Origin of the sequence: Granulibacter bethesdensis (genome assembly GCF_001889525.1) — a bacterium.
Taxonomy (GTDB): Bacteria; Pseudomonadota; Alphaproteobacteria; order Acetobacterales; family Acetobacteraceae; genus Granulibacter; species Granulibacter bethesdensis_C.
Genome location: NZ_CP018192.1, coordinates 796,661 through 840,000 on the forward strand (window position 1 = coordinate 796,661; position 43,340 = coordinate 840,000).

42 protein-coding genes and 1 tRNA gene (2 of these 43 running past the window's edge) are annotated in these 43,340 nt (G+C 58.8%); 25 read left to right on the plus strand and 18 right to left on the minus strand.

What is annotated here, in order from left to right:
- The 7 genes from GbCGDNIH6_RS03605 to GbCGDNIH6_RS03635 all read right to left on the minus strand — a co-directional run.
- Nucleotides 1–1,046: the 5' portion of an RNA polymerase factor sigma-54 gene (locus tag GbCGDNIH6_RS03605; RefSeq protein ID WP_072562869.1), read on the minus strand. The gene continues 532 nt to the left of window position 1, outside the view; the window shows 1,046 of its 1,578 coding nt (coding positions 1–1,046); the start codon lies at nt 1,044–1,046; the stop codon falls past the left edge of the window.
- Nucleotides 1,047–1,195: 149 nt separating this feature from the next.
- Nucleotides 1,196–2,038: an LPS export ABC transporter ATP-binding protein gene (gene lptB / locus GbCGDNIH6_RS03610; protein WP_232449950.1), complete on the minus strand. Its 843-nt coding sequence runs from the start codon at nt 2,036–2,038 to the stop codon at nt 1,196–1,198.
- Entirely contained in the window at nt 2,035–3,006 is a 972-nt protein-coding gene (locus GbCGDNIH6_RS03615) for an LptA/OstA family protein (RefSeq protein ID WP_072562870.1), read from the minus strand. The genes lptB and GbCGDNIH6_RS03615 overlap by 4 nt, the downstream gene beginning before the upstream one ends.
- Nucleotides 3,003–3,710: an LPS export ABC transporter periplasmic protein LptC gene (gene lptC / locus GbCGDNIH6_RS03620; RefSeq protein ID WP_072562871.1), complete on the minus strand. Its 708-nt coding sequence runs from the start codon at nt 3,708–3,710 to the stop codon at nt 3,003–3,005. Before lptC ends, GbCGDNIH6_RS03615 begins: the two co-directional genes overlap by 4 nt.
- A complete protein-coding gene (locus GbCGDNIH6_RS03625) occupies nt 3,710–4,768 on the minus strand; it encodes a KpsF/GutQ family sugar-phosphate isomerase (RefSeq protein ID WP_095413432.1) in 1,059 nt (352 codons plus the stop codon). The genes lptC and GbCGDNIH6_RS03625 overlap by 1 nt, the downstream gene beginning before the upstream one ends.
- Nucleotides 4,769–5,115: 347 nt before the next feature.
- The gene (locus GbCGDNIH6_RS03630) at nt 5,116–5,751 is read right to left on the minus strand and encodes a ribonuclease D (RefSeq protein WP_072564319.1); all 636 of its coding nucleotides are present in this window, start codon (nt 5,749–5,751) and stop codon (nt 5,116–5,118) included.
- Between the two features lie 215 nt (nt 5,752–5,966).
- A tRNA-Leu gene (locus tag GbCGDNIH6_RS03635) sits at nt 5,967–6,053 on the minus strand.
- A 264-nt stretch (nt 6,054–6,317) separates the two neighbouring features.
- On the opposite strand from GbCGDNIH6_RS03635, the gene GbCGDNIH6_RS03640 reads away from it, so the two are divergent.
- From GbCGDNIH6_RS03640 to GbCGDNIH6_RS03655, 4 genes are all read left to right on the plus strand, one after another.
- A complete protein-coding gene (locus GbCGDNIH6_RS03640; RefSeq protein WP_072562872.1) occupies nt 6,318–7,322 on the plus strand; it encodes a complex I NDUFA9 subunit family protein in 1,005 nt (334 codons plus the stop codon).
- Between the two features lie 267 nt (nt 7,323–7,589).
- Entirely contained in the window at nt 7,590–9,071 is a 1,482-nt protein-coding gene (locus tag GbCGDNIH6_RS03645; protein ID WP_072562873.1) for an NAD(P)-dependent oxidoreductase, read from the plus strand.
- A 41-nt stretch (nt 9,072–9,112) separates the two neighbouring features.
- Entirely contained in the window at nt 9,113–13,642 is a 4,530-nt protein-coding gene (gene gltB, locus GbCGDNIH6_RS03650; protein ID WP_072564320.1) for a glutamate synthase large subunit, read from the plus strand.
- Between the two features lie 163 nt (nt 13,643–13,805).
- Nucleotides 13,806–14,474 (plus strand): glutathione S-transferase family protein, encoded by a 669-nt coding sequence (locus tag GbCGDNIH6_RS03655; RefSeq protein WP_072562874.1) that lies wholly within the window; start codon nt 13,806–13,808, stop codon nt 14,472–14,474.
- 29 nt (nt 14,475–14,503) lie between these two features.
- Here the strand turns inward: GbCGDNIH6_RS03655 and GbCGDNIH6_RS03660 are convergent, their stop codons facing one another.
- Nucleotides 14,504–15,355 carry a tetratricopeptide repeat protein gene (locus GbCGDNIH6_RS03660; protein ID WP_072562875.1) on the minus strand — a complete coding sequence of 284 codons (852 nt, stop codon included), beginning with the start codon at nt 15,353–15,355 and terminating at the stop codon, nt 14,504–14,506.
- A 99-nt stretch (nt 15,356–15,454) separates the two neighbouring features.
- On the opposite strand from GbCGDNIH6_RS03660, the gene GbCGDNIH6_RS03665 reads away from it, so the two are divergent.
- Together GbCGDNIH6_RS03665 and GbCGDNIH6_RS03670 are read left to right on the plus strand one after the other, a co-directional pair.
- Nucleotides 15,455–16,336, plus strand: a complete 882-nt coding sequence (locus GbCGDNIH6_RS03665; RefSeq protein ID WP_072562876.1) for an SDR family oxidoreductase — start codon at nt 15,455–15,457, stop codon at nt 16,334–16,336.
- Nucleotides 16,337–16,461: 125 nt separating this feature from the next.
- The gene (locus tag GbCGDNIH6_RS03670; protein WP_232449952.1) at nt 16,462–17,991 is read left to right on the plus strand and encodes a complex I subunit 4 family protein; all 1,530 of its coding nucleotides are present in this window, start codon (nt 16,462–16,464) and stop codon (nt 17,989–17,991) included.
- On the opposite strand, the gene gluQRS is transcribed toward GbCGDNIH6_RS03670, so the two are convergent.
- Complete coding sequence (gene gluQRS / locus GbCGDNIH6_RS03675; protein WP_072562877.1) at nt 17,988–18,857, minus strand: tRNA glutamyl-Q(34) synthetase GluQRS; 870 nt, start codon at nt 18,855–18,857, stop codon at nt 17,988–17,990. The genes GbCGDNIH6_RS03670 and gluQRS overlap by 4 nt on opposite strands.
- A 38-nt stretch (nt 18,858–18,895) precedes the next feature.
- Here gluQRS and GbCGDNIH6_RS03680 point away from each other — a divergent pair, with 38 nt between their 5' ends.
- From GbCGDNIH6_RS03680 to GbCGDNIH6_RS03690, 3 genes are all read left to right on the plus strand, one after another.
- The gene (locus GbCGDNIH6_RS03680; RefSeq protein ID WP_157692313.1) at nt 18,896–19,627 is read left to right on the plus strand and encodes an alpha/beta hydrolase; all 732 of its coding nucleotides are present in this window, start codon (nt 18,896–18,898) and stop codon (nt 19,625–19,627) included.
- Nucleotides 19,628–19,801: 174 nt separating this feature from the next.
- Complete coding sequence (locus GbCGDNIH6_RS03685; RefSeq protein ID WP_011631418.1) at nt 19,802–20,395, plus strand: HNH endonuclease; 594 nt, start codon at nt 19,802–19,804, stop codon at nt 20,393–20,395.
- 48 nt (nt 20,396–20,443) lie between these two features.
- Nucleotides 20,444–21,382: a cytochrome c oxidase assembly protein gene (locus GbCGDNIH6_RS03690; RefSeq protein WP_072562879.1), complete on the plus strand. Its 939-nt coding sequence runs from the start codon at nt 20,444–20,446 to the stop codon at nt 21,380–21,382.
- 9 nt (nt 21,383–21,391) lie between these two features.
- Here the strand turns inward: GbCGDNIH6_RS03690 and GbCGDNIH6_RS03695 are convergent, their stop codons facing one another.
- The 3 genes from GbCGDNIH6_RS03695 to GbCGDNIH6_RS03705 all read right to left on the minus strand — a co-directional run bounded on the left by GbCGDNIH6_RS03695 (nt 21,392) and on the right by GbCGDNIH6_RS03705 (nt 24,062).
- Entirely contained in the window at nt 21,392–22,705 is a 1,314-nt protein-coding gene (locus GbCGDNIH6_RS03695; RefSeq protein ID WP_157692314.1) for a carbohydrate porin, read from the minus strand.
- A 216-nt stretch (nt 22,706–22,921) separates the two neighbouring features.
- On the minus strand, nt 22,922–23,491 hold the full coding sequence (locus GbCGDNIH6_RS03700) for a demethoxyubiquinone hydroxylase family protein (RefSeq protein WP_198355802.1): 570 nt from the start codon (nt 23,489–23,491) through the stop codon (nt 22,922–22,924).
- 16 nt (nt 23,492–23,507) lie between these two features.
- Entirely contained in the window at nt 23,508–24,062 is a 555-nt protein-coding gene (locus GbCGDNIH6_RS03705) for a disulfide bond formation protein B (protein ID WP_095413279.1), read from the minus strand.
- Between the two features lie 120 nt (nt 24,063–24,182).
- Between GbCGDNIH6_RS03705 and GbCGDNIH6_RS03710 the strand changes: the two genes are divergently transcribed.
- The 4 genes from GbCGDNIH6_RS03710 (at nt 24,183) to GbCGDNIH6_RS03725 (ending at nt 29,237) form a co-directional block, all read left to right on the plus strand.
- Complete coding sequence (locus GbCGDNIH6_RS03710; RefSeq protein WP_072562882.1) at nt 24,183–25,385, plus strand: pyridoxal phosphate-dependent aminotransferase; 1,203 nt, start codon at nt 24,183–24,185, stop codon at nt 25,383–25,385.
- Nucleotides 25,386–25,493: 108 nt separating this feature from the next.
- Nucleotides 25,494–26,696: a pyridoxal phosphate-dependent aminotransferase gene (locus tag GbCGDNIH6_RS03715; RefSeq protein WP_072562883.1), complete on the plus strand. Its 1,203-nt coding sequence runs from the start codon at nt 25,494–25,496 to the stop codon at nt 26,694–26,696.
- Between the two features lie 65 nt (nt 26,697–26,761).
- On the plus strand, nt 26,762–27,787 hold the full coding sequence (locus tag GbCGDNIH6_RS03720; RefSeq protein ID WP_081369949.1) for a glycosyltransferase family 2 protein: 1,026 nt from the start codon (nt 26,762–26,764) through the stop codon (nt 27,785–27,787).
- A gap of 49 nt (nt 27,788–27,836) precedes the next feature.
- Nucleotides 27,837–29,237, plus strand: a complete 1,401-nt coding sequence (locus GbCGDNIH6_RS03725) for a pyridoxal phosphate-dependent decarboxylase family protein (RefSeq protein WP_081370157.1) — start codon at nt 27,837–27,839, stop codon at nt 29,235–29,237.
- Between the two features lie 13 nt (nt 29,238–29,250).
- Here the strand turns inward: GbCGDNIH6_RS03725 and GbCGDNIH6_RS03730 are convergent, their stop codons facing one another.
- Both GbCGDNIH6_RS03730 and trxB read right to left on the minus strand, forming a co-directional pair.
- Complete coding sequence (locus GbCGDNIH6_RS03730; protein ID WP_025286224.1) at nt 29,251–30,135, minus strand: LysR family transcriptional regulator; 885 nt, start codon at nt 30,133–30,135, stop codon at nt 29,251–29,253.
- 124 nt (nt 30,136–30,259) lie between these two features.
- The gene (trxB, locus tag GbCGDNIH6_RS03735; RefSeq protein WP_072562884.1) at nt 30,260–31,222 is read right to left on the minus strand and encodes a thioredoxin-disulfide reductase; all 963 of its coding nucleotides are present in this window, start codon (nt 31,220–31,222) and stop codon (nt 30,260–30,262) included.
- A 204-nt stretch (nt 31,223–31,426) separates the two neighbouring features.
- On the opposite strand from trxB, the gene GbCGDNIH6_RS03740 reads away from it, so the two are divergent.
- Complete coding sequence (locus GbCGDNIH6_RS03740; RefSeq protein ID WP_072562885.1) at nt 31,427–31,906, plus strand: Lrp/AsnC family transcriptional regulator; 480 nt, start codon at nt 31,427–31,429, stop codon at nt 31,904–31,906.
- A gap of 20 nt (nt 31,907–31,926) precedes the next feature.
- Here the strand turns inward: GbCGDNIH6_RS03740 and GbCGDNIH6_RS03745 are convergent, their stop codons facing one another.
- A complete protein-coding gene (locus tag GbCGDNIH6_RS03745) occupies nt 31,927–32,562 on the minus strand; it encodes a TVP38/TMEM64 family protein (RefSeq protein WP_072562886.1) in 636 nt (211 codons plus the stop codon).
- A 219-nt stretch (nt 32,563–32,781) separates the two neighbouring features.
- Here GbCGDNIH6_RS03745 and rpmH point away from each other — a divergent pair, with 219 nt between their 5' ends.
- The 9 genes from rpmH (at nt 32,782) to GbCGDNIH6_RS03785 (ending at nt 38,432) form a co-directional block, all read left to right on the plus strand.
- A complete protein-coding gene (rpmH, locus tag GbCGDNIH6_RS03750; protein WP_011631430.1) occupies nt 32,782–32,916 on the plus strand; it encodes a 50S ribosomal protein L34 in 135 nt (44 codons plus the stop codon).
- Nucleotides 32,917–32,999: 83 nt separating this feature from the next.
- Nucleotides 33,000–33,353 (plus strand): ribonuclease P protein component, encoded by a 354-nt coding sequence (gene rnpA, locus GbCGDNIH6_RS03755; RefSeq protein ID WP_025318343.1) that lies wholly within the window; start codon nt 33,000–33,002, stop codon nt 33,351–33,353.
- Nucleotides 33,350–33,622 carry a membrane protein insertion efficiency factor YidD gene (gene yidD, locus GbCGDNIH6_RS03760; protein ID WP_011631432.1) on the plus strand — a complete coding sequence of 91 codons (273 nt, stop codon included), beginning with the start codon at nt 33,350–33,352 and terminating at the stop codon, nt 33,620–33,622. The genes rnpA and yidD overlap by 4 nt, the downstream gene beginning before the upstream one ends.
- Entirely contained in the window at nt 33,622–35,358 is a 1,737-nt protein-coding gene (yidC, locus tag GbCGDNIH6_RS03765; RefSeq protein WP_072562887.1) for a membrane protein insertase YidC, read from the plus strand. Before yidD ends, yidC begins: the two co-directional genes overlap by 1 nt.
- A 9-nt stretch (nt 35,359–35,367) precedes the next feature.
- Nucleotides 35,368–36,039, plus strand: a complete 672-nt coding sequence (yihA, locus tag GbCGDNIH6_RS03770; RefSeq protein WP_072562888.1) for a ribosome biogenesis GTP-binding protein YihA/YsxC — start codon at nt 35,368–35,370, stop codon at nt 36,037–36,039.
- A gap of 6 nt (nt 36,040–36,045) precedes the next feature.
- Nucleotides 36,046–36,186 carry a hypothetical protein gene (locus GbCGDNIH6_RS12330; protein ID WP_157692315.1) on the plus strand — a complete coding sequence of 47 codons (141 nt, stop codon included), beginning with the start codon at nt 36,046–36,048 and terminating at the stop codon, nt 36,184–36,186.
- Between the two features lie 111 nt (nt 36,187–36,297).
- Nucleotides 36,298–37,305 (plus strand): phospholipase D-like domain-containing protein, encoded by a 1,008-nt coding sequence (locus GbCGDNIH6_RS03775; protein WP_072562889.1) that lies wholly within the window; start codon nt 36,298–36,300, stop codon nt 37,303–37,305.
- Nucleotides 37,306–37,329: 24 nt separating this feature from the next.
- Nucleotides 37,330–37,908, plus strand: coding sequence for a chromate transporter (locus tag GbCGDNIH6_RS03780; protein WP_072564323.1), 579 nt, complete (start codon nt 37,330–37,332; stop codon nt 37,906–37,908).
- An 11-nt stretch (nt 37,909–37,919) separates the two neighbouring features.
- Nucleotides 37,920–38,432 carry a chromate transporter gene (locus GbCGDNIH6_RS03785; RefSeq protein ID WP_157692316.1) on the plus strand — a complete coding sequence of 171 codons (513 nt, stop codon included), beginning with the start codon at nt 37,920–37,922 and terminating at the stop codon, nt 38,430–38,432.
- A gap of 18 nt (nt 38,433–38,450) precedes the next feature.
- Here GbCGDNIH6_RS03785 and GbCGDNIH6_RS03790 read toward each other — a convergent pair whose 3' ends face one another.
- Both GbCGDNIH6_RS03790 and GbCGDNIH6_RS03795 read right to left on the minus strand, forming a co-directional pair.
- Nucleotides 38,451–39,212 (minus strand): bestrophin-like domain, encoded by a 762-nt coding sequence (locus GbCGDNIH6_RS03790; protein ID WP_157692317.1) that lies wholly within the window; start codon nt 39,210–39,212, stop codon nt 38,451–38,453.
- Nucleotides 39,213–39,442: 230 nt separating this feature from the next.
- The gene (locus tag GbCGDNIH6_RS03795) at nt 39,443–39,736 is read right to left on the minus strand and encodes a YMGG-like glycine zipper-containing protein (RefSeq protein ID WP_072562892.1); all 294 of its coding nucleotides are present in this window, start codon (nt 39,734–39,736) and stop codon (nt 39,443–39,445) included.
- Nucleotides 39,737–39,961: 225 nt separating this feature from the next.
- On the opposite strand from GbCGDNIH6_RS03795, the gene argB reads away from it, so the two are divergent.
- Entirely contained in the window at nt 39,962–40,888 is a 927-nt protein-coding gene (argB, locus tag GbCGDNIH6_RS03800; RefSeq protein ID WP_072564324.1) for an acetylglutamate kinase, read from the plus strand.
- Nucleotides 40,889–40,935: 47 nt separating this feature from the next.
- Here argB and cysG read toward each other — a convergent pair whose 3' ends face one another.
- A complete protein-coding gene (gene cysG, locus GbCGDNIH6_RS03805; protein WP_232449955.1) occupies nt 40,936–42,318 on the minus strand; it encodes a siroheme synthase CysG in 1,383 nt (460 codons plus the stop codon).
- A gap of 230 nt (nt 42,319–42,548) precedes the next feature.
- Between cysG and GbCGDNIH6_RS03810 the strand changes: the two genes are divergently transcribed.
- Nucleotides 42,549–43,340 carry the 5' portion of an NAD-dependent epimerase/dehydratase family protein gene (locus tag GbCGDNIH6_RS03810; protein ID WP_072562893.1) on the plus strand. The gene runs 180 nt beyond the window's last position, so 792 of the gene's 972 nt are visible here — the first part of the coding sequence; its start codon is at nt 42,549–42,551; its stop codon lies beyond the right edge, outside the window.

Consider the following 43,340-nt stretch of genomic DNA (forward strand, 5'->3'; position numbering starts at 1 on the left):
CTGGTAAGGCCGCCCATATTCACCAGCACGCGGGGCATGGTTTCTGGATTCAGCTCAATCAGCCAGTCGCCGGCAATCGCGACATCAAGCAACAGCGGGGAGGAGAGCGGATCGTCATCCTCATCGCGGGCAGTGGCGGGGCGGCGGGACATCAGCACGTCCGGGATGATGGTCTGTGGCAGGTCGGAGTCGAAACCGGCACCCGGTTTGGGGTTACAGCGTTTAATATCGTCGATCATGCCTGCCAGATCTTCCGCATCTACCCTGCACAGGCTCATCAATCGCCTGTGATTCCGCTGGGCCAGTAGATCGAGATGCTCCAGCAGAATGGCCATGGCAGGGTCATAGCGGTTGAAGGCCTGTAACTGTGTTGTCAGACACTCTTTCAGATCCAGACAGAACAGTCCCGGCGGATCGAAATAGCGCATCGCCGTGCGAATGCTTTCCAGATGAGGCAGTGGGCAGTTCAGGGCCCTGGCAATCGCGGCGGGAGGCATGCTCAGTCGGCCCGCCGCATCAAGCTGGGCTATCAGATGTGCACCGATCAGACGGTCCTGTGGGCTTGCAAAACACAGACGCAGTTGTTCGGCCAGTTGCTCCCTCAGGCTGGGCCGGTATTCAAGCCGCTGGCTGATGACGTCGAACGGGCTGTTATCGAAAGAATTCGTGCGGTTGCTGGTTGATTGGCCGGAGAGAAAAGACGTGGTTTCTCCTGGATCGTCGTAGAGGGAGCCGGGATCGATATCCAGGACCCCGCCATCGGGTATCAACTGGTCTGAACTGGCGGCTTCGGCGCTATCGAGAAAATCCGGTTCCGGTCCAGTCTGATCGAGGGCTGGTCGTTCCTGTATCAGTTCCGTGCTTTCATCGCGCTCCAGCAAGGGATTGCGCTCCAGTTCTTCCTCGATAAAAGCGGCTACTTCCATATTATTGAACTGGAGCAGCTTGATAGCTTGACGCAGCTGTGGCGTCATCACCAGAGACTGGGACTGGCGAAGATCAAGCCGAGGGCCGATGCCCGTACCGTAAGCTGAGCCAAGCGCCATGCGGCGAATGCCTTTTCCCGAACAGAACGATATCAAAATATCGCAAGATTGTCCGGGCTGCCAAGAAGATGGCCTGAGATTTGCATTCGACGCGGCGAAAATGTCACCCTGCCGAAGAGGCTCTCTTCCGAAGCGGATACGCGATCAGATCAGAGAGAGAAACTTTCACCCAGATAGACGCGGCGGACGCCTTCATGCTGCACCACCTCATAGGGTGCGCCTTCCATCAGCAACTGTCCCCCATGCAGGATATAGGCGCGATCAATGACTTCCAAAGTTTCACGCACATTGTGGTCCGTGATCAACACGCCAATGCCGCGTTGCTTCAGATGACCGACCAGGTCACGGATTTCGCCCACCGCGATGGGATCAATGCCTGCAAGCGGCTCATCCAGCAGGATATAGCCAGGTTGGGTCGCCAGGGCACGGGCAATTTCCAGTCGGCGTCGTTCTCCGCCTGACAGGGCCAGGGCGGGGGTACGCCGCAGATGGCCGATGCCAAACTCGGACAACAGCTCCGCGAGCATATGCTCGCGGGTCGTGCGGTTGCTTTCGACAACCTCCAGAGCGGCCATGATGTTCTGCTCGACATTCAGCCCACGAAAGATGCTGGCTTCCTGCGGGAGATAGCCGATGCCCAGACAGGCACGCCGATACATGGGCAGGCCGGTAATATCGCTGCCATCAAGCTGGATCGAGCCGGTATCAGGTCGCACGAGGCCGACGATCATATAGAAGGTGGTGGTTTTGCCAGCCCCATTCGGCCCCAGCAGCCCCACAGCCTCGCCGCGCTGGACGAAGACCGAGACGTTCCGCACGACAGGGCGTTTCTTGTAGGTCTTGCCAACACCGATGGCCGCAAGCCCATGCGTGATTTTAGCTGGATCGACCCTTGCTTTGTATCCGCTCCCCTGCGCCCCGTGATCGTGTCCGGAGGCGGAAGTGGGTTCTGCGGCAAGGCTGGAGGTGGAAGGTTGCTCGTTCATGCTCATCGCGTCTTGTCTTTTTTGGGCGCTGCTGAGGATGCGGGCTTTTCACTGCCCGTTTCACTGGGGACGATCATGCCTTGCACGCGACTGTCCCGGGCAGAGAGCAGGGTTGAAATGCCCGTCTTCAAATTCACATCCGCAGCAGCTCCATTGACCTGATTCTGGCCGCGAGTGATGCGCACATGGCCGATCAGACGGGCAATGCCGGTATCCGGCACATAGACGCCGCGATCGCCATAAGCTGTCTCCGTAGGGGTGCGGATCTCGACATTGCCGTAGGCCTCAGCGCGCTGGAGCTTGCCAGCCGCAGAAGCGGGATCAGTGCTTTTTTTCGCATCCTGGGCAGTAGGTTTAGGCTGTGGGGCGGTTTTCGCATCCGAGGATTGCTCTGTGCTGTAGCCTACCAAGGTATCAGCCTTGATGCGTTTACCATCGTTGGTTGTCAGCACGGCGTCGCCGCGCGCAACGGACATGCGCTTTTGCGCCCAATATTCCAGACTATCGCGGGCAGTCAGCACATCCTGTGGCGTCGTGAGTTTAAGCTTCTTCCCGGTCAACAGCAGAATGGCCTGGTCCATGTCGTAGATCGCACGATCGCCCCAGGCCTGATCAGTGTCGGTGTAGATGTGAACGTTGCCGACCGCTTCAAGCCGATAAATCTCGTTGGCACCGCTCTCATCGGCCGGATTGGCAGAGGTTTTGGCGGGCGTGGGGCTAGCAGGCTTCTGATCGGGGGTTTCTTTTTTTCTGTAATGGGCGATCAGCGTATCGGCGCGGACCGTCACATTGTCACGGATTGCCACGGCATTGCCGCGGGCCACCACTTCCTTTTCCTGCTGCCTCCAGTCGATTCCATCTTGCGCCGTGACCTGCACCGGCCCGCCATGAGACAGGTCAAGACTCTGGGCCAAGGCGATGCCGGGCAGGCCGATTGCCAGCGCGGTGGTCAGAAGAACCGCACGAATGGTCATGGGGCTGTTTTCGCCTGCGTGGTGCCGGTTGGTCTGGCCGCATTAAGGACCATTCGGGAAGGGCCATGAAACTGCATGGTATTGCCCCGATCCAGTAAGGTGAAGCCATGGCTGGCATCAAGTGTGCCAAACGGACCTTCGACGCTGACCTTGTCGCTGGAGGAAACGGCGCCATGATGCATGTTGAGGGAGGCCGTCTGGGATGTCATGACTGTCCCGTCATCCCGGTACAACGTTACGTCACCGGTCATGTCCAGCATACCCAGATGTTGCAGATAAGTGCCTTTTTTTGACTGCACCATCAACCAGTTGCCGTTCTGCAATGTGGCGTCTGCTTTTGGCTGGGCCAGATTGATCCGTTCCTGATCAACCTGTTCGGCCGCATGCGCGGTCACGGTATAGGGACGGTTCTGCTCATCCACGCCGCGATAGGTGGCGCCGGTGAGCCGCGTTCCGCTGGAAGCGGTGGCCGTAAGGCGTCGATAGGTGACACGGGCGGCATCAACTTCCCGGTCGATTTCCGGCCAGATTGCCAGCATCGTCAACAGCAGAGCGGCCGTTGCTGGGAGAAGATATTTGACAGCCATGACCATGCGGTGGCGTTGCGCAATCCTTCGGGGGGAAGGCACCTTGGCCCTTTTGAGCGGAGCGGTCTGGGTGAGGCGAGGTTTGTCCTGCATAGTAAGGGGTTGGCTGGTATTCATTAAGCCACTCCTGCGCGTAACAGGTCATGAATATGAACGACCCCGATCGGGGTATGTGTTTCGTCGACGACGAATAAAGTATTGATTGGCCGTGCCGTCTGGCCGCTGTTTGGGAGGTCTTTTCTGGCCGGGCCGGTCATGGTGTGCAGGGCTTCGGCGGCCAGAACGGAGGGGGCAATGGTGCGCGGATCGCGGGTCATGATGTCTGCCACCGGCCGTTGCCAAAGATCAGGGGCCATATGCCGTCGCAGATCGCCGTCGGTGACAATGCCGATCAGCCTGCCTTCTTTATCCACCACTCCAACGCACCCCAGGCTTTTACTGCTGATCAGCAGAACCGCTTCATCCATCCGCATGTCGGGGAGGACGAGTGGCATGTCATCCCCGCTGCGCATGATATCGCCTACGGTTCGTAATTGCGCCCCCAGACGGCCACCGGGATGAAAGGCGCCGAAATCCCGGGCGGTGAAGCCACGTCGCTTGAGCAACGCCACGGCCAGCGCATCCCCGAGCGCCATTTGCAAGGTGGTGGAAGTGGTGGGGGCAAGGCCCATCGGGCATGCCTCTGCCACCGGGGGAAGCAGCAACACAATATCGGCGGCTCGCGCCAGGGCACTGCCGGAGCGACCGGTCACGCCGATCAGGGGAAGGCCGAAACGGCGTGTATGGGCCACCAGATCGGCCAGTTCCGATGTCTCGCCGGAATTCGACAGGGCCAGTACGATATCACCATTCACAATCATGCCGAGATCCCCATGGGAGGCCTCGGCCGGATGCACGAACAGGGCAGGGGTGCCGGTGGAGGACAGGGTGGCGGCAATTTTTCGCCCTACATGCCCGGACTTGCCGATTCCGCTGACCACGACCCGTCCCGTGCTGGCAGCGATCATCTCCACTGCGTGCATAAATTGCTCGTCCAGTGCGTCTGCCAGAACCTTCAGCGCGTCTGCCTCTGTCAGCAGTACGTCGCGGGCCACGGCAAGCCTGGCTTTATCTGTGTCGGAAAAAGCAGGTTTTGAAGCAGACTCGACGGTCATGGTGACCGTTTGCGCAGTCATGACAAGGCGATCCTCATATCCAGAATCATGTTCACGCCACGGTGGCATGGCACCAGCACGGCAGCAGTGGAATGACCGATTGGTCATCTTATGCTCGGAAACCCGAATGGTGGCAAACATAAGTAAAAGTCCAGAGACTGGCGAAACAGATTATGTGACATATCGTCACGAGGCTGGGGATCCACAGAGACTGACCAACGGCCATGCCGCAGTTGCTTTGATCCAGAGGGCGCCGGGCTACGATCCGCAATAAGGCATTCAGACATTTCATGAAAATCGGATAACAGTTTGTCAGAAATACGGTGGCCTCGCCTCTGCTATTATCCTGTTATCTTTTCCTGTTTCATTCAGTGCGAAAAAATATCCGGCTCATCATAACCCAGATAGTCCAGTCGTGCTCTGGCAGGCAGAAAGGCAAAACATGCTTCAGCCAGAGCAAGCCTATCCTCCCGGATCAGCAATCCTTCCAGCCGGTTCCATAGTGCATGCAGATACAGCACATCGGAGGCGGCATAGGCCATCTGCTCTGGCGTCAGTTCTGGTGCGCCCCAATCGGAACTCTGCTGCTGTTTGCTGATCTCTACCCCCAGAAGATCGCGGCACAGCTCTTTCAGTCCATGGCGATCCGTAAAGGTACGAACCAGCTTGGCGGCGATCTTGGTACATTTGACGTTGGACATCGTGATGCCCAATGCGTTCTGCAAAATGCCGACATCGAACCGTGCGTAATGCATCAGCTTTACGCAGGCGGGGTTGCTGAGCAACCGTTTGAGATTGGGGCAGTCGGCACCTTTGCCGCCCAGTCGCTCCGGCACAATCTGCACAAGGTGTGCATGACCATCCCCGGCGGAAATCTGGATCAGGCATAGCCGGTCCCGGTGATGATTCAGTCCCATCGTTTCAGTATCAATGGCGATAATGGGGCCGATATCCAATGAAGGGGGAAGGTCGTGCCGATGGAGATGAATGGTTTTATCGGCCATGAACTGTGTGATCACCGGGCTGAGACTTACGAAGAATGAAAGACGGGGGATGAAATGCAGCATGCTGCATTTGGGTTATCCTGCCAGACGGATAAGAATAAGCGAAATGAAGAGATGACAACGGAAAACGTTGCATCGGGCAAACTGTCATGTCAGTGTATGGAGACAACGCCAGTCATTGGATCACGACTGTCTCCCTCATAACCGAGGGAAGATGGTGCCCAGGAGAAGACTCGAACTTCCACGACCTTGCGGCCACAGGTACCTGAAACCTGCGCGTCTACCAATTCCGCCACCTGGGCATCGGGGCGTTGTGTGGAGCGGCATTTAGCGTCCGCAGCATAGGGCGTCAATGACTGCCGAACAGGTTTTTTAAAAAAACGTGACAGACCTCATCTCGTGATATCTGTCAGTCATGGAAAAACCCTCGTCCTGAAGCGTTAGGCGCGTTGCGGAACGCTGAAAAATCACGAACCCTGCTCCGCCAGACGGCCAGGTCGTCTCTGTCGTGGTTCCGGTGCGTGTTACGGGATGGGAGGCGTAAGCTCATCAGGGAGAATTCAGTCATGACCACCACGGAATCGGCGCCGCTCACGCAAGACACTATCGCCGGCCGGATCGCCACGGTTTTCGGAGGTTCCGGCTTTCTGGGGCGGTCGTTAATCAGGCTGCTGGCGCGGGAGGGGTATCAGATACGGGTTCCGGTGCGTGATCCTGAACAGGTTATGAAGCTGAAGAGCGCAGGGAGTGTCGGGCAGATCGTGCCGTTGGGTGTGTCGCTGGGGAGCCCGGATGCAGAGGCCGGCATTGCCCGGGCAGTGCAGGGGGCATCACTGGTAGTCAATCTGGTAGGACTGCTGGCGGAAGCGCGGAAAGGAGATTTTCAGCGCGTCCATGTACAGGCGGCCGGGCTGATTGCATCATTGTCCGCCCGTGCGGGCGTTTTGTCCTTTGTGCATATATCGGCTCTGGGGGCTGATCCCGCCAGCCCCTCCGCCTACGGACGCAGCAAGGCAGAGGGTGAACAGGCTGTGCGCTCTGCGGTGCCACAGGCCGCCATTCTGCGCCCGTCCGTTGTTTTCGGGGCCGAGGATCATTTTTTCAACCGCTTTGCCGCTATGGCGGTGAGCTTGCCGGCTGTGCCGGTAATCTATGGCGACAGTCTGATGCAGCCCGTCTATGTGGAGGATGTAGCCCGTGCAATTCTGGCGGCTTCCATGCAGGCGGCTGGAAATGTCATCGAACTGGGCGGGCCAGAGGTCCTGACGATGCGTGATATTCAACACCGTATCCTGACCATGATTGGTCGGAAAAAGCCGTTGATCGATATTCCCGACAAGATGGCGATGGCATTGGCGATGATCGCGGAGAAAATGCCGGGCCGTCCGCTGACCACTGATCAACTTGCCATGCTCGGGTCCGGCAGTGTCGTATCGCCGCAGGCCCTGACGCTGGAAACGTTGGGGATTGTGCCAACCCCGATTGATCTTGTGGTGCCCCACTATCTCTCCCGCTATCGGGTAGGCGGGCTGGTAGCGCGACGAGTAAGAAAGACCACCCATTCTAAATAGGTCCGAAATGGACCTTTTTTAGTAACATAACCGGGGTTTTTTGGATTAAGATCAGGCATCACAAATTATTTGGTCATACCTATTGACCTATGACTGAAAAATAGGCTCGTCAAATGGTGCAGCCTTGTTTATAAGCAGCTTTCCCGGGTCGAATACCCCCTTCGGCCGGGATAGCCGCGCTTGCGCGTCAGACTCCACACCGCCCATGCAAAGGCTGTGCCGTTTCCATGCCCATGGTTGGCCTGCCGCCCCTTGAGGAGATTGCTTATGGCTGAACGCATGCTCCAGTTCGTCCGTCGTGCGCAGGCCTATCCCGACAAACGCGCGGCAGAGCAGCGCGTGGAGGATTTCGACGAGATCTATGCCGATTTCCAGCCTGAACAGGCGGCAGAGCAGGCATCGCGGTGCAGCCAGTGCGGGGTTCCGTTCTGCTCAATCCATTGCCCGCTTTCCAACAACATCCCCGACTGGTTGAAACTCACCGCTGAAGGCCGGCTGGAGGAAGCATACGAAGTCAGCAGCGCCACCAACAACTTCCCTGAGATTTGCGGTCGTATCTGCCCGCAGGATCGCCTGTGTGAAGGCAATTGCGTGATTGAGAAGAACTTCAACTCGGTCACCATCGGCTCGGTTGAACGCTACATCACGGACACGGCGTGGGAAAAAGGGTGGGTGAAGCCCCCACGTCCGCCTCATGAACTTGAACAGTCTGTGGCGATCATCGGTGCTGGCCCGGCTGGTCTGGCCGCGGCGGAGCAACTGCGCCGGCTCGGTTATCAGGTGCATGTCTATGATCGCTATGATCGTGTTGGCGGTCTGCTGATCTACGGGATCCCCGGCTTCAAGCTGGAAAAAGACATCGTGCTGCGTCGCTGGAAGCTGCTGGAAGACGCTGGTGTCGTGTTCCATTGCGGCGTGGAGATCGGCAACGGTCCCGATGCGGTTTCCATGGCCTTGTTGCGGGAAAAGCATGATGCGGTTCTGGTGGCGACAGGTGTGTATAAGTCCCGCGAACTGGGTGGCCCCGGCTCCGGCCTGCCGGGGATCGTGCCCGCTCTGACCTTCCTCACCGCTTCCAACCGCGTTGGCCTTGGGGACAAGGTGGAGGATTTCGACAACGGTGTTCTGAATGCGGCTGGCAAGGATGTCGTTGTCATCGGCGGCGGTGATACGGCGATGGATTGCGTCCGCACCTCCATCCGGCAGGGTGCGAAATCGGTAAAGTGTCTGTACCGCCGCGATAAAGCCAACATGCCGGGCTCGATGCGGGAAGTGAAAAATGCAGAGGAGGAGGGCGTCGAATTCGTATGGCTCTCCGCGCCGGAAGCATTCCTTGGTGAGGATCAGGTCAATGGTGTCCGGGCCGTGCGGATGCATCTCGGTCTGCCGGATGCGTCCGGTCGCCAGTCAGTGGAACCACTGGAGGGCAGCCATTACACCATCCCGGCCGATCTGGTGATCAAGGCACTCGGCTTCGATCCGGAAGATATGCCGGGGATGTTCGGCACGCCGGAGCTGGGGGTAACTCGCTGGGGCACGCTGAAGGTGGATCCCAAAACCTTCATGACTACTTTGCCAGGTGTATTTGCGGCCGGTGATATTGTGCGTGGCGCGAGTCTTGTCGTCTGGGCGGTGCGCGATGGCCGTGATGCAGCGGCGGAGATGCACCGTTTCCTGCAGGGCAAGGCGCCTGCCACCCTGAAAGAGCATGAGAGCGAGCCGCAGGGCGTCCCGGCGGCGGCGGAATGAGACGGCGTATGAACAGCGAGAACGCAAAGGAAACCCGGCCCATGAACGTCGTTTCCACAAACTTTGTCTCAGAGTGGGATGCGAATGTCGCCGCTCTGCGCGACACTTATTCTTCAGCTCAGGAGCATGATGCCTGCGGCGTCGGCATGGTGGCCGCGCTGGACGGCAAGCGCCGCCGTGATGTCGTGGAAGCAGGGATCGAGGCGTTGCGGGCCGTGTGGCATCGCGGCGCGGTGGATGCCGATGGCAAGACCGGTGACGGTGCCGGTATCCATATTGAAATTCCGCAGGACTTCTTTGCCGAGGCGGTGCGCCGCGGCGGGCATGATCCGCATCCGGGCAAGATTGCGGTTGGTCAGGTGTTCCTGCCGAAATCCGATCTGAATGCGCAAGAACGCTGCCGTCAGATCGTGGAGACCGAAATTCTTGCTTTCGGCTATGGCCTGTATGGCTGGCGTCAGGTGCCGATCAACTATGCCTGCATCGGTGAAAAGGCCAACCAGACCCGGCCGGAAATCGAGCAGATCATGATCTGGAACGCCCGTGGCGTGTCGGAGCAGGAGTTCGAGCGCGATCTGTATGTAATCCGTCGCCGTATCGAAAAACAGGCGGCTGCCGATGGCATTTCCGAGCTGTATCTGTGCTCGCTCTCCACGCGCTCGATCATCTACAAGGGTATGTTCCTGGCGGAGAACCTGACGGATTTCTATCCCGATCTGTTGGATGGACGTTTCGTCAGCCGCTTTGCGATCTATCACCAGCGTTACAGCACCAATACCTTCCCGACATGGAAGCTGGCGCAGCCCTTCCGCATGATCGCGCATAATGGCGAGATCAACACGGTGATCGGCAACGTCAACTGGATGCGCAGCCATGAAACGCGCCTCGCCCATCCGGCGCTGGACGGATATTTCGAGGATCTGAAGCCGATCGTGCAGCATGGTGGCTCTGATACCGCTTCGCTGGATGCGGTGTTTGAACTGTTGGTGCGTGGCGGCCGCGATGCCCCGATGACGAAGGCGCTGCTGATTCCGGCTGTTCAGAACGAGAACATGCCGAAGGAGCATCGTGACCTTTATCAGTATGCCAATGCCGTCATGGAGCCATGGGACGGCCCCGCCGCGGTGTGCGGCACTGATGGGCGCTGGATGATCGCCGGTCTGGACCGTAACGGCCTGCGCCCGCTGCGTTACACCATCACCACCGATCAGCGCCTGATCATCGGTAGCGAAGCCGGTATGGTGAAGCTCGACGAGAGTCAGATCCTCGAAAAAGGCCATGTCGGTCCCGGTGAGACCATCGGTGTCGATCTGGATAACGGGGAATTCTATTCCTCCACCCGTCTGCGCGATGCACTGGCGGCGCGGCGTCCTTTCGGCGAATGGATCAAGGGCATTACCCAGCTCGATCACATCGTCCGCGCCGATGCGGGTGAGCCAAGCCTGTTCCAGGGCGAGGAACTGCGCCGCCGTCAGCTCGGCGTCGGTGTGACGATGGAGGAGCTGGAAGTCATCCTGCACCCGATGGTGGAGGATGCGATCGAGGCGACGGGCAGCATGGGCGATGACACGCCTATCGCTGTGTTGAGTGAGAAATATCGTGGTCTGCACCATTATTTCCGCCAGACTTTCGCGCAGGTCACCAATCCGCCGATCGACAGCCTGCGTGAAACTCAGGTGATGTCGCTGAAAACGCGGTTGGGTAATCTGGGCAATATCCTCGATGAGGATCAGTCCCAGTGCGATTTGCTGCAACTGGCCAGCCCGGTCCTGTCCAATGCTGAATACAACGCGATGCGCGATTACATGGGTGCATCAGCCTGTGTGGTGGACTGCACCTTCGCGGTCGAGGAAGGCGAGGCCGGTCTGCGCGCCGCTATTTCCCGGGTGAAGCGGGAGGCCGAGGAAGGTGTGCGGGCCGGATGCACGCATGTCATCCTGACCGACGAGAATACGTCTGCCACGCGCGTGCCGATCCCGATGATTCTGGCCACGGGCGGGGTACATACGCATCTGGTAGGGCAGTCTCTGCGCACTTTCACCAGCCTGAACGTGCGCAGCGCTGAATGCCTTGATGTGCATTATTTCGCGGTGCTGATCGGCGTGGGTGCTACCACGGTGAATGCCTATCTGGCGCAGGAGAGCATTGCCGACCGGCATCGTCGTGGCCTGTTCGGTGATCTGTCGCTGAAGGATTGCGTGACCCGCTATCGCAAGGCGATCGACAAGGGCCTGCTGAAGGTGATGTCCAAGATGGGTATCTCCGTGCTCAGCTCCTATCGTGGCGGCTATAATTTCGAGGCGATCGGTCTTTCCCGTTCTCTGGTGGGTGAGTTCTTCCCCGGCATGCAGTCCCGCATTTCCGGCATCGGTCTGGGCGGTATCGCACACAAGGCGCTGGAACTGCACCGGATGGCTTGGTCCAGCGATGCGGTGACGCTGCCCGTGGGCGGCTTTTACAAGCTGCGTCGTCGTGGCGAGGTCCATGCTTTCGACGGACCGCTGATCCATACCCTGCAGGAAGCCGTGGCAACCGGCAGCTACACCACCTATCGGCGTTATACCGACATGGTGCGTCGCCTGCCGCCGGTCGCGCTGCGTGATCTGCTGGATTTCCGGATGGAAGGGCGCACGCCTATCTCCACCGATGATGTCGAAAGCATCACCGAGATCCGCAAGCGTCTGGTGGCACCGGGCATTTCACTCGGCGCACTCAGCCCGGAAGCGCATGAGACCCTGTCGATTGCCATGAACCGGATCGGTGCGCGCAGCGATAGCGGGGAGGGCGGTGAAGACCCAGCCCGTGCAAAGCCACGTCCGAATGGCGACAATGCTTCCTCTGCCATCAAGCAGATTGCCTCCGGCCGTTTCGGTGTGACGGCGGAATATCTGAACAACTGCCGCGAAATCGAGATCAAGGTCGCGCAGGGTGCAAAGCCCGGTGAAGGTGGTCAGTTGCCCGGCTTCAAGGTCACAGGCCTGATTGCGAAGCTGCGTCACTCCACCCCTGGCGTGATGCTGATCAGTCCGCCGCCGCATCATGATATCTACTCGATCGAGGATCTGGCGCAGCTGATCTACGATCTGAAGCAGATTAATCCTGATGCGACGGTCTGCGTGAAGCTGGTTGCGCGCTCCGGCATCGGTACCATCGCCGCCGGTGTTGCCAAGGCCAAGGCGGATGCGATTCTGGTCAGCGGCCATGTGGGCGGCACCGGCGCCAGCCCGCAGACCTCGGTGAAATATGCGGGCCTGCCGTGGGAAATGGGGCTGTCAGAGACGCATCAGGTGCTGATGCTCAACCGTCTGCGTCACCGCGTGAAGCTGCGCACCGATGGCGGCATCAAGACCGGTCGCGACGTGGTCATTGCCGCGATGCTGGGTGCCGAGGAGTTCGGCATCGGCACGGCATCGCTGGTGGCGATGGGCTGCATCATGGTGCGTCAGTGCCATTCCAATACCTGCCCGGTGGGCGTGTGCACACAGGATGAGGCACTGCGCGAGAAATATGATGGCTCGCCGGAGAAGGTGATCAATCTGTTCTCCTTCATCGCGGAGGAGGTGCGGGAAATTCTGGCCTCTCTGGGCGTACGGACGCTGGCGGAGGTGGTGGGCCGGACCGATCTACTGCACCAGGTCAGCCGTGGCTCTGAATTCCTCGATGACCTCGATCTCAATCCGCTGCTGGTGCAGGCCGATCCGGGATCGCATGCCCGCTACTGCACCATCGAGGGCAGGAACGAAGTTCCCGAAACCCTTGATGCCCGCATGATTGCCGACGCCGCACCGCTGTTTGAGCGTGGCGAGAAAATGCAGCTGCAATACGGGGTGCGGAATACGCATCGTGCGGTCGGCACGAAGATGTCCTCGAAAATCGTGCGCAAATTCGGCATGACCGGCCTCCAGCCGAATCATGTCACCGTGCGTCTGCGTGGCAATGCCGGTCAGTCACTAGGGGCTTTTGCGGTGCAGGGGCTGAAGCTGGAAGTATTCGGCGATGCCAATGACTATGTCGGTAAGGGCCTGTCCGGCGCGACCATCGTGATCCGGACCTCCCCGTCCTCTCCATTGCGGACCGAGGAAAACACTATTATCGGCAATACCTGCCTGTATGGTGCCACCAGCGGCAGGCTTTTTGCCGCGGGTCGGGCCGGTGAGCGCTTCGCGGTGCGTAACTCCGGCGCCAGCACGGTCGTCGAGGGTTGTGGCTCCAATGGCTGTGAATATATGACGGGCGGGACTGTCGTTATTCTGGGATCGGTCGGGGATAATTTCGGTGCCGGTTTCACCGGTGGCGTGGCCTTCATCTATGATCCGCACGAAAACTTTGCGGCGCGGGCCAATCCCGATACCATCGCCTGGCATCGTGACTTCTCGCCTGACTGGGCCAATCTCCTCAAGGAACTGGTGCGTGAGCATGTAGAGGAAACCGGCAGCCGCTATGCCGCCACCTTGCTGCATGACTGGGACGAGAATGTCGGTGATTTCTGGATGGTTGTGCCCAAGGACTACGTGAAATATCTGCCTATGCCCATCAAGGATGATGCCAGGGTAGATGCAATCAGGGCCTGATCAAGCCGATCGCTGTTGTGCTGTAACAGACTGAAGACTTATGCTGAAAGCAGGCGTTCCATAATGGGGCGCCTGCTTTTTTTCGGGTGGTGATAGTAATTCGTGCCCCTGTCCTTCGCATGGGGCTTATCGAGCCGGTGGAGGATGAGATAGAAGTTTCCGCATGCGCACTTTGTATCACCTTCCTCTTTGTCCGTTTTCCAGAAAAGTCCGCGTCGTTCTGGCGGAGAGAAAGCTTCCTTTCGAACTGAAAGTCGAAAAAGTCTGGGAACGCCGCCCGGAGTATCTTGAGATGAACCCGGCGGCCACGGTGCCGGTGCTGGTGGAGCAGAATGGTCTGCCCATCCCGGATTCATCGGTCATCTGTGAATATCTGGAGGAAGCCTATCCTGATATCTCCCTGCTTGGGCGCAGTCTGGCCGAGCGTGTGGAGACGCGGCGTCTGGCGGCCTGGTTCGATGGCCGATTTTATCAGGAGGTGACGAAAAATCTGGTGGGTGAAAAATATCTGAAACGCCTGTTAGGGCGCGGCAATCCTGATGCGACGGCGATCAGGACCGGATTCACCAGCCTGCGCTATCACATGGAGTATCTCGGTTATCTTGCGGATACACGGAAATGGTTGGCGGGTGCTGCCATCGGTCTGGCCGATTTCGCGGCGGCGGCGCATGTATCCTGTCTGGATTTTGGCGGCGATATCGACTGGGAGAAATTTCCCGCCGCCCGTGACTGGTATGCGAGGATCAAAAGTCGCCCTAGCTTCCGCAGTATTCTCGCTGACCGCGTGCCCGGCATCATTCCGCCAACCCATTACGCCGATCTCGATTTCTAGAGCTTTCAGGGCCGATTCAGGAGAGAATGTTATTTCTGCTCCGGTCCAGCTTCCTGCAAAGCGAGGTTCTGTGCGGCGAGATCACTGGTAGCGGAATCGGGGGCCAATGAGATGATTCGTTCCCAGTCCTGCCTGGCGCCGTCTTCATTTCCCTGTCGCTGCCGCAAAATGCCGCGTTCCAGCAGGGCATCGACATTATCCGGATCCTGATCCAGTGCCCTGGCGATATCGTCTGCCGCCTGATCCGGCTTATCCAGCCGCCGGAGGGAAGCGGCGCGGTAAACCAGTGCATCGGTTCGGCGCGAATCGATGTCCAGCGCGTGATTAAGATCGGCGATGGCTTCCTTGAAGTGCTCCAGTGTAGCGAAGGCAACAGCTCGATCGATCAGCAGGTCGGGATCATCGGGGGCCAGAGCCAGCGCATGGCTGGCGGCTTCCAGAGCTTTCTGTGTATTGCCCGCGATAATCCATGCCTGATCGGCCTGACCGAAAATACTGGCCCGCGCAATGGCGGGTGCCTTGCTGGTAGTGCCCAGCGTTTCCAGCATGCGGGCGCCCGTTTCAGCATTGCCCAATGCGATTTCCGCCAGCGCAGCGCAATGGGCCGCACCATCTCCCCCTGTTTTCCAGTTTTCCGCCATCTGATAAGCGCCGGAGGGATCGGTGGTGAGCATGGAGAGGCAACGGTCGTAATCCGCGCCCTGTGCGATCCGGGGCGGCACTGGCGGGACGGGGAGATCTTCAGCTGAGTCGGTGGCGTTTTCATTATTGCTCGGCGCAGGAAAGGGCGACTGATCCTGGCTGAGCCACCAGACACCGCCGCCTGCGCCCGCAATCAGCAGGATCATCAGCAGAACATGTAGAGGCGCTGGGGATTTCATGACGGGTAACAGTCTAGCCTGCTAATGTGGCTTGCGGAAATGGCGGGTTTGCGTTTCGCATGACGGTCCATGTCTGAAACCCTGACAAGAGCGTGAGCGATGGATCAAGGCAAACTCCTGATTTTCGGCCTCGGTTACACGGGCACGGCAACGGCGCGTATGGCGCTTTCCGATGGCTGGTCCGTGATCGGGACGAAACGGCAGGCAGATTCCTCGGCTTTGCCAGGCGGAGAAGTTCTGGCTTTTGATGATCCGGCTATCGCCGAGAGGCTGTTTTCCGCGACCCATCTGCTGGTGACGGCCGCACCGGATGGAGGAGGGGATCCGGTGTTGGTTCGATGGGGGGATGCTATTCGCGGTGCCCCCCGACTGCGATGGATTGGATATTATTCCAGCACAGGCGTCTATGGCGACTGGGACGGAGCATGGGTGGACGAAGCAACCCCGCCTCGGCCGGCGCATGCTCGCAGTCAGAGGCGACTGGAGGCGGAGCAGGCATGGAAGGCGCTGGCCGATCATCATGCCATCGATATCATCCGGCTGGCTGGCATTTACGGGCCGGGCCGTTCTGCACTGGATGATGTTCGCGCCGGTCGGGCGCGGCGCGTCATTAAACCAGGCCATGCTTTCGGGCGCATCCATCGGGACGATATTGCCCGTGCCACGCTGGTGGCGGCCTCACGAGCAGGGGCTGGCGTAAGGATATTGAATTTTGTGGATGATTGCCCGGCTGAAAGTGCCGCTGTGGTGGAAGAGGCAGCGCGGCTGTTGCATGCACCCCTGCCACCGTCTGTCCTGTTTAAGGAGGCAGTCGCCACCATGTCTTCGATGGCCCGCAGCTTCTGGGACGATAACCGACGTGTCTCCTGTGTTGCTACCAAGGTGGAACTGGGCATCGACTGGCTTTATCCGTCTTTCAAAGAGGGACTAAATGCCATCTTGGCGGAGGAGGGAGGCGCGGCTACAGAAGGGAGCATCTGACATTGGCCGATGCTGTGGCTAAAAATATTGATGGCAGGTCTTGTCATGGATGCTGCGGTGCAGCAAAAAACTGCTCAAGCCAGCATCCCGATGCGCCGTCCCGTTCGCTCTGCCCGTGAATTTTGGTGATCGCCTTGCATCTTCCTATTCTGTCTATCCTTGTGGGTCTGCCAGTTTTTGGCTCCTTCCTTCTGCTGTTCTTGCGGGGGACGGGCATTTCGCAGGCTGCGACAGCCCGGGGTATCGCGCTGGGCGTCAGCCTGATTACTTTTCTGCTGTCCCTGGTGCTGTGGATCGAGTTTGATCCTTCGGTAACGGGGCTCCAGTTCGAGGAACGGGCAAACTGGATGCCGGGCTTCGGCGTTTCCTATCATCTCGGGGTAGACGGTTTCAGCCTTTTGCTGCTTCTACTGACAACCTTGCTGACGCCGATTTCCATTCTGGCGGCATGGCGGGTCATTCACGAGCGTGTTTCTCATTACATGCTGGCTGTGCTGATGTTGCAGGCCGCAATGATCGGCGTGTTCGTTGCGCAGGACTTCGTGGTTTTCTACATCTCCTATGAGGCGACGCTGGTTCCTGGTTCCCTGTTGATCGGTCTGTGGGGCGGCCCACGTCGTGCTTTCGCGGCCATGAAGTTCTTTCTGCTGACTTTCGGCAGCTCCCTGCTGATGCTGTTGGTGCTGCTGTATGCGTGGTATGTCACTGGCTCCACCGATATGGATGTGCTGCTGCATACGCGCTTCCCCATGATGGCACAGAGCCTGATTTTCCTGGCTTTCGTGCTGGCTTTCGGCACCAAACTGCCGATCTGGCCGCTGCATTCCTGGCTGCCGGATGCTTATGGCGAAGCGCCCACCCCTGCGACCGCACTGCTCTCCGGTGTTATGGCCAAGGCGGGCGCCTATGGTCTGCTGCGCTTCGCCATTGGCATGGCGCCTGATGCGGCGCGCCACTATGCGCCGGTGATGATGATTCTCGGTGTCGTCGGAGTGATCTACGCAGCCATCATCGCCTGTGCGCAGACCGATATGAAGAAAATGGTCGCCTATTCCTCCTTCTCCCATATGGGGATGGTGGTGGTGGGCTTGTTCAGCCTGACCACCGAGGGCATGGATGGTGCGCTGTTCCAGATGGTTTCGCATGGGATCATCATCGCGGGCCTGTTCTTCTGCGTCAGCATGGTCAGCTTCCGCGCAGGGTCCCGTGATTTCGGGAAAGTCACGGGCGTCGTTAATTACGCCCCGCGACTGGCGGCTCTGGCGATGGCCTTTTCCATGGCGAGCATCGGCTTGCCGGGAACGGGTGGCTTCGTTGGCGAGGTATTGGTTATTTTCGGTGCCCTGCATGTCAATTTCTGGCTGGCCCTGCTGGCTGGCACTAGCATGGTGCTGGGTGCGATCTACATGCTGAGCTTTTACTGGCGTGTCATGTTCGGCAAGCTGAGCGGGGCTGTCGCCGTTCTGCATGATATGACGCGTCTGGAGATGGCGGTGCTGGTGCCGCTTGCCGTGTTGACGCTGTGGATGGGGTTCTACCCGACCAGCTTTACCAGAGTGTTCAATGCCAGCGCCCATGCGCAGGTTGTAGCCGTGAACGCCTATGACCATGCGCTGGCTTCTGACGCCCTGCCGGTTGTGATCAGTCGCAATTAAGGTTGGGATACAATGTCAGCCTTTCTGATACGTTCCATGATGTCCTGTGGGCAGGCTCCGTTTTCCCGCAGGGATCGCACGGTCAGAGCTGAATCGCGTTTTGCCAGCCTGTGTCCATCAGCTCCCTTCAGTAGGCCATGATGCGCATAAGCGGGTTCCGGCCAGCCGAACAGGGTCTGTAGCAGGCGGTGCAGGTCGGTGGCCGCCAGCAAATCTTCCCCCCGCGTCACCAGCGTAACGCCCTGGACGGCATCGTCATGCGCGGCACAGAGGTGATAGCTGGCAGGCACGTCCTTCCGTGCCAGTACTACATCACCAAAGCGTTCCGGGTAACATGGAAAGCGGATGCCATGTTCGATCCGCTCCAGCGGATGAGACAGACGGCATAATGCGGCCTGCATGTCGAGCCGCCATGCACAGGCCTCTCCCGCAGCCAGTCGCGCCTCTCGTTCAGCCGGTGACAGAGAACGGCAGGTGCCCGGATAAAGCGGCATGCCATCCGGGCTGTGAGGCGCCCGAGTGGCTTCGGCGATTTCGCGGGTAATGGCGGCGCGAGTGCAGAAACACGGATAGAGCAATCCCTCTGACCGGAGATTTTCCAGTGCCTGGCTGTATTCCGCCATGTGTTTGGACTGGATACGCACAGGTTGCTGCCATTCAAAGCCCAGCCAGCCGAGATCCTCCAGCAGCGCCGCACTCCATTCCGGGCGGCAACGGGTTGTGTCGATATCCTCAATCCGCAGCAGGAAATGGCCATCGTTGGCCTGCCTTCTGGCCTGCCACGCGGCATAGACATGCCCCAGATGCAGATGGCCGGTGGGGCTGGGGGCAAAACGGGTGATGGCAAAACGGGTGATGACAGTCATGGAAAGCGTTTATCATGGCCTCTTGCGGAGACGAATGCATGATGACTCATCCACAAGGATGGATAACTTGGCCTTCTAATGAAGGGGGGGATCCTGCAACCGCGATCATGGGGTGGATGAAGCCGCCCGTGCATAGCCCGGCGCAATGTCTGATCGTGCTGTGCCACGGCCATGGCAATGATGCGTGTGGCATGGTGTGGCTGGGGGAGCGTTGGGCGCCTCATTTGCCCGACGCCGCTTTTTTATCTCTGAACGGGTGGGAGCCATGTGTGCTGCATCCCGGCACACGCCAATGGTGGTCTTTGCGTGATCGGACACCGGAAACCGACCGTGCCGGAGCGACGCGTCTCGGCCCTGTTCTGGCAGAGACGATCAGGATTGCCGCCGCGTGGCTTGGTTTGACCGAAAGGGAGGTTGCTCTGGTCGGCTTTAGCCAGGGCGCCATGAGCGTATTGGCGGCCGGGCTGTTCGAGGAAAGCCGGATAGGGGGAGAGGTGGCAGGTGCCATCATCAGTATCGCCGGAGCCTTGCACCTGGCTGAGGAGGCTTCGATCCCGTCAGCGGACAATATGCCGGCCGTGCTGCTGCTCCATGGCGATCAGGATGATGTGGTGCCCCTTACGCGCAGCATGGTGGCCGATTCCAGGCTGAAAGCCATGCATGTGCCGGTCACACTGACTATCCTGCCGGGGGTTGGGCATGAGGTCACCGCTGAAGAAGCCGATTGCGCACTTGCGTTTATCATCAGGGATTTACAGGCGGATGCTTAGACGCTTTCTGTCATGGTTGTTCATGACGAAGTCATGACGTGTGCCTGTATCCGGGTTGCTACAACACGGCTTGTCTGCGATAAAAGTCAAAGTTCTCCGCGGCGCACATTATCTGGCAGTTCGTGGCTAGGATTTCTTCACCAGACTGTGCGACCGCCTGAATAGGAAGCGGCAATGCCTGATGGTGAGCAGTTGCACAGCCTTGTCAGAACGGGTGGACCGGCACAGTTTCCGGCTCTGGTTCTCAATGCGGATTTCCGCCCGCTCTCATATTTTCCGCTCTCGCTATGGTCATGGCAGGATGCGGTGAAAGCGGTTTTTCTCGATCGTGTCTCCGTGCTCAGCGAATACGATCACGAAGTCCGTTCCCCCAGCCGTACGCTGAGACTGCCCAGCGTGATTGCGCTGAAGGATTATGTCCCCACGGCAAGGCGCCCGGCTTTCACCCGGTTTAACGTGTTCCTGCGCGATGCTTTTTCCTGCCAGTATTGCGGGCAACGTATGCCGACGCCGGAACTGACCTTTGATCACGTTATTCCACGCTGCCGGGGTGGGCGGACGACCTGGGAAAACGTCATTACGGCCTGCGGAAGCTGTAATCTGCGCAAGGGGTCGCGGTTGCCGCGTGAATGCAATATGCTGCCTTTGACGACGCCGCGTCAGCCTTCAACGTGGGAGTTGCAGGATAATGGGCGGGCTTTCCCTCCCAACTATCTGCATGAAAGCTGGCGCGACTATCTGTACTGGGACAGCGAATTGGAGAGCTGAGCTTGACGGTCGCCTCTCTGTTGGCCGTAGGGCCGGCAGAGAAAGAAAATGGCAGGCAGGCTGAGACAATACGGTATCCCTCTGGCGCTCATGATCATGGTCGCGGGGATGACGGGGCTGGTATCCTATTCGGTGACCTTGTACCGGCTGTTCTGCCAGGTGACCGGAGCAGGCGGCACCACCCAGCGTGTCACGGAGGATGAGGCGACCCAAGCGGTTTCATCCCGCATGGTCACAGTGTTCTTCAATGCCGATGTTTCCCCGAAACTGCCCTGGCGTTTTCGTCCTCTGCAACGCAGCGTCAAAGTGCGTCTGGGACAGCAGGTGCCGATTTTCTATGAAGCGGAGAACACCAGCGATCAGGATATCGTGGGCCATGCCACCTTCAATGTGACACCGGATAAAGCGGGGATCTACTTCAAGAAGATCGAGTGCTTCTGCTTTACGGAGGAGAGATTGGCGGCGCATCGCTCGGTGCAGATGCCTGTGCTGTTCTATGTTGATCCGGCCATGGCCAACGATCCGGCCATGCAGGATGTGGATCAGATCACGCTGTCCTATACGTTTTTCCGTTCCGAGACCGGGCAGACTCCGGCGGATCTGGCGCGTTTTCATGACGGGCCGCCAGATGCGGCGTTGGGAAAGAAAATATTCGCTGCCCAATGTTCAGGCTGTCATGAAATGGAGACCGATAAGGAAGGTCCCCGTCTGGCAGGCATTATCGGCCGTAAGGCCGGCTCTGTGCCGGGTTATCCATACAGCAAGGCCTTGGCGGCTGCGGATTTCATCTGGGATGAGGGGCATCTCGACCGCTGGCTGGCCGGCCCTGCCGCCATGCTGCCCGGTGCGGCGATGCCCATGAGCATCGATAATCCTGTCGCCCGGCGGGATATCATCGCCTACCTGAAGCAGGTCATGCCCGGAAAATCGACGGAGGTGACTCCCCAGCCGCCGACTGCACCGGCAGATCGGAAAGGGCCGGGTTGAGGGAAAATATTAAAACGACACATTGGTACGAAAACCGAGCACCAAAGCCGTTCCATACTGTCGCACACCGCCTGGATGCACCACGACCTGAAGGTCAGGTTCGATCGTCAGACCTTCGCAGGCATGGATCGTATATTCGGCCTCCATGATAACTTCATCACCCTGCGGTCCGGGAACGCCTCCCGTCAGGGGCTGCCCTGCGGCTTGCTCGGCTTTTTGGAGCGCCTTCAGGCCCCGGCTCTGCTGAGCGTAATAGACGGCGAAACCATAGCTGTCCCTGCGACGTGCGGGCCAGAAAGCACGGTCCACCATTCCGATAAAACCGAGGCTGCGATAGGGTGAAAACCTGTCATCAGACAGGGTGAACCCGGCAAAGACGATCAGCCCTTCCCGTGCATAGGGACCGCGCCGCAGCAGCATCTGGTCGGCCATGATCCAAAATCCCGAGCGGCCTCTGATCGTTTTTTGCGTGGCCGGATTGTTGGAAGGGACGGGAAGATCATATCCCTCATCCGAGGGAAGATCGCGGTACAGGGTGGTGGAGCGTGCACTGTCATAGTAGGCCCCTATTTTATAATGCCCCGACCGCTCGTTATTCCCGCCACCCGGTTCCCAACCGATTTCCACCGGGATCATCATACCGTTGGCTGTGGCTGGGCTGAACTGAAGCCCCGTACGGCCCCCGCGTGCCGAATTGGATTCAAAAACACCACTTTCCACATAGATTTCCGGTGTCGGGCGGCCGCGGATGCGTCCGCCCCAGTTGGCGGCGGCACCATTGGTAAAGGCGGGTCTGTCACCGGCCGATAAAGGCGTGGGGACACCGCAGAAAGCATTGCTGACGAATTCGCAATAGATAGGAGATGATGCGAAATCGGTCGCGACCTGCAACCGCCCCACGGCAATCGACACTCTTTTTTTCAGCAGGAGCTGCTCAGCATAGACCATCGACAAATGGGCCGCGACATTGCCGCCGCCGCCAGCGATTTCCTGCACGGGATAGAGAGAGTCCCCCATCACCGTACTGCTCAGACTGCGCCCGGCGCGATTGATAACGATTGCGCGCGTGGTCAATCCGTTCCAGCCCGCCAATTTATTCCAGTCAATCTTAAGTTCGATGCCGCGATTATCGGCATAGGCAATGCCACGCCCCCGACCACCGGTGACATTGCCCATCGTCTCGCTGAGATAGCCGGCGATAAGGTCGATCCCATGATGTTCCAGAGGGGGTCTGATACCGCCCCAATCACCGAAAAAATGCTCTCTGGGCGCCACGGGTGGGATGGTCGGATCAGGCGGTTGCGTCAGAGAGCGGGACGGCATGGAGCCAAGTCCCGGCGTTTCAGACTGTGCATGGGCCTGCGTTATCAGCGAAAATCCCATCGAAGCACCGACCAAAATCCCGGTCAGTATCCTCACAGTCAGACAAAGGTATGAAGAGAACATCGCAAACCGGAACGCAAAAAAACGTATACGAAAATATTTCGATACAGCATTAAGCAAATTGTAATGATGGTATGATCTGAACAAGGATGGAGTTTAAACGCGTTCGCTGATGGCGATGGCCAGACGGCAGCCAGCCTTGATGGCACCGGATAGCAGCCGATAGGCCGGTGCCAGCTCTGCCTCGTTGGCAAGGCCGATATCGCGGTGCTCCAGTTCTTCCTCCCTGAAGCAGGCGATGGTTTCTTTCAGTTCGTGCTCCTCATCGGGCAGAGCCTCGATCTGTCGGGCATAGTGATCGTCGATGGTTTCCTCGACGGCGACGGTGCAGGCCATGGCGGCGCGTTCGCCAATGGCGGCCGTCAGGGCTCCGAGCGCAAAACCGGCCACATGCCAGAAAGGCAGCATCGCGGTCGGGCGGACCCGGCGATCGGCGATCATACGGGAGAATGTTTCGCGATGAACATCTTCCTGCGCCTTCATGTGTTCTAGCGTCGGCGCATGGCGAGAGCGGCGCAAAACGGCAAGCTGCCCGGCATAGATCCGTGATGCACCGTATTCTCCCGCATGATCCACCCGGATCATCCGTGCCAGCCGCTCACGGGCCGGAAGATCGCCGGGCAAGGAGGGCGACATGCGAGCCGAGGCTGAAGCTGTGTGCGTCATGCAGCGTTTCTCCGGATCAGGCGCGGTCTGGTTTCAAGGCCAGCAGCATTTTCATCATGATGATGGCCATAGCCAATGCATAAAGACAGTTCGCGAATGCCATGGAAACCGGAAAGCCTGGAATAAGATAGGTCGGCTCGTCACAGGGCTTGTCGGGCCGGGTCGGCATATGTGCCAGCATATCGGTAATAGAGAGTTGACTGCTGAAGCGTGGCGCCGCGCATTCTGGCAAAGGGCTGGGCCAGAAATGCCACTCGACCCCGGCATGCAGCAGTCCGGCTCCGGCTGCCACACAAAAACTCAGCGCCGCCAGTCCACAGAGCACGAGAGCCGGGCGGGGAGGCAGAAAGAACGCGATCACGCCCAGTGCGATTGCAATCCGGTACGGCCAGCGTTCTACCAGACAGAGCGCACAGGGCGGCCGGTGCGCCCACCATTCCACGGAAAAAGCCACACCAAGCGCCAGAGAGGCCATAATAACGGCAAAAAGAGCGATAATGCGATGACATGCCATACCGACAGGATAGGACAGACCGCGTCTTCTGTCGCTACTCCTGTCGCAGGAGGTCATCTGTAGGTCACCAGATGCGGGAAAAGGGGATGGCAGGGCTGCCGAGGTGGTCGATTGCCGCTGAAGGGAAGGCGGCGTTAGGGTTGAGCAGATTCTCTTCAGCAGGACTGTAGTGTTCCCATGAGCCTGATTGCCGCGCGTCTTGACCGTATCAGCCCCAGCCAGACCATTGCCATCAGCACCAAAGCCCGTGCGTTGAAGGCTGCTGGCCGTGATGTGATCAGCCTGTCCGCCGGAGAGCCGGATTTCGATACACCGGACAATGTGAAGAAAGCGGCGATCAAGGCCATCGAGAAGGGCGACACGAAATACACCGACGTTGCGGGCACTGCCGCCCTGCGCAACGCGATCGTGGAAAAATTCAGGCGTGATAGTGGTCTGGATTATGCTCCGGACGAGATCATCGTCTCCACCGGCGGCAAGCAGGTGATTTTCAACGCCATGCTGGCCACGCTGAATGCGGGTGATGAGGTGATTATACCGGCCCCGTGCTGGGTGAGCTATCCGGACATCGTGGCCCTTTGCGACGGCAAGCCGGTTCTGGTTTCCTGTAGCGAGGAGCGCAGCTTCAAGATCAGCCCCGAGGAACTGGAAGCCGCGATCACGCCGAAGACCAAATGGCTGATGCTCAACAGCCCCAGCAACCCGACCGGTGCGGCCTATTCCGCGGCGGAGCTGAAGGCGTTGGCAGACGTACTGCTGCGTCATCCGCAGGTCTGGATCATGACGGATGATATCTACGAGAAGCTGGTTTATGGCGGGTTTGCTTTTGCCACGCTGGCGCAGGTGGAGCCGCGTCTGAAAGACCGTACCCTGACCGTGAACGGGTGTTCCAAGGCCTATGCAATGACCGGCTGGCGCATCGGGTTCGCCGGTGGTCCGAAGGCGCTGATCAAGGCGATGGACAAGTTGCAGAGCCAGTCTACCTCCAACACCTCCTCCATCAGTCAGGCAGCGGCGGTCGAGGCGCTGATCGGCCCGCAGGACAGTATCGCCGATATGCTGGCCATCTATCAGGAGCGTCGTGATCTGGTGGTGGAGATGCTGAATGCGGCTCCGGGTGTGACGTGTCATAAACCGGAAGGCGCGTTTTATGTCTTCCCGTCCGTGAAGGGCTGCTTCGGCAAGACCAGCAAGGGCGGCGTCAAGATCGTCGATGACGAATCCTTCGTGACTGCGCTGCTGGAGGAAGAAGGTGTGGCCGCGGTGCATGGCTCGGCCTTCTGCTATCCGGGCTATTTCCGCATCAGCTATGCCACCAGCACCGAGGCGCTGCGGGAGGCCTGCACACGTATCCAGCGTTTCTGTGCGGCTCTGTCCTGAAGCAGCCTCTGTCCGGACAGGATGAAAAAAGGCCGGGCGCTTGCGTGTCCGGCCCTTTCGTTAAGTGCATGGCGCTGATCGTGTCGACGGAAAAAAGGATGCTCGCTGATGCCGCGTTTTGCGCAACGCCTGAAAGGGCTTGATGTCTCCCCCACCATTGCGGTGACGCAGCGTGCGCGCGTGCTGAGGGCAGAGGGGCATGATGTCATTTCCCTGTCGATCGGGGAGCCGGATTTTCCGACTCCGTCGGAAGCGATTGAGGCCGCTCATGCGGCGGCGCTGTCAGGGGATACGAAATATCCACCCATCGTAGGTGCTCCGGCGCTGGTCAGTGCAATCCAGGCCAAATTTCAACGGGAAAATGAGCTGAGTTTCGCATCGAACGAGATCACCATCGCCAACGGTGCCAAGCAGATCATCTACAACGCGATCATGGCGACGGTGGACCAGGGTGATGAAATCGTCATTCCCGCTCCCTACTGGGTCGCATATGAGTTGGTGACCCGGCTGGCCGGGGGCGTGCCGGTGATCGTGAATTGCCCACAGGAGACAGGGTTTCGTCTGAAACCGGAGGTGCTGGAGGCGGCGATCACGCCCAAAACCCGATGGGTGTTGCTGAATTTTCCCAATAACCCAACCGGGGCCGCGATTACACCTGTGGAGATGGCGGCACTGGCCGAAGTAATGCGTCGCCATCCGCATGTCTGGATCATGTGCGACGATATTTATGAGCATCTGCTCTATGACGGCTTCGTCTATCGCACCATGGCTGCGGTCGCACCGGATCTGCGGGACCGTGTTCTCACTATTTCCGGTGTGTCCAAATCTTACGCGATGACGGGATGGCGTGTCGGCTTTGCGGGAGGGCCGCCATCCCTGATCAAGGCGATGAACAATATGCAGAGTCAGGCGACGTCTGGCGTCGCAGGGGTTGCACAGGCGGCGGCAGCGGCTGCCCTGAATGGTGACCCGGCCCTGTTGGTGGAGCGGGCAGCCATTTATGCAGCGCGGCGTGACTTCGTGGTGTGCGCCCTTCAATCTGCCCCCGGCCTGAGCTGCCACAAGCCGGAGGGGGCATTTTACGTCTTCCCCGGTGTCGCCGGGCTGCTTGGCCGCCGCTCTGCGGGCGGGCGGCTGTTGCAGACCGATGAGGATGTGGCGCTGGCTCTGCTGGAAGAATCCTATCTGGCTGTGGTGCATGGTGCGGCCTTCGGCATGAGTCCCTATCTGCGGCTGAGCTACGCCACTGATGAGATTTCTCTGGCACGTGCCTGCGAGCGTTTGGTGGCCTTCTGCGAAACTGTACGCTGATCGCAAATGCTCCTTGCGGAAAGAGAATGGTGTGAGGCCGCTAGAGCCATGTTAGGAGAGGGGCCATGTCCGAGATAAAGACTTCATGCTCCGCGCTTTCGCCCGCTCCTCAGGAGGGCGATCCGGTCTTTTCCATCGTGGTCCCGTGCTACAATGAGCAGGACGGGCTGGAGATGTTCCATACCCGGCTTGCCTCCGTCATGGATGGGATGGGGGAGAAGTGGGAGGTGGTCTATGTCAACGATGGCAGCCGTGACCGCACGCTCGACGTGATGCAGAGTCTGCGTCAGGCCGATCCCCGCATCAGCGTGGTTGGTCTGTCCCGTAATTTCGGCAAGGAAATCGCCACCACCGCCGGGCTGGATCATGCACGCGGTCAGGCGGTGATTGTCACCGATGCGGATTTGCAGGATCCGCCGGAATTGATCCCCGAACTGGTTGCACAATGGCGGCAGGGTTTCGACATGGTCTATGCCCAGCGCCGTATCAGGGAAGGCGAGACCTGGCTGAAAAAAGCAACGGCGAATGCTTTTTACAACCTGATGACGCGCCTCGGGGATGTCAGCTTGCCCCCTAATGCCGGGGATTTTCGTCTGATGAGCCGCCGTGCGGTGGATGCTTTGCTGCGTCTGAGGGAGCAGCATCGCTTCATGAAGGGACTGTTCGCCTGGATCGGCTATCCGTCTGTGGCCGTCCAGTATGATCGTTCACCCCGTGCGGTGGGCGAGTCCAAATGGTCTTACTGGAAGCTGTGGAACCTCGCGTTGGAGGGGATCACCGGTTTTACCGTCGTGCCGCTGAAGCTGGCGACATATCTCGGTATTCTGGTTGCGTTGTTCGCGGTGCTGTATGGCGGCAATATCGTGCTGTCCAAGCTGTTCTTCGGCAATCCCGTGCCGGGTTATCCCAGCCTGATGGCGGTGGTGCTGTTTCTGGGCGGTGTGCAGTTGATGACGCTGGGCGTGATCGGGGAATATCTCGGCCGCGTGTTCAACGAGACCAAGCGCCGCCCGCTCTATTTCGTGGAGCGTCATCTGCCAAGCGATCCCGCAAGTACTGCTTTCCGTGCAGGAGATTCCGTGCGTGGCTGACGGGCTGGATCCTGATGACTGGGATGCCCTGCGCAGCCTTGGTCATCGTATGCTGGATGATATGTTCGACCATCTGGCCGGAGCACGCTCCGGAGCGGTGTGGCGGCCTTTGCCTCATCAGGTGAGGGATGCGTTCAAAACGCCTGCCCCGCGTGATGGCAGCAGCCTGGACTCTGTCTACGAACAGTTCCGCAATGATGTGCAGCCTTATGCGACCGGTAATATTCATCCGCGCTTCATGGGCTGGGTGCATGGTGGCGGCACGGCGGTCGGGATGCTGGCGGATATGCTGGCGGCCGGGTTGAACGCCAATCTGGGCGGGCGGGATCATGCTCCGGTCGAGGTGGAGCGGCAGGTGATCCGCTGGTCGGCTGAACTGTTGGGCATGCCGTCAGAAACCTCCGGTGTTCTGGTGACCGGCTCCTCCATGGCGAATTTCATCGGCATTCTCGTGGCGCGTCTGGCGGCGCTCGGGCCGGAGGTGCGGCATGAAGGAGTCGGGCAGAGCGGCTTCACCGCTTATGCCGGGGCTAATGCCCATGGTTGTATTCCCCGTGCGATGGATATGGCCGGGTTCGGCAGCGATGCCCTGCGTTCGGTGCCGCTGGATGATGCGCATTGCATGAGGCTGGATGCTCTGGCTGCCATGGTGGCGCAGGATCGGGCGCAGGGGAGGTTGCCTGCTCTTGTCATTGCCACGGCGGGAAGTGTTGATACCGGGGCTATCGACGATCTGGATGCGCTGGCCACCTTCTGTGCTGCCGAAGAGTTGCGGCTGCATGTCGATGGGGCGTTCGGGGCGATGCTGGCTCTCTCGCCTGTGCTGCGCCATCGCGTGAAGGGGCTGGCACGGGCCGATTCCATCGCGTTCGATTTCCATAAATGGCCGCAGGTACCCTACGACGCAGGCTGCGTGCTTGTGCGCGATCCGGTATTGCACCGGCAGGCTTTTGCGCAGGATCTGGCTTATCTGCGGCGCGATATCCGGGGCTTGTCCGGTGGCGCGCCATGGCCATGCGATCTTGGGCCGGACCTGTCACGCGGGTTTCGGGCGCTGAAAGTCTGGATGATGCTCAAAACCTACGGTGCCGACCGGCTCGGTGCGGTAGTAGAGACGTGCTGCGACGTCGCTGCCTATCTGGCTGCGCGGGTGGTGGCTGAGCCGGAGCTGGAGCTGCTGGCCCCGTTGCCTGGGCAGAATGGCCTGAATGTCGTGTGTTTCCGTTTTATCGCCGCCCCGGGTGATCTCGACCATCTGAACATCGAGCTGGTCGCGGATATTCAGGAATCCGGTGTTGCGGTCCCCTCAACGACGCATTTACGGGGGACGCTCGCGATTCGCGCAGCCATCGTCAATCATCGGACGAGGCGAGAGGATGCCGATATTCTGGTGGATGCAGTGTTGAAAGCCGGACGCTGCCGTGTCAGCCAGTTGGTGGCAACCGGCTGACACAGGCGTTGCGTCAGCCGAGTTCAGCCAGTTTGCCCAGCAGGAAGTCACGGAACACAGAAACGCGCTTGGAACTGCGCAACTCCTCCGGATAGACGAAATATACGTCGATCTTGGGAGATTCGATCTCCGGCAGGACGCGCTCCAGCCCGTCCATTTCGTTGCTCATGTAATCGGGCAGGGCACCGATCCCCAGACCGGACTGAATGGCCAGCGCCATGGCCTGGAGTGAGTTGACATCCAGCAACGGACGTCGCGGCGTGCCGCTTTTGCGCCCGGCTTCGGCCAGCCAGTTGATGTTGTTGACCGGTGAATGATAGTCACCGAACAGGATCAACCGGTGATTGTCGAGGTCTTCCACCGATTGCGGCCGACCATACTGCTCGAAATAGGCAGGTGTGCCGACCACATGCCATTTGATGGTCATCAGATGGCGCTGCACCAGATCGGGCTGCTTGGGCGGATGCATTCGGATGGCCACATCGGCCTCCCGCATCGCCAGATCGAGATCGGCATCATCCAGCAGCAGTGACAGCGAAACGTCTGGATATGCGGCCAGGAATTGGTGCAGGCGTGGTGCCAGCCATGAGGCGCCAAAGCCGACCGTGGTGGTGACTTTCAGACGACCGGCGGGCTTTTCCTTGCTTTCAGTCAGCAGGGCCTCGGTCATGGCCAGTTTGGCAAAAACTTCGCGCACAGTGCGGTTCAGGCTTTCGCCCTGCTCGGTCAGGATCAGGCCGCGGGCATGCCGATGAAACAAAGGAACCTGAAGGGCCTCCTCCAGTGCCGAAATCTGGCGGGACACGGCAGACTGGCTCAGGTTCAACGTATCGCCAGCATGAGTAAAGCTGCCTGCTTCAGCCACGGCGTGGAAGACGCGCAGTTTGTCCCAGTCCATTGTTTACGCCACTCCCCGCTTCCGGGTGCGCTGTGTGCGACCCATCGATGATTCGGCCTGCCGGGCCGCGGTCTTCTGTTCTCCGCGCACCCATCCCGGATGCCGGGGGTTGGCGGACGATTCGCTATTCTGCTGCCAGCATGGACGAATCGGTATGTTCGGCTACCCACTTTTCCGCCTCCAGCGCCGCCATGCAACCTGTTCCGGCAGCAGTAACGGCCTGACGGTATATTTTATCTTGCACATCTCCTGCCGCGAACACGCCGGGGATTGAGGTGCAGGGGGTTCCTGGGCGGGTCACCACATATCCTTCTTCATCCAGTTCCAGCTTGCCACGGAAGATGGCGGTATTGGGGGAATGGCCGATTGCCACGAAAACGCCATCCACCGGCAGCGTGCTGGTATCCCCCCTTGTGGTGTTGCGCAGGACAATTCCGTCTACGCGATCCGGCGGCCCGGATGCGGTAATGTCCTCGACCACACTGTTCCAGATGACGGAGATTTTGGGATGCGCAAACAGGCGATCCTGAAGGATTTTCTCGGCCCGTAACGAATCGCGGCGATGGATCAACACCACTTCGCTGGCATGGTGGGTCAGATACAGGGCTTCCTCAACGGCGGTATTGCCGCCACCAATCACCGCCACGCGCTTGCCCCGAAAGAAAAAGCCGTCGCAGGTGGCGCAGGCTGATACGCCCGCCCCCTGAAGTCGTTTCTCATTCGGCAGCCCCAGCCAGCGTGCCTGGGCGCCTGTTGCGATGATGACAGAATCCGCCTCGAACACATCACCCGAATCCGCCGTGCAGCGAAATGGGGTGCGGGTAAAGTCCACATCGGTGATCAGATCATACACGATCTCGGTGCCGACATGACGCGCCTGTGCTTCCATCTGTTCCATCAACCATGGGCCCTGCACGGATTCTGCAAAGCCGGGGTAGTTTTCAACATCGGTGGTGATGGTCAGCTGCCCGCCGGGCTGGAGACCGCATACCAGAATCGGTTTCATGCTGGCGCGGGCAGCGTAGATGGCGGCGGTATAGCCGGCAGGCCCTGCACCGATAATGAGAACCTTGCTGCGATGGATCATGGTTTTTGTCTATCTGAAACACAGGGACGGCATGCCTCAGCATATGAGGCCAATCCTCCTTGCGGGCAAGGCGGAAGCCTTCGCGCAAAGTTTTTAATTTTTCGGGCTGAGAATGGCTTGCAGCCGGCCCGTTGAGTCATAATATTGCGCAGTCCGAGCATTCATGACAATTTTCCGTTTCACCACGATGAGCATCCCCAGCGCATGACCGCCGATCATTCTCTTCCCCATGAGCTGGACGCTATCGACCGGCGTATTCTGGCGGAATTGCAGGCCGATGGCCGCATGACCAATGTCGAGTTGGCGCGTCGTGCGGGTATTTCGGCGCCTCCCTGTCTGCGGCGTGTCCGGCGGTTGGAGGAGGCAGGCATTATCCGCGGCTATTACGCCGATACCAACCCGCAGGCGCTGGGCTGGGAGATTGAGTTCTTTGCCATTGTCGGGCTGGACAGTCAGAAGGAAATGGCTCTGGCCGAGTTCGAAAAGACAGTCGGTGAATGGAGCGAAGTACGCGAATGCCACATGATTCGCGGTGGCGGTGATTTTCTGCTGCGTCTGGTGGCGCGTGATACGGCGCATGAAAATCAGCTGACCCAGCGTCTGACCGGTATGGAGCGTGTCACGCGGGTCCAGACACTCCAGACGATTCGCACCAGCCGCGATATTGCGGGCGTGCCGTTATAGAGTGAGTTTGCCGGCCCAGATCAGGCCCTGTTGAATTTCGCCTTTGCATGACGCAGCGCGACCGGCACCAAGGATAGCAGCGCCAGGATAAAGAGCGGCACCAGTACCGAGGGACTCATCAGCGCGTCTGCCGGAGCAAGGGATTGCTGTATGCTCTGGCGCAATCCTGCGCCGAGGCTGACCGTGATGCTGATCAGGGGTGCGCTGCCGATTGCGGTGGCGATGGCGAATGGCAGAATGCGATGGCTGGCAAATGGCGCGGCCAGCGTACTGAGCCAGAATGGCACCATCGGCATGAGCCTCGCTGCCAGCATATAATTGAACCCGTCCCGCTGGATCTGTGGGGCGATCTGATCGAGCCGGTGCAGGCAATGTGCGGGCAGCCAGCGCCGCAGGCGCGTCAGCATGTATCGTCTGGTCAGATAGTGAAAAGCCGCGGCGCCGAGTGTTGCCCCGGCAATCGCGGAGATAGACCCGGCCAGCGTGCCGCACAAAGCTCCGCCCGCCAGCCCCAGAAACAGACCGCCCGGCAGCAGCAACAGGACGCTGAGTGCATAGGTGAGCATATACAGGGTGAAAGTTAGCGCCGGGTGTCGGTCAGCCCAGGGAAGCACCTGATCAAGCCAGGAATGAAGGACGGCAAGAGCATGTTCCATGATGGGAGATCAGACTCGCAGAAAGTTAAAAAAGCGGATTACAGCGCGGGATCGTCCGCCATGCACAGCTTCTGATTGACGGATAGCCATTCACCCCCCTATAAGCCGCGCCTCGGCCGGTCAGATGCGTAGGCGTCTGCGGACCATCTGTATTGTACCGGAAATTTCGACCGGGCGCGATCCCGAAGCTGGGACGCCCCTAGCCTCGGAGAGCCTGACGTGAAGCGTACTTATCAACCCTCGAAACTGGTCCGCAAGCGGCGGCATGGTTTCCGCGCGCGTATGGCGACTGTTGGTGGCCGCAAGGTGATTGCCAACCGGCGTTCCAAGGGCCGCAAGCGTCTGTCCGCCTGATTTCGGACAGCCCTGTTTCGGTAAGGCCGGATTCGCATGTCCCTGATATGCGGCCCGGCTCCCAACGAAAGGGTTCCGCAGTCATGCGGGAAAAACGTCTGAAGCGGCGCGCGGAGTTCCTCCGCGTTGCCTCAAAGGGGCGCAAGGCCGCCGTGCATGGTCTGGTTCTTCAGGCCCTGCCCGCGCAGGCTGCCGACGCCCCTTTGCGCATTGGCTATACTGTGACCAAGAAAGTCGGCAATGCGGTTGTCCGCAATCGCACCCGTCGGCGCTTGCGTGAGGCGGCGCGGTTGGTGGCACGGGAATACGATCAGGCCGGCACACCCTTATCGGCGCATGATCTGGTGCTGATTGGACGAGACAGCACACGCGGGCGGCCATTCGATTCTCTGCTGGACGATCTGCGCCGCGCCCTGGCCAAGGCCGGAGTCATATGATGGCTGGTCGTATCATCGGATACGGGCTGAGGCTTGCGGTGCGGCTGTATCAACTGGTTCTGCGGCCCGTGCTGGGCACGAATTGCCGGTTTGTTCCCAGTTGCAGCGATTACGCGCTTCAGGCATTGCGCGAACACGGCACTTTTCAGGGTTCCATGCTTGCAGGGCGGCGTATTCTGCGCTGCAACCCATGGCACCAGGGCGGCTATGATCCGGTTCCTGCCGGAAGATGCCGCTGCAAAGATCATTCAGGACAGACGGCGGGTTGATGGACCAGAAACGGCTATTCCTCGCGATTGCGATTTCCTTGGGCATTCTGCTGGGTTTCCAGGGGCTGTACCGGCATTTCGTGCCGGAGCCTCCTGCTGCTGCCCGGACAGCCACGAATGCCGGGCAGGGTAAACCGAATAATACGCTGGGCGCGGTTCCGACCGATGCAACGGCCTCCCAGTCGCCTCCTCCGAAGGAAGGGGCTCGTCTGGCTGTCGATGCGCCGCGCGTAAAGGGCAGCATCAGCCTGCTCGGCGCGCGTTTCGATGATCTGGTCCTGCGCGACTATCATGAGACGGTCGACAAGAATTCCCCGCTGGTTCGTCTGCTGGCTCCGCTGAGCGGGCCGGAGCCGTACTATGTGGAATATGGCTGGGTTCCGGAAGAATCGGGCATCGCCACGCCGGGCCGTGATACGGAGTGGAAAGCCGATGCCGCCACCTTGACTCCTGACAAGCCGGTGACGCTGAGCTGGGATAACGGCGCGGGCCTGACCTTCATGCTCAAGGTTGCGGTCGATGCCGATTACATGTTCTCGGTAACCCAATCCGTGCGCAATACGACCGGCAAGCCGGTGGTGCTGCATCCTTATGCACGGGTGCGCCGCGATTACCGGCCAGAGGTCGAGGGCTATACCGTTCTGCATGAAGGGCTGATCGGTGTGGTTGATGGCATCCTGCATGAGATCACCTACAAGAGCGCCGACAGCGATGGGGCCAAGAATAACGGCCTTGCTTTCGAGCATGCCTCCACCGGTGGCTGGGCGGGTATCACGGACAAATACTGGCTGACGGCGCTGATCCCTGATCAGATAACGTCGGTTGATTTCAGTTTCCGCGATACCAAGCCGAATGGCCGGGACGGGTATCAGGTCGGCATCATCTCCCATAATCCGGATCAGGTCGCGGCTGGGGCAGAGAGCGCCAGCACCACGCATCTGTTCGCGGGCGCCAAGGTGGTCAGCCTGCTGGATCACTATCAGGCGGAGTACCACATCCCCAGCTTTTGGGAGGCGGTCGATTTCGGGTGGTTCTGGTTCATTACCCGGCCATTCTTCTATGCGCTGGACTGGTTGTATCATCTGGTCGGCAATTTCGGTGTCGCCATCCTGATTTTCACGGTTCTGGTCAAGGCGGCCTTCTATCCGCTGGCGAGCAAATCCTATCGCTCGATGAGCAAGATGCGTCTGTTGGCCCCCAAAATTCAGTCCCTGCGGGAACGCTACAAGGATGATCCGACGCGGATGCAGCAGGAGGTCATGCAGCTTTACAAGGCTGAGGGTGCCAACCCCGCCAGCGGCTGTCTGCCGATGCTGTTGCAGTTCCCGATTTTCTTCTCACTCTACAAGGTCATCTTCGTGACCATCGAAATGCGGCATGCTCCGTTCTTCGGCTGGATTCACGATCTGTCAGCGGTCGATCCGACCAATCTGTTCAATCTGTTCGGGCTGCTGCCTTTCGACCCCACCCATATCTCTCCTTTCCTGCATCTTGGCATCTGGCCGTTGATCATGGGCGGCACAATGTATCTGCAACAGAAGATGAACCCGCCGATGCCGGACCCTGTGCAGGCAAAGATGTTCCAGTTCATGCCGATCATCTTTACCTTCATGCTGGCCCGCTTCCCTGTGGGACTGGTGATCTACTGGAGCTGGAACAATCTGCTGTCGATCGGGCAGCAATGGCTGATCCAGCGCCGCACAAAGCTGCCGCGCCCCGAACTGGCCAAGGTCTGAGCGGCGTCTATGTCTGATCAGACGCCGCAATTTGGGCAGATACCCTCGGAAGCTGAACCGGATGCAGTGGCTCTGGAGGCCGGGCGCAAGCTCTTTGCCGGTGAGTGTACCTTCTTCCATGGCACGCAGAGGCTGGATCAGCTTCCGCCGCCCATGGGGGTGGAGATCGCTTTTGCCGGACGTTCCAATGTGGGCAAATCCACTCTGGTCAATGCCCTGACCGGACGGAAAACACTGGCGCGCGCCTCATCCCAGCCGGGCCGGACCAAGCAACTGAATTTCTTCAACCTTGCCGACCAGCTCGTGCTGGTGGATATGCCGGGATATGGCTACGCACAGGCGGCGAAGGATGTGAAGGAAGACTGGCAGGGGCTGATGTTCAGCTATCTGCGCGGGCGGCCCAATCTGCGCCGGGTCATGCTGCTGGTCGATGCACGGGTCGAGTTCAAGGCGTCCGACATTGCGGTTATGGAGTTACTCGATAAGGCGGCCGTTACCTTCCAGCTGGTCGTGACAAAGGCGGATGCCGTGAAGCCGACACCGTTGCAACGCCGTGTCGCGGATGTCTATGCGGCGGCCCGTGCCCATCCTGCGGCGCATCCCCATGTCTTTGTCACCAGCAGCGATACAGGATCGGGAATCGCTGAGTTGCGCGCGGCCCTGGCCGGCCTGACGGACTGAGCATCCATGCGCGGTCGGGACTGGATGCCGGTTCTGGTGTTGCTGGGTCTGGTCTGTCTGGCTGTAGCGGGATGGAGGCTGTTTCCCCGTCTGCAAGCATTCATTATGTTTCAGGATTGCGCGGCGGCAGGGCGGATTAACTGCTGAAGCCGGGAGGAAAACGCTGTCAAACCGACTGGCTTTTCACGATTTCCTGTGGCTTTGTGATCGGGTTCGACTCTGGAATGATGTCGGCGAATGTCTTTCCGAAAGCGGGGAATGATGACTTTACCCGATGCGCTGCCAGTAGCACGGATCATCGTGCAGCCTGATGATGGTGTTGCTCCGGTCGTTGAACTGATCGCAGGCGCAAGCCGGTCGGTCAGATTGAAGATGTTCACCTTTACCTATGAGCCGATCATCACTGCCCTTAAGGCGGCTCACGATCGGGGTGTCAGTGTGCGGGTCATGCTGAATCCGGCCCGATCGTCGGGGTCACGCGCGAATGATGAGACAATGTCGGAACTGCGAGCCGCCGGAATCGAGGCCAGCTGGTCCAATCCGGCTTTCCCGGTCACGCATGAAAAGTCAATGGTGATCGATGAGCAGCGTGCCTTGATTGCCACCTTCAATTTTGTCGAAAAATATTTCACCCGCACCAGGGATTATGGGGCGATCATCGAAGATCAGGCGACGGTCGCGGAGATCCTGCACGGTTTCGATGCCGACTGGAACCGGCAGCCTTTCTGGCCGCGCTCCGGCTCTCCTCTGGTGTGGAGCAATACCTCCGCCCGTACGGCCATGTGTGCCTTTATTGATTCGGCGCAGGAGACGCTGTGGATTCAGCACCCCAAATTCGTCGATGCCACTGTGCTGGACCGGATCGTTGCGGCACAGGCGAGGGGTGTTGCGGTGCGTATCCTGTGTGGCGGGCGGCATGGCATTAGTGAAGTTGATCTGCTGGACACATTTTCCTCGCTGCGCATCATGCAGCGTATGGATATTGCCATTCACAAGCAGAAAACACTTCGTGCTCATGCGAAGCTGATGATTGCCGACAAAACGACGGCCTTGCTCGGCTCCATGAATATTGACCGCAGCGCTTTCGATATCAGGCGAGAGCTGGGCGTTGTGCTGCATGGGGAGGACACAACAAAGCATCTGCGCGAAATATTCAAAAGCGACTGGAAAATCTCTCATCGCTATGATCCGCCGGATCCGCTGACCGTGCATCTGCATGTCGAGGATGACCATGAGCCTCATGATATCGAAGTGGCTCATGAATGATCATATCCTATGTCCGGATGCATCATGTCGCAGGATGATGCGATAAGCCCGATTGAACGCCCAAGCCTGTGGCGTATCGCAATGACCTTCAACCAGATTGCCTTGCTTGGATTCGGAGGAGGGTTATCCGCGTGGTCACGCGATGTACTGGTTCTGCGTCGTCGCTGGCTCAGTGAAGAAACCTTCCTGAGCGCTCTGACGGTGGCGCGTGTTCTGCCCGGTGCGAATCAGGTCAATCTTGCCGTATTCGTCGGCACACGCCTGAGAGGCGTGTGCGGCGCCATGGCTGCCATTGCCGGGCTGGTGATGGTGCCATTTCTGATTATCCTTGCTCTGAGTGTCGGCTATCTGGAATTTCAGCATGCGCTCTGGTTGCAGCATGTGCTGGCCGGCCTGGCGGCGGGGGCAGTGGGGCTGACATTCTCCATGGCCTGGCAGACGGGCAGGAAAGTGCTGACCGCACCTGCTCCAGCCCTTATTTTTGCTGCCAGCGTTCTGTTATCGGCTGTCATCCGCATGTCTCTGCTCTGGATGCTGCTGATTCTACTGCCGGTCAGTTTTGTATGGGCCTGGCTGACGACGGAGAAGGACCGGAAAGGATGATCTCGCCACGGTTGCTTGATATCATTATGCTGTTCGGCGGCGCTTCCCTGCTGTCATTCGGTGGTGGCAACGCTATCGTGCCGCATCTTCAGATGCAGACGGTCGAGGTCTATCACTGGCTGACCGCCGAGCAATTCGCTGATGCCTATGCCATGGCGCAGGTTGCACCGGGACCAAGCACATTGCTGGTCACCATTCTGGGTTATGATGCGGCGGGTATTTCGGGTGCGGTACTGGCCACAATCGCCATGCTCATCCCCAGCAGCCTGCTGGTCTTCGGAGCCGCCTTGCTCTGGAAAAGCATGGGGGAGGGCCGATTCCGGCGTATCTTTGAACGCGCCATGGCACCGTTGGCAGTCGGACTGGTTTTGGCCAGTGGGATCATCATCACCAAAAGCAATGACCATAGCTGGCCGGCTTATGCCATCACGGCAGCCTCGACGCTGGTGCTGTGTCGGTGGCACCTGCATCCGGTGGCGGTAATGGCTTGCTGTGGCGTCATTGGCTGGCTGGTGAAACTCTGACTGTTTGCTCCGACTTTTTCATTGGACCAGAGCGGGCGTATCGCTTTTGATCTGTTGTAGCGCATAGCGGAACGGCGCATCGGAAACAGCCACGATCCCTCCAAGCGGCGTTGCCATTTCCATAACGACGAACAGGGCCACGCAGATTGAAATGGCTGAAACAATGAGAGCAACACTGATAAAAATGCTGAAATCCGCATTCAGCCCGTATATAAAGAAAGATGCCAGCATCCACAGGATCAACGTGATATAAAACGGCTTACTGATAGAGGATGTTGATTGCGAAATAATCTGCCAGTGAACCCGGTTCAGCGGAGAAAGGCGCTCCTCAAGTTCAAATTGCAGCCGCTTCTTTTCGATGGTTTTCGGCATCCAGTCACGCACGATTGCTTCCATCTGCATCAGTCTTTTGGCCTGAGCGGTTGCTTTGGGGGCCGGGTCATTGAAATCATAGATGCAATGGGCCGTAAATTCTTTCAGAAGCGTCTGGGCATCGGCAATGTCAGTCCCGTACTCTATAAGTAGCCGGTTAAACTGAACGATCTGGATGGCTTCCTCGTTCACCGAGCGTGACAGGCTATCATACGCTTCTTTACCTGAGGTCACCATCAGGCCCAGAACAATGGCACCGAATGTCACCAGCATGCCGATGACGGCATGAACGACAGCCGATGTCTCGCTGTTTCTATGATGCGGCGGCAGGCGGATACGCAGCCATAGTCCGGCACGATAGGCCCCCAGCAGCACCACAAACATCAGTGCTACGGCCAGAAAATTCATAAGATCGTAATAATCCATCAGGCGAGTCCATTTCTGGTTCCCTCGCCATCCAGCAAAACAGCGAGCCAGGGGCACCCATAGTATAAACGGAGACGTCTGGCGATCATGCGGGAATAAGGAAGAGGGCAGGCTTTCTTAAGCATCTCCGTCAGGAGATGAAAACAAACAGGGCACCCCGTATAAATCTGGAGTGCCCTGATGATAGTTAGTCAGTTCCGTTCGAAATAATGTCAGTAGCCGTAACGACCGGGAGGGGGAGCAGGGCGCTGGTAATAGCCGGTCGGATAAGCGTTTTGCTGAGGCGTGGTAACGGCGCCGCCGACAGCCCCCAGTGCACCGCCCGCCAGCGCACCGATTGCAGCTCCTCTGCCGCCTCCGGCAATTGCCCCCAGTGCTGCGCCGCCTCCGGCACCAAGGGCCGCCCCACCCATGGCCCGTTGGCCGGGATCATAAGGATTGGTGCAGGCGCCAAGGCCGAGAATACTGGCAGCCAGGAATATGCGTCCTGCAATACGACTGTACATCCGAGTGTTTCCCTTTCTGTTCAGTTTTGTCCATTTTTGCCGCCGTATGAATGCAGCAGAATGACCGAGGTCTCAGCATTATTCAGTCAGTATTCTGATGGCGGAAATAAGACGGTTTCAAGGCACAATAGGACAGTTTCTTGACGAATATGGTCTGTTGCGTGTGTTGTGGTGGTGGCGGGGACTGCCCATGCCGATGGAATGGTGTCGAGTGAAAGAGAACGTATGATTGGCGCGTCGCAGACGGAGGTTCATGTGAACACCGATGATTTCGGCTCGGCGGGAGAACAGGCGCGAATCCTCGCTCATGCTCTGCCGTTTATGCGTCGCTACGCGGGTGCAACGGTTGTGGTGAAATATGGCGGCCACGCCATGGGTGATGAGCGTCTGGCCGAACAGTTCGGCGCTGATATCGCTCTGCTCAAGCAGGTGGGCATCAACCCCGTGGTTGTGCATGGCGGCGGTCCGCAGATCAATGACATGCTGAAACGTCTGGCGATCCAGTCCCGATTCGTAGACGGGTTGCGTGTCACCGATGCGGCAATGGTTGAGGTCGTTGAGATGGTACTGGCTGGTACCGTCAACAAGATGGTCGCTGGCCTGATCAATCGCGCCGGCGCCATGGCGGTCGGGATTTGCGGCAAGGATGGCGGCCTGATCCATGCGCGCAAATTACAGCGTACGACGATGGACCCTGACAGTCATATCGAGAAAGCGCTCGATCTCGGTTTTGTGGGAGAACCTGCTCATATTGATGTCCGCGTTATTCATGCCTTGACCGGGGCCGGGCTGATCCCGGTCATTGCGCCGGTTGGCATCGGGGAAGACGGGCAGACGTATAATATCAATGCCGATTCTGCCGCCGGTGCCATTGCTGGTGCGCTGGGGGCCAAGCGTCTTCTGATGCTGACAGATGTTCCCGGTGTTCTGGATACGGATAAAAAGCTGATTCCGGAAATGAGCGCGGATGATGTTAAGGCAGGCATTGCCGATGGCACGATTACGGGTGGCATGATCCCGAAAGTCGAATGCTGTATCGATGCGGTTGAAAAAGGCGTACGTGGTGCGGTGATTCTCGATGGTCGTCAGCCGCATGCCTGTCTGTTGGAAATGTTTACAGAAGGCGGAATTGGCACGTTGATTCGCGGCTGAGCCGGATAGCAGGGGAGGGGAGATGGCAGCATTTCCCCTCCCATTGTTCAGTCCCGATGGTCAGGTACCGCTCGGCCGACTGCCTGCCCAACCAGTACCAGAGCCGGTCCGCCTGCAGTCCAGTCCGGTGCGGTTGCCACCAAATGATCCAGAGTGCCGAACAGCGTGCGTTGTGCCTCTGTTCCCCCCCGTTCGATCAAGGCCGCGGGCGTGTCAGCCGGAAGTCCTGCGGCCAGCAACCCGTCTCTCAGGCGCGGCAGCGTCACAATCCCCATATAGACGGCCAAGGTTCCCCCCAACTGTACCGCACCATGAAAATCCATTTCCAGCGTGCCATCTCTGGTATGGCCGGTCATGAAGGTCACAGCGCGCGCCGCCTCTCTATGGGTGAGCGGGATGTTGGAGGCCGCCGCACAACCAAGGGCTGCGGTAATACCGGGAACGATCTCGAAGGGGATTCCGGCTTCAGCCAGAGCTTCGGCTTCTTCTCCGCCGCGACCGAAAATAAGCGGGTCGCCCCCCTTGAGCCGAACGACACGCTTACCTTCCTGTCCGAGACGGACCAGCAGGGCGTTGATGTCTTCCTGCCGCATGCAGTGATTGGCGCGGGCCTTGCCGACAAAAATACGGCTGGCATCACGACGGCCCATGTCGAGGATTTCATCCGTGACCAGCCGGTCATGCACGATCACATCTGCTTCACCCAGCAGGCGTTGCGCACGCAGCGTCAGCAGATCAGGTGCGCCCGGACCGGCACCCACCAGATAAACGATTCCCTTGCGAGAGATTGTGTCCGGTTGGCTAATGGCGGCCTCGAACAGTTTTCTGGCTCCGTCTTCCTGTCCGCTCAGGGCGAGATCGGCGGCGGGGCCGGTCAGCAGGGTTTCCAGTGCCCGGCGCCTGATCGCCATATCAGGAAAAGCCGTCCGTACCCTGTCCTTGAATTGCTCGGCCAAAGTAGCGAGTCTGGCATAGTTGGGCGAAACCAGTGCCTCAATCTTCGCCCGCAGCAACCGGGCCAGCACAGGTGCCGCGCCACCGGAGGAAATGGCAATGGTCAATGGGCTACGGTCAACGATAGCGGGTGTGATAAAGCTGCATAATTCCGGGCGATCTACTATATTGACCGGAATACCACGCTCGATTGCGGTTCTGGAAAGGGCTTGCAGATCCTCGTCAGGCGCCTCCGCTCCGATGGCAATAGCGCAGCCGTCGAGAAGACTGGGTTTGAATGTTGGCGCTATGTTCACCTCGGCACCGGCTCGGCGCAGGGCCTGTGCCTTACGGTCTGCGGATTCGCCCTGGCCAATAACCAGTGCTTTCCGCCCTATAATATCCATAAATGCCGGGTAGTGACGCATATCCGTAAAGCCTTCTTCAACGCCGCAGTAAGCCGCCTTGCTGCCGGACGATATCCATTTCGCCATCATTGCAAAGGTTTGAGACGGTGCCGGTCCAGTGAACAGTGTCCGGGAGACTTTGTCATAAAACAGAGGTGGAATTTCTCCTTACGAACATGAAAGAGAATTTATCTCATTTAAGAGCCATTCCTATGGCGGAATTGGCTACCGGGAGGCTAAGTGAAAGAGGATCGTTGGTCATTCTGTATCTGCTGACGGGTTTCTGGGCAAAGCGTTATACATTTAGAAGGTCTGCATAATTGCCTGTGCTCGTTACTGGAGTCGCTGGTTTCATTGGCTTTCACGTCGCGCGTGCCTTAATGCGTCAGGGCGAAACCGTTATCGGCATTGATAATCTGAACAGTTATTATGATGTTGGCCTCAAGCGAGCTCGGCTTGCTGTGTTGGAAAGAGAGGCGAGGTTCAGTTTCGTTAAGGTCGATCTGGCTGATCGTGTGGCGATGGCCGAGTTTACGCGAAGCTGTTACTCGGTGGACAGAATTGTGCATCTGGCGGCACAGGCCGGGGTGAGATACTCGCTTCTTGATCCCTACGCCTATGTCGCTTCGAATATCATGGGACATCTGGCCATTCTGGAGATGGCCCGTGCCCTGCCGGACCTGCGTCATCTGGTCTATGCCAGTTCGTCATCTGTTTACGGAGGCGATCTGGAAGCCCCGTTTCGGGAGTCGGAACGGATTGAGAGGCCACTTTCTCTATATGCCGCGACAAAGCGTGCTGATGAGCTGATGAGCGCGGCTTATGATCACTTGTTTGGGATTCCTCAGACCGGTTTGCGCTTTTTTACGGCATATGGTCCGTGGGGGCGACCGGATATGGCTTATTATGCCTTCGCCAAAGCCATTACTCAGGGAGAGGAAATCCAGCTTTTCGATCATGGCCGGTTGAAGAGGGATTTTACCTATATTGATGATATTGTGGACGGGGTGATTCGCTGTCTCGACCGCCCACCCAGTTCAGCGGACGGCGCACGTCTGATCAATATCGGCAATAACAGGCCGGAGGAAGTCTCGTATCTCGTTCAATGTCTG

Coding starts and splice junctions, on each gene's coding strand:
- lptB (WP_232449950.1), bottom strand. CDS start 2,038: ATGAGCATGAACGAGCAACCTTCCACCTCCAGCCTTGCCGCAGAACCC.
- GbCGDNIH6_RS03615 (WP_072562870.1), bottom strand. CDS start 3,006: ATGACCATTCGTGCGGTTCTTCTGACCACCGCGCTGGCAATCGGCCTG.
- lptC (WP_072562871.1), bottom strand. CDS start 3,710: ATGAATACCAGCCAACCCCTTACTATGCAGGACAAACCTCGCCTCACC.
- GbCGDNIH6_RS03625 (WP_095413432.1), bottom strand. CDS start 4,768: ATGACTGCGCAAACGGTCACCATGACCGTCGAGTCTGCTTCAAAACCT.
- GbCGDNIH6_RS03630 (WP_072564319.1), bottom strand. CDS start 5,751: ATGGCCGATAAAACCATTCATCTCCATCGGCACGACCTTCCCCCTTCA.
- GbCGDNIH6_RS03640 (WP_072562872.1), top strand. CDS start 6,318: ATGACCACCACGGAATCGGCGCCGCTCACGCAAGACACTATCGCCGGC.
- GbCGDNIH6_RS03645 (WP_072562873.1), top strand. CDS start 7,590: ATGGCTGAACGCATGCTCCAGTTCGTCCGTCGTGCGCAGGCCTATCCC.
- gltB (WP_072564320.1), top strand. CDS start 9,113: ATGAACGTCGTTTCCACAAACTTTGTCTCAGAGTGGGATGCGAATGTC.
- GbCGDNIH6_RS03655 (WP_072562874.1), top strand. CDS start 13,806: ATGCGCACTTTGTATCACCTTCCTCTTTGTCCGTTTTCCAGAAAAGTC.
- GbCGDNIH6_RS03660 (WP_072562875.1), bottom strand. CDS start 15,355: ATGAAATCCCCAGCGCCTCTACATGTTCTGCTGATGATCCTGCTGATT.
- GbCGDNIH6_RS03665 (WP_072562876.1), top strand. CDS start 15,455: ATGGATCAAGGCAAACTCCTGATTTTCGGCCTCGGTTACACGGGCACG.
- gluQRS (WP_072562877.1), bottom strand. CDS start 18,857: ATGACTGTCATCACCCGTTTTGCCATCACCCGTTTTGCCCCCAGCCCC.
- GbCGDNIH6_RS03680 (WP_157692313.1), top strand. CDS start 18,896: ATGATGACTCATCCACAAGGATGGATAACTTGGCCTTCTAATGAAGGG.
- GbCGDNIH6_RS03685 (WP_011631418.1), top strand. CDS start 19,802: ATGCCTGATGGTGAGCAGTTGCACAGCCTTGTCAGAACGGGTGGACCG.
- GbCGDNIH6_RS03690 (WP_072562879.1), top strand. CDS start 20,444: ATGGCAGGCAGGCTGAGACAATACGGTATCCCTCTGGCGCTCATGATC.
- GbCGDNIH6_RS03695 (WP_157692314.1), bottom strand. CDS start 22,705: ATGCCGTCCCGCTCTCTGACGCAACCGCCTGATCCGACCATCCCACCC.
- GbCGDNIH6_RS03700 (WP_198355802.1), bottom strand. CDS start 23,491: ATGACGCACACAGCTTCAGCCTCGGCTCGCATGTCGCCCTCCTTGCCC.
- GbCGDNIH6_RS03705 (WP_095413279.1), bottom strand. CDS start 24,062: ATGACCTCCTGCGACAGGAGTAGCGACAGAAGACGCGGTCTGTCCTAT.
- GbCGDNIH6_RS03710 (WP_072562882.1), top strand. CDS start 24,183: ATGAGCCTGATTGCCGCGCGTCTTGACCGTATCAGCCCCAGCCAGACC.
- GbCGDNIH6_RS03715 (WP_072562883.1), top strand. CDS start 25,494: ATGCCGCGTTTTGCGCAACGCCTGAAAGGGCTTGATGTCTCCCCCACC.
- GbCGDNIH6_RS03720 (WP_081369949.1), top strand. CDS start 26,762: ATGTCCGAGATAAAGACTTCATGCTCCGCGCTTTCGCCCGCTCCTCAG.
- GbCGDNIH6_RS03725 (WP_081370157.1), top strand. CDS start 27,837: ATGCTGGATGATATGTTCGACCATCTGGCCGGAGCACGCTCCGGAGCG.
- GbCGDNIH6_RS03730 (WP_025286224.1), bottom strand. CDS start 30,135: ATGGACTGGGACAAACTGCGCGTCTTCCACGCCGTGGCTGAAGCAGGC.
- trxB (WP_072562884.1), bottom strand. CDS start 31,222: ATGATCCATCGCAGCAAGGTTCTCATTATCGGTGCAGGGCCTGCCGGC.
- GbCGDNIH6_RS03740 (WP_072562885.1), top strand. CDS start 31,427: ATGACCGCCGATCATTCTCTTCCCCATGAGCTGGACGCTATCGACCGG.
- GbCGDNIH6_RS03745 (WP_072562886.1), bottom strand. CDS start 32,562: ATGGAACATGCTCTTGCCGTCCTTCATTCCTGGCTTGATCAGGTGCTT.
- rnpA (WP_025318343.1), top strand. CDS start 33,000: ATGCGGGAAAAACGTCTGAAGCGGCGCGCGGAGTTCCTCCGCGTTGCC.
- yidD (WP_011631432.1), top strand. CDS start 33,350: ATGATGGCTGGTCGTATCATCGGATACGGGCTGAGGCTTGCGGTGCGG.
- yidC (WP_072562887.1), top strand. CDS start 33,622: ATGGACCAGAAACGGCTATTCCTCGCGATTGCGATTTCCTTGGGCATT.
- yihA (WP_072562888.1), top strand. CDS start 35,368: ATGTCTGATCAGACGCCGCAATTTGGGCAGATACCCTCGGAAGCTGAA.
- GbCGDNIH6_RS12330 (WP_157692315.1), top strand. CDS start 36,046: ATGCGCGGTCGGGACTGGATGCCGGTTCTGGTGTTGCTGGGTCTGGTC.
- GbCGDNIH6_RS03775 (WP_072562889.1), top strand. CDS start 36,298: ATGATGACTTTACCCGATGCGCTGCCAGTAGCACGGATCATCGTGCAG.
- GbCGDNIH6_RS03780 (WP_072564323.1), top strand. CDS start 37,330: ATGTCGCAGGATGATGCGATAAGCCCGATTGAACGCCCAAGCCTGTGG.
- GbCGDNIH6_RS03790 (WP_157692317.1), bottom strand. CDS start 39,212: ATGAATTTTCTGGCCGTAGCACTGATGTTTGTGGTGCTGCTGGGGGCC.
- GbCGDNIH6_RS03795 (WP_072562892.1), bottom strand. CDS start 39,736: ATGTACAGTCGTATTGCAGGACGCATATTCCTGGCTGCCAGTATTCTC.
- argB (WP_072564324.1), top strand. CDS start 39,962: ATGATTGGCGCGTCGCAGACGGAGGTTCATGTGAACACCGATGATTTC.
- cysG (WP_232449955.1), bottom strand. CDS start 42,318: ATGATGGCGAAATGGATATCGTCCGGCAGCAAGGCGGCTTACTGCGGC.